54 protein-coding genes (2 of these 54 cut by a window edge) are annotated in these 54,857 nt (G+C 68.4%); 31 read left to right on the top strand and 23 right to left on the bottom strand.

The genetic code is table 11. The annotated features are described in order from the left end of the window. The 5 genes from HWX87_RS23260 to HWX87_RS23240 all read left to right on the top strand — a co-directional run. A protein-coding gene (locus HWX87_RS23260) for a GspH/FimT family pseudopilin (protein WP_176049473.1) crosses the window boundary here: on the top strand, nt 1-235 show its final stretch. The gene continues 329 nt to the left of window position 1, outside the view; the window shows 235 of its 564 coding nt (coding positions 330-564); its start codon lies off the left edge, out of view; the stop codon is at nt 233-235. A gap of 5 nt (nt 236-240) precedes the next feature. Beyond that, a complete protein-coding gene (locus HWX87_RS23255) occupies nt 241-642 on the top strand; it encodes a hypothetical protein (RefSeq protein WP_176049472.1) in 402 nt (133 codons plus the stop codon). Next, nucleotides 626-1,465, top strand: a complete 840-nt coding sequence (locus HWX87_RS23250) for a PilW family protein (RefSeq protein ID WP_176049471.1) — start codon at nt 626-628, stop codon at nt 1,463-1,465. Before HWX87_RS23255 ends, HWX87_RS23250 begins: the two co-directional genes overlap by 17 nt. Before the next feature lie 203 nt (nt 1,466-1,668). Beyond that, entirely contained in the window at nt 1,669-2,130 is a 462-nt protein-coding gene (locus HWX87_RS23245; protein ID WP_176049481.1) for a hypothetical protein, read from the top strand. Beyond that, nucleotides 2,127-2,573, top strand: coding sequence for a type IV pilin protein (locus HWX87_RS23240; RefSeq protein ID WP_176049470.1), 447 nt, complete (start codon nt 2,127-2,129; stop codon nt 2,571-2,573). Before HWX87_RS23245 ends, HWX87_RS23240 begins: the two co-directional genes overlap by 4 nt. Nucleotides 2,574-2,627: 54 nt before the next feature. On the opposite strand, the gene HWX87_RS23235 is transcribed toward HWX87_RS23240, so the two are convergent. The 3 genes from HWX87_RS23235 to HWX87_RS23225 all read right to left on the bottom strand — a co-directional run bounded on the left by HWX87_RS23235 (nt 2,628) and on the right by HWX87_RS23225 (nt 3,930). Then, nucleotides 2,628-3,071 (bottom strand): DUF3318 domain-containing protein, encoded by a 444-nt coding sequence (locus HWX87_RS23235; RefSeq protein WP_176049469.1) that lies wholly within the window; start codon nt 3,069-3,071, stop codon nt 2,628-2,630. Between the two features lie 43 nt (nt 3,072-3,114). Further along, a complete protein-coding gene (locus HWX87_RS23230) occupies nt 3,115-3,504 on the bottom strand; it encodes a phage holin family protein (RefSeq protein ID WP_176049468.1) in 390 nt (129 codons plus the stop codon). A gap of 123 nt (nt 3,505-3,627) precedes the next feature. Next, nucleotides 3,628-3,930 (bottom strand): YqjD family protein, encoded by a 303-nt coding sequence (locus HWX87_RS23225; RefSeq protein WP_006494044.1) that lies wholly within the window; start codon nt 3,928-3,930, stop codon nt 3,628-3,630. Between the two features lie 318 nt (nt 3,931-4,248). Here HWX87_RS23225 and HWX87_RS23220 point away from each other — a divergent pair, with 318 nt between their 5' ends. Continuing rightward, a complete protein-coding gene (locus HWX87_RS23220; protein ID WP_034187217.1) occupies nt 4,249-4,887 on the top strand; it encodes a peroxiredoxin in 639 nt (212 codons plus the stop codon). A 122-nt stretch (nt 4,888-5,009) separates the two neighbouring features. Here the strand turns inward: HWX87_RS23220 and HWX87_RS23215 are convergent, their stop codons facing one another. Beyond that, nucleotides 5,010-6,197, bottom strand: a complete 1,188-nt coding sequence (locus HWX87_RS23215) for an acyl-CoA dehydrogenase (RefSeq protein ID WP_176049467.1) — start codon at nt 6,195-6,197, stop codon at nt 5,010-5,012. Nucleotides 6,198-6,312: 115 nt separating this feature from the next. On the opposite strand from HWX87_RS23215, the gene HWX87_RS23210 reads away from it, so the two are divergent. Together HWX87_RS23210 and HWX87_RS23205 are read left to right on the top strand one after the other, a co-directional pair. Then, nucleotides 6,313-7,104, top strand: coding sequence for an IclR family transcriptional regulator (locus tag HWX87_RS23210; protein WP_176049466.1), 792 nt, complete (start codon nt 6,313-6,315; stop codon nt 7,102-7,104). Nucleotides 7,105-7,253: 149 nt separating this feature from the next. Beyond that, the gene (locus HWX87_RS23205) at nt 7,254-7,664 is read left to right on the top strand and encodes a GFA family protein (protein ID WP_176049465.1); all 411 of its coding nucleotides are present in this window, start codon (nt 7,254-7,256) and stop codon (nt 7,662-7,664) included. A gap of 286 nt (nt 7,665-7,950) precedes the next feature. Here the strand turns inward: HWX87_RS23205 and HWX87_RS23200 are convergent, their stop codons facing one another. Then, the gene (locus tag HWX87_RS23200; RefSeq protein ID WP_176049464.1) at nt 7,951-8,754 is read right to left on the bottom strand and encodes an EAL domain-containing protein; all 804 of its coding nucleotides are present in this window, start codon (nt 8,752-8,754) and stop codon (nt 7,951-7,953) included. A gap of 352 nt (nt 8,755-9,106) precedes the next feature. Between HWX87_RS23200 and HWX87_RS23195 the strand changes: the two genes are divergently transcribed. The 5 genes from HWX87_RS23195 to fahA are packed head-to-tail and all read left to right on the top strand — an operon-like array spanning nt 9,107 to nt 15,035. Beyond that, complete coding sequence (locus HWX87_RS23195; protein ID WP_176049463.1) at nt 9,107-10,768, top strand: FAD-dependent oxidoreductase; 1,662 nt, start codon at nt 9,107-9,109, stop codon at nt 10,766-10,768. Nucleotides 10,769-10,795: 27 nt separating this feature from the next. Next, entirely contained in the window at nt 10,796-11,026 is a 231-nt protein-coding gene (locus HWX87_RS23190; protein ID WP_175901838.1) for a DUF2783 domain-containing protein, read from the top strand. Continuing rightward, on the top strand, nt 11,023-12,384 hold the full coding sequence (locus tag HWX87_RS23185) for an aromatic acid/H+ symport family MFS transporter (RefSeq protein WP_176049462.1): 1,362 nt from the start codon (nt 11,023-11,025) through the stop codon (nt 12,382-12,384). The genes HWX87_RS23190 and HWX87_RS23185 overlap by 4 nt, the downstream gene beginning before the upstream one ends. Nucleotides 12,385-12,399: 15 nt before the next feature. Next, nucleotides 12,400-13,734 carry a homogentisate 1,2-dioxygenase gene (hmgA, locus tag HWX87_RS23180; protein WP_176049461.1) on the top strand — a complete coding sequence of 445 codons (1,335 nt, stop codon included), beginning with the start codon at nt 12,400-12,402 and terminating at the stop codon, nt 13,732-13,734. After that, entirely contained in the window at nt 13,731-15,035 is a 1,305-nt protein-coding gene (fahA, locus tag HWX87_RS23175; protein ID WP_176049460.1) for a fumarylacetoacetase, read from the top strand. Before hmgA ends, fahA begins: the two co-directional genes overlap by 4 nt. Nucleotides 15,036-15,194: 159 nt before the next feature. Here fahA and HWX87_RS23170 read toward each other — a convergent pair whose 3' ends face one another. The 5 genes from HWX87_RS23170 to HWX87_RS23150 all read right to left on the bottom strand — a co-directional run bounded on the left by HWX87_RS23170 (nt 15,195) and on the right by HWX87_RS23150 (nt 20,802). Next, the gene (locus tag HWX87_RS23170) at nt 15,195-16,355 is read right to left on the bottom strand and encodes an MFS transporter (RefSeq protein ID WP_176049459.1); all 1,161 of its coding nucleotides are present in this window, start codon (nt 16,353-16,355) and stop codon (nt 15,195-15,197) included. Nucleotides 16,356-16,448: 93 nt separating this feature from the next. Continuing rightward, nucleotides 16,449-17,618, bottom strand: coding sequence for an MFS transporter (locus HWX87_RS23165; protein ID WP_059235879.1), 1,170 nt, complete (start codon nt 17,616-17,618; stop codon nt 16,449-16,451). A 241-nt stretch (nt 17,619-17,859) separates the two neighbouring features. Next, the gene (gene bluB / locus HWX87_RS23160) at nt 17,860-18,618 is read right to left on the bottom strand and encodes a 5,6-dimethylbenzimidazole synthase (RefSeq protein WP_176049480.1); all 759 of its coding nucleotides are present in this window, start codon (nt 18,616-18,618) and stop codon (nt 17,860-17,862) included. A gap of 171 nt (nt 18,619-18,789) precedes the next feature. Then, the gene (locus HWX87_RS23155; protein ID WP_176049458.1) at nt 18,790-19,788 is read right to left on the bottom strand and encodes a 2-hydroxyacid dehydrogenase; all 999 of its coding nucleotides are present in this window, start codon (nt 19,786-19,788) and stop codon (nt 18,790-18,792) included. A 30-nt stretch (nt 19,789-19,818) separates the two neighbouring features. Beyond that, on the bottom strand, nt 19,819-20,802 hold the full coding sequence (locus tag HWX87_RS23150) for a LysR family transcriptional regulator (RefSeq protein WP_176049457.1): 984 nt from the start codon (nt 20,800-20,802) through the stop codon (nt 19,819-19,821). 753 nt (nt 20,803-21,555) lie between these two features. Between HWX87_RS23150 and HWX87_RS23145 the strand changes: the two genes are divergently transcribed. Further along, nucleotides 21,556-22,767: an alanine--glyoxylate aminotransferase family protein gene (locus HWX87_RS23145; protein ID WP_176049456.1), complete on the top strand. Its 1,212-nt coding sequence runs from the start codon at nt 21,556-21,558 to the stop codon at nt 22,765-22,767. Nucleotides 22,768-22,794: 27 nt separating this feature from the next. On the opposite strand, the gene HWX87_RS23140 is transcribed toward HWX87_RS23145, so the two are convergent. Then, the gene (locus tag HWX87_RS23140) at nt 22,795-23,730 is read right to left on the bottom strand and encodes an AraC family transcriptional regulator (protein WP_176049455.1); all 936 of its coding nucleotides are present in this window, start codon (nt 23,728-23,730) and stop codon (nt 22,795-22,797) included. 134 nt (nt 23,731-23,864) lie between these two features. Here HWX87_RS23140 and HWX87_RS23135 point away from each other — a divergent pair, with 134 nt between their 5' ends. Next, nucleotides 23,865-24,755 (top strand): EamA family transporter, encoded by an 891-nt coding sequence (locus HWX87_RS23135; protein WP_176049454.1) that lies wholly within the window; start codon nt 23,865-23,867, stop codon nt 24,753-24,755. Between the two features lie 120 nt (nt 24,756-24,875). Here HWX87_RS23135 and HWX87_RS23130 read toward each other — a convergent pair whose 3' ends face one another. Continuing rightward, nucleotides 24,876-26,090: an MFS transporter gene (locus tag HWX87_RS23130; protein WP_176049453.1), complete on the bottom strand. Its 1,215-nt coding sequence runs from the start codon at nt 26,088-26,090 to the stop codon at nt 24,876-24,878. Between the two features lie 337 nt (nt 26,091-26,427). Between HWX87_RS23130 and xdhA the strand changes: the two genes are divergently transcribed. The 4 genes from xdhA to HWX87_RS23110 all read left to right on the top strand — a co-directional run bounded on the left by xdhA (nt 26,428) and on the right by HWX87_RS23110 (nt 31,528). After that, nucleotides 26,428-27,972, top strand: coding sequence for a xanthine dehydrogenase small subunit (gene xdhA, locus HWX87_RS23125; RefSeq protein ID WP_176049452.1), 1,545 nt, complete (start codon nt 26,428-26,430; stop codon nt 27,970-27,972). A gap of 18 nt (nt 27,973-27,990) precedes the next feature. Continuing rightward, nucleotides 27,991-30,351 carry a xanthine dehydrogenase molybdopterin binding subunit gene (gene xdhB, locus HWX87_RS23120; protein WP_176049451.1) on the top strand — a complete coding sequence of 787 codons (2,361 nt, stop codon included), beginning with the start codon at nt 27,991-27,993 and terminating at the stop codon, nt 30,349-30,351. A gap of 69 nt (nt 30,352-30,420) precedes the next feature. After that, the gene (gene xdhC, locus HWX87_RS23115; protein ID WP_176049450.1) at nt 30,421-31,038 is read left to right on the top strand and encodes a xanthine dehydrogenase accessory protein XdhC; all 618 of its coding nucleotides are present in this window, start codon (nt 30,421-30,423) and stop codon (nt 31,036-31,038) included. A gap of 88 nt (nt 31,039-31,126) precedes the next feature. Continuing rightward, nucleotides 31,127-31,528: a nuclear transport factor 2 family protein gene (locus HWX87_RS23110; protein ID WP_176049449.1), complete on the top strand. Its 402-nt coding sequence runs from the start codon at nt 31,127-31,129 to the stop codon at nt 31,526-31,528. Between the two features lie 16 nt (nt 31,529-31,544). On the opposite strand, the gene HWX87_RS23105 is transcribed toward HWX87_RS23110, so the two are convergent. From HWX87_RS23105 to HWX87_RS23095, 3 genes are all read right to left on the bottom strand, one after another. Then, the gene (locus tag HWX87_RS23105; protein ID WP_176049448.1) at nt 31,545-32,492 is read right to left on the bottom strand and encodes a LysR family transcriptional regulator; all 948 of its coding nucleotides are present in this window, start codon (nt 32,490-32,492) and stop codon (nt 31,545-31,547) included. A gap of 69 nt (nt 32,493-32,561) precedes the next feature. Next, the gene (locus HWX87_RS23100; RefSeq protein ID WP_176049447.1) at nt 32,562-33,200 is read right to left on the bottom strand and encodes a DsbA family protein; all 639 of its coding nucleotides are present in this window, start codon (nt 33,198-33,200) and stop codon (nt 32,562-32,564) included. Between the two features lie 94 nt (nt 33,201-33,294). Continuing rightward, the gene (locus HWX87_RS23095) at nt 33,295-34,737 is read right to left on the bottom strand and encodes a TAXI family TRAP transporter solute-binding subunit (protein ID WP_176049446.1); all 1,443 of its coding nucleotides are present in this window, start codon (nt 34,735-34,737) and stop codon (nt 33,295-33,297) included. Nucleotides 34,738-35,177: 440 nt separating this feature from the next. Between HWX87_RS23095 and HWX87_RS23090 the strand changes: the two genes are divergently transcribed. Together HWX87_RS23090 and HWX87_RS23085 are read left to right on the top strand one after the other, a co-directional pair. Next, the gene (locus tag HWX87_RS23090) at nt 35,178-35,543 is read left to right on the top strand and encodes a BON domain-containing protein (RefSeq protein WP_011351113.1); all 366 of its coding nucleotides are present in this window, start codon (nt 35,178-35,180) and stop codon (nt 35,541-35,543) included. Nucleotides 35,544-35,682: 139 nt separating this feature from the next. Further along, a complete protein-coding gene (locus HWX87_RS23085) occupies nt 35,683-37,773 on the top strand; it encodes a D-(-)-3-hydroxybutyrate oligomer hydrolase (RefSeq protein ID WP_176049445.1) in 2,091 nt (696 codons plus the stop codon). Nucleotides 37,774-37,984: 211 nt separating this feature from the next. Here HWX87_RS23085 and HWX87_RS23080 read toward each other — a convergent pair whose 3' ends face one another. Then, entirely contained in the window at nt 37,985-38,398 is a 414-nt protein-coding gene (locus HWX87_RS23080; RefSeq protein WP_244137731.1) for a hypothetical protein, read from the bottom strand. On the opposite strand from HWX87_RS23080, the gene HWX87_RS23075 reads away from it, so the two are divergent. Further along, nucleotides 38,389-40,224 carry a peptidase S1 gene (locus HWX87_RS23075; RefSeq protein WP_176049444.1) on the top strand — a complete coding sequence of 612 codons (1,836 nt, stop codon included), beginning with the start codon at nt 38,389-38,391 and terminating at the stop codon, nt 40,222-40,224. The two genes, HWX87_RS23080 and HWX87_RS23075, sit on opposite strands and share 10 nt — an antisense overlap. A gap of 158 nt (nt 40,225-40,382) precedes the next feature. On the opposite strand, the gene HWX87_RS23070 is transcribed toward HWX87_RS23075, so the two are convergent. The 6 genes from HWX87_RS23070 to HWX87_RS37900 all read right to left on the bottom strand — a co-directional run bounded on the left by HWX87_RS23070 (nt 40,383) and on the right by HWX87_RS37900 (nt 46,073). After that, nucleotides 40,383-41,171, bottom strand: coding sequence for a sulfite exporter TauE/SafE family protein (locus HWX87_RS23070; RefSeq protein WP_176049443.1), 789 nt, complete (start codon nt 41,169-41,171; stop codon nt 40,383-40,385). Nucleotides 41,172-41,463: 292 nt separating this feature from the next. Then, nucleotides 41,464-42,903, bottom strand: coding sequence for a DHA2 family efflux MFS transporter permease subunit (locus HWX87_RS23065; protein WP_176049442.1), 1,440 nt, complete (start codon nt 42,901-42,903; stop codon nt 41,464-41,466). Between the two features lie 138 nt (nt 42,904-43,041). Beyond that, nucleotides 43,042-43,773, bottom strand: a complete 732-nt coding sequence (locus HWX87_RS23060; protein WP_176049441.1) for a DsbA family oxidoreductase — start codon at nt 43,771-43,773, stop codon at nt 43,042-43,044. A gap of 175 nt (nt 43,774-43,948) precedes the next feature. After that, on the bottom strand, nt 43,949-44,743 hold the full coding sequence (locus HWX87_RS23055; RefSeq protein WP_176049440.1) for a PAS domain-containing protein: 795 nt from the start codon (nt 44,741-44,743) through the stop codon (nt 43,949-43,951). Further along, the gene (locus HWX87_RS23050) at nt 44,740-45,702 is read right to left on the bottom strand and encodes an ornithine cyclodeaminase family protein (RefSeq protein WP_176049439.1); all 963 of its coding nucleotides are present in this window, start codon (nt 45,700-45,702) and stop codon (nt 44,740-44,742) included. The genes HWX87_RS23055 and HWX87_RS23050 overlap by 4 nt, the downstream gene beginning before the upstream one ends. 77 nt (nt 45,703-45,779) lie before the next feature. Further along, on the bottom strand, nt 45,780-46,073 hold the full coding sequence (locus tag HWX87_RS37900) for a hypothetical protein (RefSeq protein WP_208456546.1): 294 nt from the start codon (nt 46,071-46,073) through the stop codon (nt 45,780-45,782). Between HWX87_RS37900 and HWX87_RS23045 the strand changes: the two genes are divergently transcribed. The 9 genes from HWX87_RS23045 to HWX87_RS23005 all read left to right on the top strand — a co-directional run bounded on the left by HWX87_RS23045 (nt 46,072) and on the right by HWX87_RS23005 (nt 54,484). Beyond that, the gene (locus HWX87_RS23045) at nt 46,072-46,851 is read left to right on the top strand and encodes an ABC transporter substrate-binding protein (RefSeq protein WP_176049438.1); all 780 of its coding nucleotides are present in this window, start codon (nt 46,072-46,074) and stop codon (nt 46,849-46,851) included. The two genes, HWX87_RS37900 and HWX87_RS23045, sit on opposite strands and share 2 nt — an antisense overlap. Before the next feature lie 67 nt (nt 46,852-46,918). After that, a complete protein-coding gene (locus HWX87_RS23040; RefSeq protein WP_176049437.1) occupies nt 46,919-48,163 on the top strand; it encodes an FAD-binding oxidoreductase in 1,245 nt (414 codons plus the stop codon). Between the two features lie 529 nt (nt 48,164-48,692). Further along, nucleotides 48,693-50,858 (top strand): hypothetical protein, encoded by a 2,166-nt coding sequence (locus HWX87_RS23035; protein ID WP_176049436.1) that lies wholly within the window; start codon nt 48,693-48,695, stop codon nt 50,856-50,858. 300 nt (nt 50,859-51,158) lie between these two features. After that, nucleotides 51,159-51,518 (top strand): hypothetical protein, encoded by a 360-nt coding sequence (locus HWX87_RS23030; RefSeq protein ID WP_176049435.1) that lies wholly within the window; start codon nt 51,159-51,161, stop codon nt 51,516-51,518. A gap of 39 nt (nt 51,519-51,557) precedes the next feature. Beyond that, on the top strand, nt 51,558-52,073 hold the full coding sequence (locus HWX87_RS23025) for a sigma-70 family RNA polymerase sigma factor (RefSeq protein ID WP_176049434.1): 516 nt from the start codon (nt 51,558-51,560) through the stop codon (nt 52,071-52,073). After that, on the top strand, nt 52,070-52,852 hold the full coding sequence (locus tag HWX87_RS23020; RefSeq protein ID WP_176049433.1) for an RseA family anti-sigma factor: 783 nt from the start codon (nt 52,070-52,072) through the stop codon (nt 52,850-52,852). Before HWX87_RS23025 ends, HWX87_RS23020 begins: the two co-directional genes overlap by 4 nt. A 26-nt stretch (nt 52,853-52,878) precedes the next feature. Continuing rightward, a complete protein-coding gene (locus HWX87_RS23015; RefSeq protein ID WP_176049432.1) occupies nt 52,879-53,295 on the top strand; it encodes a quinol oxidase in 417 nt (138 codons plus the stop codon). Then, complete coding sequence (locus HWX87_RS23010) at nt 53,292-53,924, top strand: DUF1571 domain-containing protein (protein WP_176049431.1); 633 nt, start codon at nt 53,292-53,294, stop codon at nt 53,922-53,924. Before HWX87_RS23015 ends, HWX87_RS23010 begins: the two co-directional genes overlap by 4 nt. Nucleotides 53,925-53,968: 44 nt before the next feature. After that, nucleotides 53,969-54,484, top strand: a complete 516-nt coding sequence (locus tag HWX87_RS23005) for an SRPBCC family protein (protein WP_176049430.1) — start codon at nt 53,969-53,971, stop codon at nt 54,482-54,484. Nucleotides 54,485-54,515: 31 nt separating this feature from the next. Here HWX87_RS23005 and HWX87_RS23000 read toward each other — a convergent pair whose 3' ends face one another. Beyond that, nucleotides 54,516-54,857 carry the 3' end of an ABC transporter ATP-binding protein gene (locus HWX87_RS23000; RefSeq protein WP_176049429.1) on the bottom strand. It continues 708 nt past the right edge of the window, so only the last 342 of its 1,050 coding nucleotides appear in the window; the start codon falls outside the window, past its right edge — the gene reads right to left on this strand; it ends in the stop codon at nt 54,516-54,518.

Genomic DNA, 54,857 nt, shown 5'->3' with positions numbered 1-54,857 from the left:
GCAGTCACGCGTACTGCGACGCTATCCGCGCGATGCCGAAGTGATCGTCGCGGGCGCCGCGCACGATCTGGCTTTTGCACCGCCGGCCGGTCAGGCCATCGGCGGAATCCGGCGTTTCGAATTGCGCTCGCGGCGCGGCATATCCGAGGTGGACGACGCACGCGTATCGCGTTGCGTGCGGATTGCGGCAGGCGGCCGGGCGCGGGTCGTCGCCGGCCGCTGCGGCTCGGCGTGATCGCGATGCGCAACGCGATGCGCGGCACGTCGCTGATCGAGGTGACGCTGGCTATTGCGCTGCTCGCGACCGTGATGCTGGCAGTGGCCGGCAGCCAGCTCTCGATGGCGCGTGCTCAGCGGGCGACGATCTGGCGCGAACGTGCGCTGTGGCTGGCCGATGCACGTATCGAGCGCTTGTACGCAGGTGCCGGGGCAGACGATGGCCTCGCGGCGCTGGCGGCCGTGTCGTTGCCCGGCGGCACGATGACGCTCGACGCCGGGCCGGGAGGCGTCCGCTACGCGGTCGTCGGCTGGCGCAGCGGCAAGGCGCCTGCGTCGCTGCGATGCGAAGCCACGGGCGTGACCGCGCAGCCGCCCTCGTGCGTCCGGATTCCGTTTCGGGAGGCGGATGCCGATGCAAGCTGATCGCCGTATGCGCGCGCACACGCTGCTCGAAGTGCTGATTGCGATGACCGTCGGTCTCCTCGTGCTCGTGGCAGCAGGTGCGCTCTATCACGCGCAGCGCATTGCGCAACGGCGTGCGGAAGACGGGTTCAGGATGCGCGATGCGGCAGGCACCGCGCTGATGCTGATCGGCCAGCAGATCCAGATGGCGGGGTTCCGGCCGCTCGATACGGACGGCGCGTCATCGTTGCCGCCGGTATTCGGCTGTTCGATGGCGCGTGTGCGGGGCGATGGCGCACAAGTGCGGTGCGAATCCGTGCGCGCTGCGTCGGACGCGCTGCTGGTCCGGTATGTGGGCGATGCCGTGTCGACATGGTCGACGGTGAGCGGCCAGGTGTCGGATTGCCTCGGGCAAGGTGTCGGCGCGCCCGGCGAACGGCCGCAAGTGGAGAACCGCTTCGACGCACATGTCAGTCCGTCGACGGGCGAGCCCGAGCTGTATTGCGAAGGGAGCGGCCATCCGGGTACGCCGCAGCCCGTCGTGTCGGGCGTCGACCAGTTGCGCGTACGCTATTTGCGTCGCGGCGGCGCGCAGTTTGTCGACGCCGATGCGATGCGTGTCGACGACTGGCGCGATGTCGTGGCCGTGCATGTTTGCGTGCGTGCGCGCGGCGAACCGATGCGCGAGCCGGCCAGCCATGTCGACTGCAACGGTCGTGCTGCCGTTGCCCAAGACGGCCGCGCGCGTTTGACGCTCGATCGCATCATCGCGGTGAGGAATGCCGCGCCCGGCTTCGACGCTACGTCGCCTGATGCAGCGCGCATGCGTGAGGTGCCGCGATGAGCGGAGCAGGCCGGTACGCGTGGGCAATATCGCGATGCGTTGCAGCAGGCAACACGCATGGGCCCGTTGCCGCAAGCGACGACGAACCGCAGCAGGCTGCGTGCACGAGCGCCGTGGCGACGAACCCACATGAATCGCGCATGCGCGTGCGGTCGGCTCGCCGCGCCTGGCGGCGTGACGCGGGTCTTGCATTGCCGGCAGTCATTGCGGTCGGTGCGGCCATTGCAGCGCTGACGGGCACGTGGTTCGAAGCCGCGCTGACGGAATCGCGTCGCACGCGCGCGCTGTCGGATCGGCTGATCGCATTCCACGCAGCCGATGCCGCGCTGGCGGCGTGCACCGCGCGATTGCTCCGTGGTTCGGCGCCCTATGTGAGTGAGCGCGAATCGCACGCGGAGCCCGACACCTGGCGGCGCATGCCGCCGCTGGCGGCTGCCGAGGCATTCACGCCGTTCGCCGGATGGCCGATGGCCACGCATCCACCACGATGCCTGATCGAGGCGTGGCGCGGGGCGGGGCCGCCCGGTAGCCGCGCTTACCTCGTCACCGCGCGTGGCGTCGGTGCGCATGCATCGAGTGCGGTCTGGCTGCAGCATCAGGTCTCGATACGCGACGAGCGGATCATCGCGCTGCGCTGGCGTCGCGTCGCGGCACTGCTTCAATGAACGGCCGTATCTCCGTATTCCGATCGGCCGGGTTCACGCTGATCGAGCTGATGATCGTGCTCGCGATCGTTGCGGTGCTGGCCGGATGGGGCATCCCGTCGTATCGCGAGCATGTCGCGCGCGTTCATCGCGCGTCGGCGGTTTCCGCGCTGTACCGCGCGGCCCAGTATCTCGAAACGCTGGATGGTTCACCGCCTTCGGCATTGCCGGACGCGCTCGCTCAGGCGCCGCCGGACGGGCGTGCCGTCTATCGATTGACGTTGCGGCGGCCGGGTGGCGACGATTCGCCGGTGAGCTACGAACTGGATGCCAGCCCGCTCGACACGGGCCCGATGCACGACGATGCATGCGGTACCTTCACGCTGGATTCGGTCGGGACGAAAGGCAACGTGTGGCGCGATGGCGCCGACGAACCGGGCACGGCGTGCTGGGGTGTGCGTTGAATACGCAGAAGAGGCGCGCAACGGCGCGTGGCCGTGCGCGCGGGATGTCGACGGTCAGTCGTCGTGCGAGTCGAGCCCGCGCTCGTTGCGGGACTGTTTCCAGATCCGGTAGACCTCCCATGCGGCGAAGCCGAGCGTGCCCCACTTGAGCGCGGGGCCCGCGCTCGCGCGCAACAGCGAGCGAACGGGTTTCGCCAGCACGAGCGACGCGAGCGAACTCAGCATCGGGTACTGGTTGACGAGATTGCCGAGGCTCGCGTTCAGGTTCCTGGCGGACTGGCCGAACTTGTTGGTGGAAAGGCCGGGGATGAAAACCTTGAGCCAGCTGAAGCGCGTGACGGCCTGGCGCATCTCGCCGGCGGCTTCCGCGAGTTCGAGCCGCTCGACTTCGGATCGCAGGATCAGCAATTCCTTGCGGAGCGCGCGATGCTGCGATGCGCTCCAGTTCGATCGCGACGAATGGGAGCGGGGTGAATTGCCCGTAACGTTCTGGCTCATGGCGCGTCGGCGAAGTAGGTGGGAGGGGTGAGCGCGATTGCGCTCACGGCTTGCCGCGGAACAGTTCGCGGTCTTTCTCGAGTTCGGCGAGCGTCGCCTCGAACACGGTCGGCGCATCGCGCAGGCCCGAACGTGCCTTCAACGCGCACACGATGCCGCCCGCGGCATACAGTGCGGTGATGGCCGCGAGCGACTGCCAGCGATAGGTATCCCAGAACGCGATCGCGACGAGCACGGTCAGGCTGATGAGCGCCATCGTCGCGAGCATCATCGCGGCGAGCCCGAGGAACAGCACGCCCATCAGGCGCTCCTTCTCCTCGGCAAGCTCGATGCCCACCAGTTCGAGGCGCGTCTGCAGAAGTCCGATCACGGAGCCGACGAGGCGGCGCAGCGGTCCTTGGCCGGACGGCTGCGAGGTGGTGTCTGTCGTCATGGATGAGGTGCGTGCGCGTGCAGTGAGCAGCTAGGACAAAGCCGGCCGGCGGAAACCGCCGGCTGGCTTCGACGCCCGCGGGCCGCGCGATGCGGCCCGCGGGACGAAACGGCGCAGAGCGCGTTACTTGCGGTTGATCAGCAGGCCGATCAGCACGCCGACGCCGGCGGCCACGCCGATCGACGTCCACGGGTGCTCGTGCACATAATCGTCGGTCGCACGTGCGGCCTTCTTGCCTTTCTCGACCACCACGACCTGGACGTCGGCCGCCTTTTCCTTGGCCTGCTTCAGGCGCGACATTGCCTTTTCGCGCAGCTCGGCCGCACGGTCGCCCGTGCTGCTCGCTGCTTGCTTGAGCAGGTCTTCGGCGTCCGAGAGAACGGTTTTGATATCCGACATCAGTTTCTCCTTGTTGATTTCCGACATTGCAACTCCCTTCGTGCTGTCATGCTGCAGGTTCACATCCTAGCGAAACCCCTGCCTGCTGGCGAGCCGGGAACACACACGGCGGCAGTGCAAGACCGCATGGTAAACGACTTGTAATCATGAACAGAGCGGCAAACGAGGTGAAAAGTTTCCCGCGTGGCCGACCGTCCCGCCCCGACGCCGGGTAAAAATGACAAAAAAGTATGAATATCAAACGGAATATTCGTTCGCACGGCCCATTGCTTCCCGTAAGCTAATGGACTTTCCCGCGCTGTCCAGCGCGCGGTTTCAACCAGCATCGTTCGAGGAGGGAACACCATGAGTCTGCGTCTTGGCGACATCGCACCGGATTTCGAGCAGGAATCGAGCCTGGGCACCATCAAGTTTCACGACTGGCTCGGCAACAGCTGGGGCGTCCTGTTCTCCCATCCGGCCGACTACACGCCGGTGTGCACGACGGAACTGGGGCTCACCTCGAAGCTGAAGGGCGAATTCGAGAAACGCAATGTGAAGGTGATCGCGCTGTCGGTCGACGGTGTCGAATCGCACAAGGGCTGGATCAACGACATCAACGAAACGCAGTCGACGGTCGTTGGCTTCCCGATCATCGCCGATGCGGACCGCAAGGTTTCGCAGCTGTACGACATGATCCACCCGAACGCGAACGAAACGCTGACGGTGCGCTCGCTGTTCGTGATCGACCCGAACAAGAAAGTGCGGCTCACGATCACCTATCCGGCCAGCACGGGACGCAACTTCGACGAAGTGCTGCGCGTGATCGACTCGCTGCAGCTGACCGACAACTACAAGGTCGCGACGCCCGGCAACTGGAAGGATGGCGACGACGTCGTGATCGTGCCGTCGCTGCAGGATCCGGAAGAGCTGAAGAAGCGTTTCCCGAAGGGCTTCAACGCGGTGCGTCCGTATCTGCGCCTGACGCCGCAGCCGAACAAGTAAGCATCGGCGGCCCGGAACCGCGGTTCCGATGAACAACGGCCCGCCCGGCAGTGATGCCGGGCGGGCCGTTTGCTTGGTGGCGCACACGCGGCGTCGCCACCGCGTGCGTCACGTCCGGATGATCAGAAGAATGCCTGGATGCCCGTCTGCGCGCGGCCGAGGATCAGTGCATGGATGTCGTGCGTGCCTTCGTACGTGTTGACCACTTCGAGGTTCACGAGGTGGCGTGCGACGCCGAATTCATCGGAGATGCCGTTGCCGCCGAGCATGTCGCGCGCGAGGCGGGCGATGTCGAGCGACTTGCCGCACGAATTGCGCTTCATGATCGACGTGATCTCGACGGCCGCCGTGCCTTCGTCCTTCATCCGGCCGAGGCGCAGCACGCCTTGGAGGCCGAGCGTGATTTCGGTCTGCATGTCGGCGAGCTTCTTCTGGATCAGCTGGTTCGCGGCGAGCGGCCGGCCGAACTGCTGGCGGTCGAGCACGTACTGGCGCGCGGTGTGCCAGCAGGATTCGGCGGCGCCGAGCGCGCCCCACGCGATCCCGTAGCGTGCCGAGTTCAGGCACGTGAACGGGCCGCGCAGGCCGCTCACGTTCGGCATCAGGTTCTCTTCCGGCACGAACACCTCGTCGAGGACGATCTCGCCGGTGATCGACGCGCGCAACCCGACCTTGCCGTGGATGGTGGGCGCCGACAGGCCCTTCCAGCCCTTCTCGAGGATGAAGCCGCGGATCGCGTCCTTGCCGTTCTCTTCGAGCTTTGCCCACACGACGAACACGTCGGCGATCGGCGAGTTCGTGATCCACATCTTCGCGCCGGACAGCGAATAGCCGCCGGGCACCTTCTTCGCGCGCGTGACCATGCTGCCCGGGTCGGAGCCGTGGTTCGGCTCGGTCAGCCCGAAGCAGCCGATCCATTCGCCGGTCGCGAGCTTCGGCAGGTATTTTTGCTTTTGCGCGTCCGAGCCGAATTCGTAGATCGGCACCATCACGAGCGACGACTGCACGGACATCATCGACCGGTAGCCCGAATCGACGCGCTCGACTTCGCGCGCGATCAGTCCGTAGCTGACGTAATTGAGGCCGGGGCCGCCGTATTCCTCGGGAATCGTCGGGCCGAGCAGGCCGATTTCGCCCATCTCGCGAAAGATGGCCGCGTCGGTGCGCTCGTGGCGGAACGCCTCGGTGACGCGCGGCGCGAGCTTGTCCTGTGCGTACGCCTGCGCCGCATCGCGGATCATCCGCTCTTCTTCGGTCAGTTGCTGGTCGAGCAGCAGCGGATCGTCCCAATGAAAAGTTGCAGCGGTCATCGTTTCATCTCCTGTTGGTCCGGTCTTCCAGCCGGGCCCCATGCCAAAAGTTCGCTTGACTGTAGTTCCGCTGTGCGGAACAATGTTTTGCAAATCGAACCCAGTGTAGCACCAGATGACTCTTTCAACCAACGACGAAACCACGATCGACGAGCGCAAGTTCGTCGTCGCGCTCGCGCGCGGGCTCGACCTGCTGCGCGCATTCCGGCCCGGCGAGACGATGCTCGGCAACCGCGACTTCGCGGAGCGCACGGGGTTGCCGAAGGCGACCGTGAACCGGCTCGCCTATACGCTGACCGTGCTCGGTTATCTGCGCTACGACGAGACGCTCGGAAAGTATGCGCTCGACGCCGGCGTGCTGTCGCTCGGCTACGCGCTGCTGTCGGGTTCGGGGACGATCGACCTTGCGCGGCCGCACATGCAGGCGCTCGCGCGCGAGATCGGCGCGGCCGTGTCGCTCGGCTGCCGCGACGGGCTCGACATGATCTATCTGGAGACGATCCGCAGCGAGACGGCGCTGACGCTCGGGCTCGCGCCCGGTTCGCGGCTGTCGATGCTGACGAGCTCGATGGGGCGTGCGTACCTGGCCGTGCAGCCTGAGGACGTGCGCCGCGCGCTCTACGCGGAGCTGCACCGCGCGGCCGGCGGCGCGGCCGACGCCGATACGCTCGTCACCGCCGCGCAGCACGCGGTGGCCGAGTTCTCGGCGGGCGGGTGCTGTTATTCGTTCCGCGCGTGGCACATGGACGTGAACGCGGCGGCCGTGCCGTTTCGCGAGCCGCGCGAGGGACGCTGGCTGATCCTGAGCTGCAGCGGTCCCGCGTCGTCGATGGACGAGGCGGTGTTTCGCACGCAGATCGGGCCGAAGCTGAAGGCGCTCGCGCAACGGCTCGGGCAGACGGCCTGAGTGCGGCGCGTGCGGCAATGGCCGCCGCCGCGCGCCGCGTGACGCAGGTACCTGCGGAGGCAGGCGAGAGCAGCGCCGTTGCCATCCATTGCAACCGGAACGAACCGCGCTCATCATCGTTCACCCGCTTCCTGACGACGAGGTTCGCGATGTCCCACCCGGAAACGATGGAAGGCGGTTGCGCATGCGGCGCGATTCGCTACCGGATTGCCGGCGTTCCGACCGACGCCGGTTTCTGCCATTGCCGGCTCTGCCAGCGCACGACCGGCGCGGCGGTCGTCGCATCGGCATCGGTGCCGATCGATGCATTCGAATACCTGCAGGGCGAGCCGACCGTCTACGCGTCGAGCGCGTGGGGCGAACGGCGTTTCTGCGGACGCTGCGGCGCGCAACTCGAATTCCGGCTGACCGATGCCCCGGAAACGGTCGAGATCAATTCGGCGACGCTCGACGAGCCGTCGCGGCTGCGTCCGGCCTGGCACGTCTGGTATGGCGATCGCTTCCCGGGCGTCGAGGTCGATGACGATCTGCCCAAATACGACGACGGTGGAAGACCTTAGGCGTTCGTCAGCAAGGAAGGCGTGGAAGTGCGTGCATGGCGATCGTCTTCCGGGCGTCGCGGGCGGTGACGAACTGCCCGGTACGACGATGGTGGAAGAGCATCGAGCGTCGGCACTCGATAGCGACGAAAGCGCGTGACGAGGGTTGCCGCACGTTCGGCGGGGAACCCCGTAGAGGTCGGGCTGCGCATCACGACGCCTGACCTGCCCCCAATTTCATCAGCGGCTGACCAGCCGATCCCGCCATCCGGCGTGCCGCTTCGTGCACGCCGCCGATTCGATTCCCTCAGGCCGTCACGACCTTCGCAAACACGGGCCCTTGCATGAACCGCACGTCGTACTGGCGCAGCAATTCGCACTGCGTCTCGTCGACGACGCCGTCGAAGATCAGCGGAATCCGCACGCGCTGCGCATAGGCGACGAGCGCCTTGACCATCCCGTCGCGCAACGCGATGCCCGCATCCATCTTGATGAAGTCGGGGCGCGCCATGTCCGATTCGACCGCGAGGATGCGGCCCGGATCGGGCAGCTTGTCCGCGACCTTGAAGCCGTGATGCTGGTAGCTGCGCGTCAGGTAGCCGAGGAAAGTCTTGTGCGCGACCGCGACCGCCGGCAGCTCGATCACGATCCGCTCGGGCGGCAGCCCGAAGCGTTGCAGCACCGACGAGAAATGCTTGCCGTGGTCGTACTTCACGCTCTTCAGCAGCCGTTCGTGCACGCGCAGGAACAGCAGCCCGTGGCGCTGCGCCCCGAAGAAGTTGATCGCATGCAGCGCGCGTGACAGGCGGTCGATCGCGACCAGCGTCTGGTCGTCGATGGCCGAATCGACCGGATCGTGCGGCGCTCCCGTGACGACGGTGACGGCCTGGAAGCCGAGCTCGTCGCCGTAGCGCTCGATCGCGTCGGCGAACGACGTCGACTGCGGCGCGCCGGGCATCGTCACGTCGTAGATCGGTTCGTAGGCGCTGCCGAGCGTGCGCTCGGGCAGACTCGCGCTCGCGGTGCCGCCTTCGGCAAGCGCGAGGTGATCCCGCAGATACGGCAGTTGCCCGGCACGGGCGACCAGCTCGGGAATGGTGGGCGGAATCATCGGCGTAAGAAGGAAAAACGGCGGCCGAACGGGCCGCCTCGTATCTCGATATTAGCAGCGCGCGCCAAGCTCGGCTTGGCGTTTCACTCATATGGTTATCCCGTTCGGGCGCGCTCGCCTAGGGTTTACGTTGATTTCACTATTCGTAATTGGTTTTACTATTCGTAAATCCAAGATTTGTCGCCGATCAAGAAATGCGGCATGCGGGCGCCGCGAGACGGCGCCGTTCACGAATCAACAGGAAGCAAGGAGCGAGACGTGGCGGGTGACAGGACAGGCGGGCAGGCGCGCCGGCAGGAGACGAATGGAACGACGGGCGTGCCGGTGCACGTACGGCAGGGTTGAGGAGCGGATGGCGACCATGAGCATCGATTACCAGACGCTGAAGTTCGAGTACCGCGCTCGCGCGCATGACGCGGCCGTCCACCCGGTGATCGTCGTCGGCGCGGGCCCGGTGGGCCTCGCGGCCGCGATCGACCTCGCGCAACAGGGCGTGCCCGTCGTGCTGCTCGACGACGACGACACGCTGTCGACCGGTTCGCGCGCGATCTGCTTCGCGAAACGCACGCTCGAGATCTTCGACCGGCTCGGCTGCGGCGAGCGCTTCGTCGACAAGGGCGTGAGCTGGCACGTCGGCAAGGTGTTCCTGCAGGACGAGCAGCTGTACGCGTTCGACCTGCTGCCCGAGGAAGGGCATGCGCGCCCCGCGTTCATCAACCTGCAGCAGTACTACGTCGAAGGCTACCTGGCCGACCGCGCATTCGAACTGCCGAACATCGACATCCGCTGGAAGCACAAGGTGACGGGCATCGCGCAGTCGGCCGAACACGCGGTGCTGACGATCGAGACCCCGGACGGCGTCGCGACGCTGCACGCGCGGTACGTGATCGCGGCCGACGGTTCGCGCAGCCCGATGCGCACGATGATGGGCCTCGAAAGCCACGGCCGCACGTTCAAGGACCGCTTCCTGATCGCCGACGTGAAGATGAAGGCGGAGTTTCCGACCGAGCGCTGGTTCTGGTTCGATCCGCCGTTCCACCGCAACCAGTCGGTGCTGCTGCATCGCCAGCCCGATAACGTGTGGCGCATCGACTTCCAGCTCGGCTGGGACGCCGACCCCGTCGCCGAGAAGCAGCCGGAGCGCGTGATCCCGCGCGTGCGCGCGCTGCTCGGTCCGGATGTCGAGTTCGAACTCGAATGGGTGAGCGTCTATACGTTCCGCTGCCAGCGGATGGACACGTTCCGCCACGGCCGCGTGCTGTTCGCGGGCGACTCCGCGCACGGCGTGTCGCCGTTCGGCGCGCGCGGCGCGAACAGCGGCGTGCAGGATGCGGACAACCTCGCATGGAAGCTGAAGCTCGTGCTCGACGGCCGCTCGGCCGACAGCCTGCTCGACACGTATGCGAGCGAGCGCGAATTCGCGGCCGACGAGAACATCCGCAACTCGACGCGCTCGACCGACTTCATCACGCCGAAGAGCGCGGTGTCGCGCGTGTTCCGCGACGCGACGTTGAAGCTCGCGCGCGACTGCGAGTTCGCGCGCAAGCTCGTGAACAGCGGTCGCCTGTCGGTGCCGGCGGTGCTGGCCGATTCGCCGTTGAACACGCCCGATCGCAGCGGCGACGCATTTGCTTGCGCGATGCGGCCGGGCGCGGCGGCGGCCGACGCGCCGGTGCGCGTGCAGGGTGCGTCGGGCTGGTTGCTGCAGCGTCTGTGCGGCGGCTTCACGGGCGTGCTGTTCGGGTTGCCGGGCGATGCGGCCGCGCTGGCCAAGGCCGTCGACGGCCTCGCGCTGCCGGTGCGGCCCGTGCTCGTCGTGCCGGCCGGGCATGCGCAGCCGGTGGCAGGCGTCGACGTCGTGGAGGACGTCGACGGGTTCGCCGCGCAACGCTACGACGCGCAGCCGGGCACGTTCTACCTGCTGCGTCCCGATCAGCACGTCTGCGCACGCACGCGCACGCTCGACCGTCAGGCGATCGTCGACGCACTGGCGCGCGCAACCTGCGCGCGCTGAATACGATAAAGATACCGGAGACCCGTCATGCCCTCACTCGACACCCGCCCGCGCCTGGCTGACCCCGACGCGTTCTACGAAGCGCTGATCGACATGCATCGCGACCTGTCCGACAGCGACAGCCAGCTCGTCAACGCGAAGCTGATCCTGCTGCTCGCGAACCAGATCGGCGACGCCGACGTGCTGCGCGAAGCGATGGCGCTCGCGCGCCAGGGCGTGACGCCGCCCGTGCATCCGGCCGCCGAGGTGGCGCAATGAGCGCGGCGCCGGCCGACGCGCGCGTGCTCGAAGTCGAGCGCGTGATCGACGAGACCCACCGCCCGGGTTTTCACTGGATGCTGCTCGTGTTGTGCGGGCTGTGCCTCGTGATCGACGGGTTCGATGCGCAGGCGATGGGCTACGTGGCGCCCAGCGTGATCGCCGAATGGGGCGTGCCGAAGCAGGCGCTCGGCCCGGTGTTCAGCGCGAGCCTGTTCGGGATGCTGCTCGGCGCGCTCGGGCTGTCGGTGCTGGCCGACCGGATCGGGCGGCGCCCGGTGCTGATCGGCTCGACGCTGTTCTTCGCGGTGACGATGCTCGCGACGCCGTTCGCGGGTTCGATTCCCGTGCTGATGGCGCTGCGCTTCGTCACGGGCCTCGGCCTCGGCTGCATCATGCCGAATGCGATGGCGCTGGTCGGCGAGTTCAGCCCGGCCGCGCATCGCGTGAAGCGGATGATGATGGTGTCGTGCGGCTTCACGCTCGGCGCGGCGATCGGCGGCTTCATCAGCGCCGCGCTGATTCCGGCATTCGGCTGGCGCTCGGTGTTCTTCGTCGGCGGCGCGGTGCCGCTCGTGCTGACGATCGCGATGGTCGCGCGGCTGCCCGAGTCGCTGCAGTTCCTGGTGCTGAAAGGGCGCGTCGCGCAGGCACGCGACTGGCTCGCGCAATTCGCGCCGCACGCCGGTATCGACGCGAACACGCGCATCGTCGTGCGCGAGCGCGCGGCGAGCGGTGCGCCGGTCGCCGAACTGTTCAGCCATGGCCGCCTGCCGGTCACGCTGCTGCTGTGGGCGATCAGCTTCATGAACCTGATCGATCTGTATTTCCTGTCGAACTGGCTGCCGACCGTGATGCGCGACGCCGGCTATTCGCCGGGCACCGCGGTGATCGTCGGCACGGTGCTGCAGACGGGCGGCGTGGTCGGCACGCTGTCGCTCGGCTGGTTCATCGAGCGTTACGGCTTCGTGCGCGTGCTGTTCGTGTGCTTCGCGTGCGCAGCCGTGTCGGTGGGGCTGATCGGCTCGGTCGCGCATGCGCTGCCGTGGCTGCTGGTCGTCGTGTTCGCGGGCGGATTCTGCGTGGTCGGCGGGCAGCCGGCCGTGAACGCGCTCGCGGGCCAGTACTACCCGACGTCGCTGCGCTCGACGGGCATCGGCTGGAGCCTCGGCATCGGCCGGATCGGCTCGGTGCTCGGGCCGCTCGTCGGCGGACAACTGATTGCGCTCAACTGGTCGAACGGCGCGCTGTTCCACGCGGCCGCGGTGCCCGTGCTGTGCTCGGCGCTGTTCGTTCTCGGGCTGGCCGGTGTGACGCGGCGCAACGGCGTGCAGGCGCCTGACGCCGCCCTGAATTGATGGAGAAAGGAAACGATGACGCTTGACCTGTCGAAACCGGCGACCGCCGGCTACCTGAGCGGTTTCGCGAACGAATTCGCGACCGAGGCATTGCCCGGCGCGCTGCCGCACGGCCGCAACTCGCCGCAGCGCGCGCCGTACGGACTGTATGCGGAGCAACTGTCGGGCACCGCGTTTACCGCGCCGCGTGGCCACAACCGCCGCTCGTGGCTGTATCGCATCCGCCCGGCCGCCGTGCACCGGCCGTTCGAACCGTACGCGGGCCCGCAGCGGCTCGTGTCGGAATTCGGCGATTCGACCGATGTGCCGCCGACGCCGCCGAACCAGCTGCGTTGGGATCCGCTGCCGATGCCGGTCGAGCCGACCGATTTCGTCGACGGGCTCGTGACGATGTCCGGCAACGGCTCGGCCGCCGCGATGAACGGTTGCGCGATCCATCTGTACGCGGCGAACCGCTCGATGCAGGACCGCTTCTTCTACAGCGCGGACGGCGAACTGCTGATCGTGCCGCAGCAGGGGCGGCTTTTCATCGCGACCGAATTCGGCCGCGTCGACGTCGAGCCGTTCGAGATCGCGGTGATCCCGCGCGGCGTGCGTTTTTCCGTCACGCTGCCGGACGGCGACGCACGCGGCTACATCTGCGAAAACTTCGGCGCGCAACTGCGTTTGCCGGACCTCGGCCCGATCGGCTCGAACGGCCTCGCGAACCCGCGCGACTTCCTGACGCCGCAGGCCGCCTACGAAGACCGCGAAGGCGCGTTCGAACTGATCGCGAAGCTGAACGGCCGCCTGTGGCGCGCGGACATCGGCCATTCGCCGCTCGACGTCGTGGCGTGGCACGGCAACTATGCGCCGTACAAATACGACCTGCGCCTGTTCAACACGATCGGCTCGATCAGCTTCGACCATCCCGATCCGTCGATCTTCCTCGTGCTGCAGTCGCAGAGCGACACGCCGGGCGTCGACACGATCGATTTCGTGATCTTCCCGCCGCGCTGGCTCGCGGCCGAGGATACGTTCCGCCCGCCGTGGTTCCACCGCAACGTCGCGAGCGAATTCATGGGGCTCGTGCACGGCGCGTACGACGCGAAGGCCGAAGGCTTCGTGCCGGGCGGCGCGAGCCTGCACAACTGCATGTCGGGCCACGGGCCTGACGCGGACACGTTCGAGAAGGCGTCCGCGAGCGACACGACGAAGCCGCACAAGGTCGACGCGACGATGGCGTTCATGTTCGAGACCCGCACGCTGATCCGGCCGACGCGTTATGCGCTCGACACCGCGCAGCTGCAGGCCGACTACTTCGAATGCTGGCAAGGCATCAAGAAACACTTCAATCCGGAGCAACGATGAGCGATACCCAAGACTGGCGCGCGACGCTCGACCCGGCTCGCAAGAGCTGGATCGACACCGCGAACGATCCCGCCTGCGATTTCCCGATCCAGAACCTGCCGTTCGGGATCTTCAGCGATGCGAAGCAGGCGGCTTGCCGTGCGGGCGTGGCGCTGGGCGACCAGATCGTCGATCTCGCGGCGCTCGCGCGCGCGGGCCTCGTGACGCTGCCGGCCGGCGCCGATCCGTTCGCCACGCCGACGCTCAACGCGTTCATCGCGCTTGGCCGCGACGCATGGCGCAGCGTACGCGTGCAGCTGTCGAACCTGTTCTCGCAGGACAACGCACGGTTGCGTGACGACGCGGCGCTACGCGCGCAAGTGCTGGTCCCGCAGCGCGACGCGACGCTGCACCTGCCGGTCGAGATTCCCGGCTACACCGATTTCTACTCGTCGAAGGAACATGCGACCAACGTCGGTTCGATGTTCCGTGATCCGAAGAATGCGCTGTTGCCGAACTGGTCGGAGATGCCGATCGGCTACAACGGCCGTGCGTCGTCGGTGGTCGTGAGCGGTACGCCGGTGCGGCGCCCGAACGGGCAACTGAAGCTGCCCGACCAGGAGCGCCCGGTGTTCGGTGCCTGCCGCAAGCTCGACATCGAACTGGAGACGGGCTTCATCGTCGGGCAGGGCAATGCGCTCGGCGAGCCGATCGCGTGCGAGGACGCCGAAGCGCATATCTTCGGGATGGTGCTGCTGAACGACTGGAGCGCGCGCGACATCCAGCAGTGGGAATACGTGCCGCTCGGCCCGTTCAACGCGAAGACCTTCGCGACGACGATCTCGCCCTGGATCGTCACGCTCGACGCACTCGAACCGTTCCGCGTCGCGCAGCCGGAGCAGTCGCCGCAGCCGCTCGCGTATCTGCAGCACGCCGGCAAGCACGCGTTCGACATCGCGCTCGAAGTGACGCTGCGTGCCGAAGGCGCGGCGGAGGCGACGTCGATCTGCCGTACGAACTACAAGCACATGTACTGGACGATGGCGCAGCAGCTCGCGCATCACACGGTCGCGGGCTGCAACACGCGCGTGGGTGACCTGATGGGATCGGGCACGATCAGCGGGCCGACGAAGGATTCGTTCGGCAGCCTGCTCGAGCTGACGTGGAACGGCAAGGAGCCGGTCGCGCTGGAAGGCGGCGGCAGCCGTGCGTTCATCGAGGACGGCGACGAGCTGACGCTCGCCGGGTGGTGCCAGGGCGACGGCTATCGCGTCGGCTTCGGCACGTGTGCGGGGACGATCCTGCCGGCGCGGAATGCGTGACGGATCGTAGCGCGACACGTAGCAGGTAGTCCGGAAGGACTGGGCGGCCCGCATCGCGCGGGCCGTTTGCGTTTTTGCTGGCGGGGGCGGCGGCGCATGTGCGTCGATGTGTGATGCTGCGTGCGAGCGTCAAGGTTTGCGTCCGCGACAGCGCCGGTATCAGACTGCGCGTTGCAACGCGGTGCGGCGTTCCCACAGCGCGGCCGCAACGAACGCGGCGACGCAGACGACCAGCACGCCGACCAGCGCATTGCTGCCCAGTTGCTCCATCAACGCACCGGCCACCAGCGGGCCGCCGAAGCTCGCGGCGCTCCACGATGCCGACACGAGCGAGCTCGCGGTGACGAGCGCCGCGCCGCGGAAGCGTTCGCCGCATGCGACGAGCGACAGCGTGTAGATGCTGCCGGCCGCCGCGCCGAGCACGAACAGCAGCGGCCAGCACAGCCACGGATTCGTGATGACGAACGGCAGCAGCGGCAGGCCGGCCAGCACGATCCAGCCGGCGCCGAGGTGCACGCGTTCGCGGCCGAGCTTGTCCGCGAGCCAGCCGATCGGGAACTGCATCGCGGTATCGCCGAACAGCATGATCGATGCGAGCAGCACGGCGGTCGCGCTCGCGACGCCGTGATCCATCGCGTAGAGCGGCAGCAGCGACAGCGCGAGCGTATCGAACAGCGCGAAGAAGCCGGTGCCGATGATCAGCGCGGGCATCCGCGGCAGGATATCGAGCCAGCGGCCGTGCGCTTCGTGATGCGCGTCGTCGCCGGCGAGCGGCGCGCGGCGGATCGTCGCGAGCGTCGGCAGCGCGAGCAGGAACAGCGCGCCGCACAGCGCGAAGCGGATGCTCGTCGCGCCGGCGATCTGGCTCACGAGGACGGGGCCCGCCATCTGGAACAGCGTGAAATTGGTTGCATAGATCGCAACGACGCGGCCGCGCGTCGAATCGTCGGCGAGCTGGTTGACCCACGCTTCGCCGATCGTGAACAGCAGCATCAGCGCGGCGCCGCACAGCACGCGCAGCACGCCCCACAGGATCAGGCTCGACGTGAACTGCATCAGCGCGGTGGCGGCGGCGAGCAGCACGACCGACACGACGATCGCGCGGCGTGAGCCGAGGTGGCGCGCGAGCGCGGTGACGAACGGGACGATTGCGAGGCCGCCGAGGGCCTGCGCGGCCGTCAGCATGCCGACGACGTTGGTGCCGTGACCGGCTTCAGTCAGCGCGAGTGCGGTGAGCGGCAGCGTGGCGCCGGTCCCGAGGCCGACGACCGCGACGCTCAGGATCAGCGCGAGAAAATCGCGATTCAGAATGGCTTTCATCGGCCGGGATGCTACACCGCGGACCTTGAAAGGTCCATGAAGGCCATCAGGATCGAATGGGGTTGTGTACGCAACGAATGCAGCAGGGTCGCGTCAGACGTACTCGGTCGGCACGGCCACCGGGCGGCGTTCGAGCGACGCCGACCACAGCGTGAGCGCGAGCGCCGCGACGGCCATCGCGACGCCGACCCACGGCAGGTTCACGAGCGATACGCCGGAGCCGATCGCCATCCCGCCGAGCCACGCGCCGGTCGCGTTGCCGAGGTTGAACGCACCCTGGTTCAGCGTCGACGCGAGGTTCGGCGCGTCGCTCGCGCGATCGACGATCATGATCTGCAGCGGCGGCACGATCGCGAACGCGAGGATGCCCCACACGAAGATCGTCGCGAGCGCGGCGAACGGCACGTGCATCGTGCCCGCGAACAGCGCGAGGACGATGCCGATCAGCGCGAGCGTCGCGATCAGCGACGGCATCCGGCGCCAGTCGGCGAGCTTGCCGCCGAGCGTGCCGCCGACCGTCAGCCCGAGGCCGAACAGCAGCAGCACGTAGGTGACCTGGCGCGGCGAGAAGCCCGTCACGTCCTCGAGGATCGGCGTGATGTACGTGAACACGCTGAACAGGCTCGCGGATGCGAGCACGCTGATGCCGAGCACCATCAGCACCTGCGGGTGCTTCAGCACGCTGAATTCGCGCGTGATGCTGGTGTCGGGCATCGCGAGGTTCTTCGGCAGGCACACCGCGAGTGCAGCGGCGGCGGCGATGCCGATGCCGGTGACGGCCCAGAACGTCGCGCGCCAGCCGAACGCCTGGCCGAGCGCGGTGCCGAGCGGCACGCCGAGCACGTTCGCGAGCGTGAGGCCGGTGAACATCAGCGCGATGGCCTGCGCGCGGCGGTTCGGCGCGACGAGGTTGCTCGCGACGACCGAGCCGATCCCGAAGAACGCGCCATGACAGAACGCGGTGACGACGCGCGCGGCCATCAGCACCGCATAGCCCGGTGCGATCGCGCAGAACAGGTTGCCGGCGATGAACAGCCCGATCAGGCCCATCAGCGCGCGCTTGCGCGGCATCTTCGCGGTGACGATCGCGAGGATCGGCGCGCCGATCGTCACGCCGAGCGCGTAGCCCGACACGAGCATCCCGGCGGCCGGAATCGACACACCGAGATCGCGCGCGACATTGGGCAGCAGCCCCATGATCACGAATTCGGTGGTACCGATTCCAAAGGCGGCGACGGCAAGGGCGAAAAGAGGTAAGGGCATCGCGGTAGGCTCGGGAAAGATGCCGCTCGAGCCGGGCGCAGGATGCGCGGGACGGGCGGTGGGTCAGTCGAATGACAGCCGCGATTCTACTTCAGTGAAAACCCCTACGCTTGGGGCCAAAACGGTTGTTGCCGGCGTGCGACGGGCCAGCAGGCGGGAAGCTCACAGTGTGGGATTCGGTGGCGGTTTTCCGCGTCGGGCCGTATCGGGGCCGGAGCGATGGCGGCTGCCGGGTCGACCGTCACGCGACGCGTTCGGGCGCTTCGCCGGGGAGGGCGTTCGACGCGCTCGACGCGTTCGTCACGTCGGCATCCGATTCCGTATTCGCGGGTAACGGGGCTGCGCCGGCGCCTTCGATTGCAGCCGGATCGTCCCAGCCGTTCTCGAACAGGCACGCTTCGACCGGCATCCGCGCGGCCCAGCGCTCCTGTTCGAGCATCGGCTTCGCATAGAACGCGTCGACGTGCCCGACGCACAGCACGGCGATCGGTTTCGCGCCGTCGGGCATCCGCAGCAGCGAGCGCAGCGCCTCGACGTCGAACAGTGACACCCAGCCCATCCCGAGCCCTTCCGCGCGCGCCGCGAGCCACATGTTCTGGATCGCGCACGCGGCGGATGCCAGATCCATCTCCGGCAGCGTGCGGCGGCCGAACACGTGGCGTTCGCGGCCGTCGGCGAGCGCGACGACCAGCAGCTCGCCGCATTCGCGCACGCCTTCGACCTTCAGCCGCATGAATTCGTCCTGGCGCTCGCCGAGCGCATCGGCGGTCGCGCGGCGCTCGGCCTCGACCAGCGCGTGGATCGCAGTGCGCAGCGCGGGATCGGTGACGCGAATGAAGCGCCACGGCTGCATGAAGCCGACGCTCGGCGCATGGTGCGCCGCGCGCAGCAAGCGCGCGAGCACCGCCGGATCGACGGGCGCCGGTGTGAAGTGGCGCATGTCGCGCCGTTCGAAAATGGCGCGGTAGACCGCGGCGATGTCGGAGTCGTCGAAACGCATGAGCGGCGGAAGCTGGGGTGACATCGGCGCAACGATAGCAGACGGCACGCACGAAACGTTACTTCATCTGAAACAAAGCGCGGAATTGTTGATGAAGACGAGTGCGGTGCGCAGCAACGGGAGCAAGCAAACGATTGCGGATGCGCTGCAGGCCGTCAAACGCGCCGTTTTTCAGCGGTTTGCCGTCACGGCGTTCTGCGGCGTACCCGCATGCCATGCCTCGATGTTCAGCAGCGTCGTATGCGCGATCTCGGCCAGCGCCTCGCGCGTGAAGAACGCCTGGTGCGACGTGACGATCACGTTCGGGAACGTCAGCAGGCGTGCGAGTACGTCGTCCTGCAGCGGCAGATCGGAGTGATCCTCGAAGAACAGCCCGCCTTCTTCTTCGTACACGTCGAGCCCGAGGTGTCCGAGCTGGCCGCTCTTGAGCGCGTCGACCAGCGCCTGCGCATCGACGAGGCCGCCGCGGCCGGTGTTGATCAGCATCGCGCCGTGCTTCATCCGCGCGAGCGTCCGTTCGTTGATCAGATGGTGCGTGGACGGCAGCAGCGGGCAGTGCAGGCTGACGATGTCGGCATGGTGCAGCAGCTCGTCGAGCTCGACGTAGCGCGCACCGAACGCGATCAGCTCGTCGTTGTACGGCGGCACGGAGTGCGCGAGCACGTGCATCCCGAAGCCCATCATGATCTTCGCGAACACGCTCCCGATGATGCCGGTGCCGATCACGCCGACGGTCTTGCCATGCAGGTCGAAGCCGAGCAGCCCGTTCAGCGAGAAATCGCCTTCGCGGGTGCGCGCGACCGCGCGCGGCAGCCGGCGGTTGAGCGCAAGGATCAGCGCGACCGCGTGCTCGGCAACCGCATGCGGCGAATACGCGGGCACGCGCACGACCGTGATGCCGAGCCGCTCGGCGGCCGCGAGGTCGACATGGTTGAAGCCGGCCGAGCGCAGCGCGATCAGCCGCGTGCCGCCGTCGGCGAGCCGTTCGAGCACGGCCGCATCGACGATGTCGTTGACGAACGGGCACACGACTTCATAGCCGTGCGCGAGGATCGCGGTTTCCGCGTCGAGGTGCGACGGCTGGAAGTGCAGCCGATAGCCGAACTGCCGGTTGGCGGCGGCAAACGAATCGTCGTCGTACTGCCGGCTGCTGAACAGGATCACGCGCACGCTGCACCTCCGATGGCTGACGCGCGCAGTTTACTGCAGCCCCGTGACGATGTCGGACCGATCGGACCCGCGCGGCGGCCGCAGGAAGCCGTAGTCCGTTTGGTCGCGAGGCGTTCGTGCGCTGAAGTGGTCCAGCGCATGTTCGACGAAGCTGCGTGTGCGGGCCGGCACGTACTGGCGGTTCGGGTAGACGAGCGACAGCTGCGTGTCGGGATCGTCGATCCGGTAGCCGGCCAGCAGCCGCACGAGCGTGCCGTTGTTGAGCGCGTCGGCGACGCACGGCTCGGGCAGCACCGCGATGCCGGCACCGGCCACGGCGGCTGCGTGGACCAGCGCGAGCTGGTTGACCGTGCACGCCGGGCGCACCGTGACCGAATGCGCGACGCCGTCGTGGCCGACGAGTTGCCACGACGGCGCATGCTGGTGCGGCGCGAGCGTGACCCAGTCGTGGCCCGGCAGGTCGTCGGGGGCGCGCGGCTCGCCGCGCCGGTCGAGATAGGCCGGCGCCGCGCAGGCGACGAACGGATTCGGCGCGAGCGCATGGCCGATCAGCGACGGGTTGCCGTCGAGCCGGTTGCCCGTGACGATGCCGACGTCGTAACCCGAATCGAGCACGTCGAGCGGCCCTTCGGCGACGGTCAGCTGCACGCGCAGCTCGGGGTAGCGGTGCCGGAAGCTGCTGACGAGCGGCGTCAGCGCCAGCGGCGACAGCAGCCCCGAAGCGACGACGCGCAGCGTGCCGGCCGGTTCGCGCACGGCATGCGCGACGGACGATTCGAGGTGGTCGAATTCCTCGAGCAGCGCACGGCAGCCGTCGAGGTAGCGCACGCCGGCCTCGGTGAGCGACAGGTTGCGCGTGGTGCGGTGGATCAGCCGGGTGTTCAGGTGGCCCTCGAGCATCGCGATCGAACGCGTGACGAGTGCATTGGACACGCCGAGATGGTGTGCCGCGCGCCGGAAGCTCTGCTGCTCGGCGACGCAGACGAATACACGCATGGTCTGAATCTGGTTCATGGCTTGCGTATTTCTGGCCCGGTTGATTGATTATGTTGTGATTTTTCGCCGCGCAACCCCGAAAGCGCATCGCGCGGCACCCAGTTCTCCCTCGTATCGAAAAATCGTTTTTTTCGATTCCGCAGACGATTGTTCAATACAGAACCGATATCCGTCAACCTGAGAAAAGGGGCGGGTTGCGGAAAATCGAAATCGCGGGTAACGGTTAAACGCTGCGATGCAACACGTGCGTGGCATGCAAAACTGACGCGGTATTGGAATATACGCTCATGAGATAAATATTTTGTATGTTAATCAATGGCTTGTTGGTGGCGTGGATGACTCGGTTTCGTTAATTTCGGGAGTCGTGCCCCAATACATGCAACGATAATGGATGTTTTTCCGGGGTGCGCCAGTATTGCGTATCGCATTCCATGCGTCGGTTTTTATCGGGCAGCCGGTCTATTGCGTTCCGCTCGAAAGTCGACGTCAACCGTCGGCATCGGCGAATCGCTGCGTTATTGGCGAAGAAAATCATGCGTGCGGAAGCCGAATGGAACCGTTTCGCAACGCGTCCGCAATCCTTTTTCAATCAGGATGGCCATCGCGCAATACGCGCGCGGCCGGCTGGCCCGGTCCGGCGACCGGGCCACCGTCGCGCTGTCCGGCCGCGCGTGCCTCTTGCGCGAGGCCGCGGAACGCGGAATGATCGATCAGTTCGCCATGCAGTGCGGCGAGCGTTCGTGCATTTCCTTTCCTCACCTCTTGCCAGCCATGTCCATCGATTACTCGCCGATTCCCTGTCCCGTCGTCGTGCCGCTCGACGCGATCCTGCCCGAAGAACCGCTGCTGATGATGGGGGCCGGCCCGGTTCCGATCCCGGCCGCCGTCGCGAAGGCGAACACGGTCGTGATCAACCACCTCGGCGCGACGATGGCGAAGATCATCGAGCAGGTGAAGGAGATGGCGCGCTACGTGTTCCAGACCCGCACGAAGTGGGTGCTCGGCGTCGCGGGCCCCGGCTCGGCCGCGATGGAGATGGCGATCTCGAACCTCGCCTGGCGCGGTACGCGCGTGCTGTCGATCCGCAACGGCTTCTTCAGCGCGCGGATGGCCGAGATGGCCACGCGCGTCGGCGCCGACGTCGCGACGCTCGAAGTGGCCGACCGCGCGGTCGCGAGCCTCGACGAGATCGCGGATGCGATCGCGCGCGAGCGGCCCGAGATCGTCACGATCGTGCAGGGCGAGACGTCGAACACGGTGTGGAACCGCGACCTGCGCGACATCGCGGCGCTCGCGAAGGCGGCCGGCGCACTGGTCGTCGTCGACGCGGTGTGCACGCTGTCGACGATGCCGCTCGAGATGGACGCGTGGGGCATCGATGCGGTGATCACCGGCGGCCAGAAGGGGCTGTCGTCGATCCCGGGCGTGTCGCTGATCGCCTTCTCCGATGCCGCGTGGGAGCGCATGAAGCATCGCACCGAGCCGAACGCGCACTGGTGCCTCGACATGGCGCTCGCGGAGAACTTCTGGCACAACGCGGGCTATCACTACACGGCACCCGTGTCCGGTGTGCTCGCGCTGCACGAGGCGCTGCGGCTCGTCTGCGCGGAGACGCTCGAAAGCCGCTTCGCACGCCATCTGCGCTGCTCGCTCGCGCTGCAGGCGGGTGTCGAGTCGATGGGGCTCAAGCTCTATGCGCCGAAGGACTGCCGGCTCAATTCGGTGGTCGGGATCGAGACGCCGGAAGGGCTGACGCCCGGAATGGTCTGCGGCCACATCTCGAAGCAGTATCAGGTCGAGATCTCGGGCTCGTTCGGCTTGCCGATCGTGCGGATCGGGCAGATGGGCGAACAGTGCCGCGAACACAACCTGTTCCGCACGCTGCATGCGTTCGGTCGCACGATGGTCGACCTGAAGGTGCCGGTCGACCTGCCGGCCGGCGTTGCGGCGCTCGAACAGGAACTGTCGCAGCGCGGCGCGTAAGCGGGAAAGCGAGGAAAGGGGCCGCGCTCAGCGGCCCTGCATCGCGCGCCGGTACGTATTCGGCGTCGTGCCGTGCGCATCGCGAAAGCGGTGGCTGAAGTGGCCGGCGTTCGCGTAGCCGCAGTCGGCCGCGACCTGCGCGAGCGGCAGCGCCGTCGTGCGCAGCAATTCACGCGCCCGGGCGAGGCGCTGCTCGGCCACCCACGCGTGCGGCGCCCGGCCGAACGACAGCCGGAACATCCGCGAGAAGTGGTATTCGGACAGCGCGGCGACCTCGGCCAGTTCGCCGAGCGTCAGCGGCTGCGTGAGATACGTGTCGATATAGTCGCGCACGCGGCGGCGCACGGCCGGCGCGAGCCCGCCGCGGAACGTCGTGTCGGTGCGCGTCGTGCTCTGCCCGCGCAGCAGCAGGCTCAGCACCTCGTGCGCGGTCTCGTTCACGCGCAGCTGCTCGTCGGCATCGTCCCAGCCGTCGAGCGCGAGCGAGCGCAGCAGCGTCGCGACGCGCGCATCCTCGAAATAGGTGCGATCGGCGAGCTTCAGCTCGCGCGGCTCGCGGTCGAGTTCGCGGATCGCGCGCTGCGTGAAGTGCTCGGGCAGGAAATACAGGTGGATGAAGTGCATCTCGCCGCGCACCCACCAGCGCGATTCGTGGTCGCCCGGCAGCGCGCACAGCAGGCTCGGCGCGCCGTAGCGCGGCACGCGTTGGCGCTCGGTCCGATAGCCGCCGTCGAGGTAGCACGACAGCGTGTGGTGGCCGGGCTGCTCGTAGACCGTCTCGCTTTCGTCGGTGATCCGCGTCCATTCGGCGATCGCCAGGTGGTCGCCGAGCCACGCAAAGCGCTCGAGCGTCGCGTTCGCGTCGGCGAGCGTGCGGCAGACCGATTGCAGGCCGAACGGCAGATCGCCGCCGGCCAGGGCGGCGGCATGGTCGACGGGCGGGGCGGAGAGGGAGAGGCTCATGATGGGCCGAGTATAAGCGGGCGCGCGGGAGCGCGTGCGGCGTGCCGAAAAAGACCGCAATTCCGGACAATCGGCCCACGCCGCGCGGCGGCATAGTCGGGATCCCGATTCACCTGATTGTCCGGATTGCCGCCATGAACCTGTCGCTTTATTTCGTCACCGTGCTGATCTGGGGCACCACCTGGATCGCGATCAAGTGGCAGCTCGGCTCGGTGCCGCCGCCCGTGTCGATCGCATGGCGCTTCTGGCTCGCGGCCGTCGTGCTGTTCGCGCTGCTGCGCGTGATGCGCCGGCCGGTGCGCCCGCCGCGCGAAGCGTGGCGCTTTCTCGTCGCGCAGGGCTTCGCGCTGTTCTGCCTGAACTTCCTGTGCTTCTACTATGCGGAGCAGGTCGTGCCGAGCGGCCTCGTCGCGGTGATCTTCTCGACCGCGCCGCTCCTGAACTCGATCAACGGCCGGCTGTTCATGGGCCGTCCGCTGCGGCCGTCGGCGATCGCCGGCGCATTGCTCGGGCTGACCGGCATCGCGTGCCTGTTCTGGCAGCAGATGGCCGGCCATCTCGACGATCACGCGACCTGGACGGGGCTCGCGATCGCGTTTGCGGGCACGATGTGCTTCTCGATCGGCAACCTGCTGTCGAGCCGGATGCAGTCGATGGGGCTGCACCCGCTCGTGACCAACGGCTGGGCGATGCTGATCGGCGCGGCGATCCTGACCGTCGGCAGCGTGGTGGCCGGGATGCCGTTCACGCTCGACACGAGCCCGCGCTATCTCGGCGCGCTCGTGTACCTGGCCGTGCCGGGCTCGGTGATCGGCTTCACCGCCTACCTGACGCTCGTCGGGCGGATCGGGCCGGAGCGCGCCGCGTACTGCACGGTGCTGTTCCCGATCGTCGCGCTGGCCGTGTCGACGGTGTTCGAGGGCTACCAGTGGTCGCCGCTCGCGGTGGTCGGGCTGCTGCTCGTGGTGGCCGGCAATCTCGTCGCGTTCGACCTGACGCGCCGGCTGTTTCTGCGGACGGCCTGATTGACGCTCGCGGCCACCGTCCCGGCCAACGGATAAAAAACGCCCGCGATGCGGGCGTTTTCTTTTGGGCCTCCGGCGGCGCGATGGGTGCGATCGGCTGCCGTGCGATGCGCAGCGCGCTCAGGCCGCGGCGCCGCTCCCCGCCACGCGCGCCTGCCGCTGGTACAGCACCATCGACAGTGCGACGCCCGCGGCGGCCGCCACCGCCGCGAACAGGAACACCTGCGGATAGCCGAACGCGCCCGCGACATAGCCGGCGAGCGGGCCCGTGATGCCGAGCGACAGGTCGAGGAATACCGAATACGCGGACAGCGCCGCGCCGCGGCTCGCGGGCGGCACGAGCGCGACGGCCTCGACGCCGAGCGCCGGGAAGATCAGCGCGAAGCCGAAACCCGTCAGCGCGGCGCCGACGAGCGCGATGTGCGGCACCGGCGCGAGCCACAGCAGCAACAGGCCCGAACATTCGAATGCGAACGACACGATCGCGACGCGGAAGCCGCCGTAGGTCTTGATCGTGTTCGCGAACAGCAGGCGCGCGCCGATGAACAGCGTGCCGAACACGGTCAGCGACAGTGCGGCGTTCGGCCAGTGGCGCGCCGCGTAGTACAGCGTGACGAAGGTCGCGATCGAGCCGAAGCCGGCCGAGCCGAGCGCCAGGCCGAGGCCGTGCGGCAGCACGCGCGTGAACACGCTTGCATACGACATCCGTTCGCCGTGCACGAGCGGCACCGAAGCGATCAGGCGCGCGAGGTAGAAGCCGATCGCGGCCAGCGCGATCACGATCACGCCGATCAGCGCCGGATTCAGCGTATTCGCGATCGCGACGCCGACCGGTGCGCCGAGCGCGAGCGCGCCGTAGGTCGCGATGCCGTTCCACGAGATCACCTTCGCGTTGTGCGTGACGCCGACGCGGCCGATGCCCCACAGGATCGCGCCGGTGCCGCACAGGCTTTCGCCGACGCCGAGCACGAGCCGGCTCGCGACCAGCAGCACGAGGCTCGCGACCGGCCAGTGCGCGAGCAGCAGCGCGACGAGCAGCAGCACGCCCGACGCGCCGCAGCCGATCAGCCCGCGCAGCACCGTCTGCTTCGGGCCGAGCGTGTCGGCAAGGCGCCCGGCGAGCGGCCGCGATGCGAGCGTCGCGAAGTACTGGACGCTGATCGCGCCGCCCGCGACGATCGCGGAAAAGCCGAGGTCGTCATGGACGAAGCCCGGCAGCACCGCGAGCGGCAGGCCGATGGTCAGGTAGCAGATGAACGTGAAGCAGACGACGGACACGATTTGCAGCGTGACCGCGAACCCGCTGCGCGGCGGTGTGGCGGAATCGGTTGACATGGGGTCGGAACGAATGAACGAAACGGACGGAAGACGGCGAAAAAGGGAATCGGGATTTTCCCATGGAACCGGTTTTCACGCAGGTACCATTTAGTTAATCGCGACCTTTTTTCGACGTCGGAGGACGGTGGCGGGGGCGTCGGGAACGGGCGCAGAGCACCGTGCGCAAAGGGCCGCGGGCGGCCCGCGCGCTCATATCGCGGCAGTTATATGGGCCCCATGCGTGATGGGCTATGGGTTGCGGAATTTGATGGTGATAGCGTGCAAACTGTCAGAAAAACGTCGGTCAGGCGCTCCGCGCAGGCCGCCTTGCCCCCATTTGAAGAATCATAGAGACATGAGTGAGCCGATTCGCTTCTACCATCGTCACGCGATCCGCGAAGTCAGCGGCGCGGACGTTACCCGCACCGTGCTGCAATACCTGCGCGAGGACGCGCATTGCACCGGCACCAAGGAAGGCTGCGCGGAAGGCGACTGCGGCGCGTGCACGGTCGTCGTCGGCGAGCTGACCGACGCCGGCGCGGTCGAGTTCAAGGCCGTCAACGCGTGCATCCAGTTCCTGCCGACGCTCGACGGCAAGGCGCTGCTGACGGTCGAGGACCTGCGCCAGCCGGACGGTGCGCTGCACCCGGTGCAGCAGGCGATGGTCGATTGCCACGGTTCGCAATGCGGGTTCTGCACGCCCGGCTTCGTGATGTCGATGTGGGCGCTCTACGAGAAGCACGGCCACGAAGGCTGCGCCGCCACGTGCACGAAGGCGAAGGACGTGCCGACGCGCACCGAGATCGCCGATGCGCTGACCGGCAATCTGTGCCGCTGCACCGGCTATCGCCCGATCGTCGATGCGGCCGTGCAGATGTTCGATGCACCGGCGCCGTCGGCGCCGGTCGACACGGCCGCGCTGGCCCGCACGCTCGCGTCGCTCAAGCGCGACGACACGTTCGACTACACGACGATCAACGGCGCGCGCTTCGCGGCGCCGCGCACGCTCGACGCGCTGGCCGCGCTGAAGGTCGAGCGTCCCGACGCGCGCCTTCTCGCGGGCAGCACCGACATCGGCTTGTGGGTCACGAAGCAGATGCGCCGGCTCGACGACCTGATCTACGTCGGCCAGATCGCCGAACTGCAGCGTCTCGTGGAACGCGGCGACTGGATCGAGATCGGCGCGGGCGTGACGGTCGAGAAGGCCTATGCGGCGCTGGCCGGCACGTACCCGGAACTGACCGAGATGTGGAAGCGCTTCGCATCGCTGCCGATCCGCAACGCAGGCACGATCGGCGGCAACGTCGCGAACGGCTCGCCGATCGGCGATTCGATGCCGGGCCTGATCGCGCTCGGTGCGCGCGTGGTGCTGCGCGGCGGCGACACGGTGCGCGAGCTGCCGCTCGAGGCGCTGTACACGGGCTACCAGCAGAAGGACATGGCGCCGCACGAATTCGTCGTCGGCCTGAAGGTGCCGACCCGCACCGGCGTGCGCGAGAAGCTGCAGTTCCGCACCTACAAGCTGTCGAAGCGGTTCGACTCGGACATCTCGGCCGTGTGCGCGGCGTTCGCGTTCATCGCGGATGGCGACACGATCCGCGAGCCGCGCATCGCGTTCGGCGGGATGGCCGCGACGCCGAAGCGTGCAGCCAGCACGGAAGCCGTGCTCGACGGCGCGTTGTGGCACGAAGCCACCGCGCAGGCCGCGATGCAGGCGCTCGAGCGCGACTACCAGCCGCTGTCCGACATGCGCGCGACGAGCACGTACCGCCTCGATACCGCGAAGAACCTGATGTACCGATTCTGGCTGGAGACGCGCCCGCATGACCCGCTGCCGCCGCAAGCCCTGAATGTGCGTGAAGTGGCCGCCGAAGCCGGCGCCGGCGCGGCGCGCGTCTGAAGACGGAGAACACCGAAAATGAACCAGCAAGCAGAACCGTTCCTGAGCACCCTCGACCCGCAAGCCGACGCCGCGCAGGTCCACGTATCGCGCGCGCACGAATCCGCGCACCTGCACGTCAGCGGGCGTGCCACCTACACCGACGACATTCCGGTCGTCGCGGGCACGCTGCACGCCGCGCTCGGCCTGTCGGCGAAGCCGCACGCGAAGATCGTGTCGATGAACTTCGACGCGGTGCGCGCGACGCCGGGCGTGGTCGCCGTGTTCACGGCCGACGACATCCCGGGCGTCAACGACTGCGGCCCGATCATCCACGACGACCCGGTGCTCGCGAAGGGCATCGTGCAGTTCGTCGGCCAGCCGATGTTCATCGTCGTCGCGACGTCGCACGAAACCGCGCGGCTCGCCGCGCGCCGCGCGCAGGTCGACTACGAGGAACTGCCGGCGATCCTGACCGCGCAGGAAGCGCGCGCGGCCGAAACCTACGTGATCCCGCCGCTGAAGCTCGCGCGCGGCGACGCGGCCGCGCGGCTCGCCGTCGCGCCGCACCGCGAGTCGGGCGAGATGCTGCTCGGCGGCCAGGAGCAGTTCTACCTGGAAGGCCAGATCGCCTACGCGGTGCCGAAGGACGACGACGGGATGCACGTGTACTGCTCGACGCAGCACCCGAGCGAAATGCAGCACCTCGTCGCGCACGTGCTCGGCGTCGCGTCGCACAACGTGCTCGTCGAATGCCGCCGGATGGGCGGCGGCTTCGGCGGCAAGGAATCGCAGTCGGGCCTGTTCGCGTGCTGCGCGGCGCTCGCCGCGTGGAAGCTGCTGTGCCCGGTGAAGCTGCGTCCGGACCGCGACGACGACATGATGATCACGGGCAAGCGGCACGACTTCCATTACCGCTTCGACGTCGGCTACGACGACGACGGCCGCATCGACGGCGTGGCGCTCGACATGACGTCGCGCTGCGGTTTCTCGGCCGACCTGTCGGGCCCGGTGATGACGCGCGCGGTGTGCCACTTCGACAACGCGTACTGGCTCGGCGACGTCGACATCGCCGGCTACTGCGGCAAGACCAACACGCAGTCGAACACCGCGTTCCGCGGCTTCGGCGGCCCGCAGGGCGCGTTCGCGATCGAGTACATCCTCGACGACGTCGCGCGTTCGCTCGACCGCGATCCGCTCGACGTCCGCTACGCGAACCTGTACGGCAAGACCGAACGCAACGTGACGCCGTACGGGCAGACCGTCGAGGACAACGTGCTGCAGGAACTGCTCGGCGAACTCGAGGCGACGAGCGACTACCGCGCCCGGCGCGCGGGCGTGCGCGAATTCAACGCGCGCAACACGGTGCTGAAGAAGGGCATCGCGATCACGCCGGTGAAGTTCGGCATTGCATTCAACGTCACGCACTTCAACCAGGCCGGTGCGCTGGTGCACATCTACACCGACGGCTCGGTGCTCGTGAACCACGGCGGCACGGAGATGGGGCAGGGGCTCAACACGAAGGTCGCGCAGGTCGTCGCGCACGAGCTCGGCATCCGCTTCGGCCGGATCCGCGTGACGGCGACCGACACGAGCAAGGTCGCGAACACGTCCGCGACGGCGGCGTCGACGGGCTCGGACCTGAACGGCAAGGCCGCGCAGGATGCGGCGCGCCAGCTGCGCGAGCGGCTCGCGGTGTTCGCGGCGAAGCAGTTCGGCGACGGCAAGGTCGATGCGGCCGACGTGAAGTTCGGCAACGACTTCGTGTCGGTCGGCGGCCACAACGTGCCGTTCGGCGAAGTGATCGCGAAGGCGTACCTCGCGCGCGTGCAGCTGTGGTCCGACGGTTTCTACGCGACGCCGAAGCTGTACTGGGATCAGTCGAAGCTGCAGGGCCGGCCGTTCTACTACTACTCGTACGGCGCGGCCGTGTCGGAAGTCGTGATCGACACGCTGACGGGCGAGATGCGCACGCTGCGCGTCGATGCGCTGCACGACGTGGGCGCATCGCTGAACCCGGCGCTCGACGTCGGCCAGGTCGAAGGCGCGTTCATCCAGGGGATGGGCTGGCTGACGACCGAGGAGCTGTGGTGGAACAAGGGCGGCAAGCTGATGACGCACGCGCCGTCGACGTACAAGATCCCGACGGTGAACGACACGCCGCCCGAGTTCAACGTGCTGCTGTTCAAGAACCGCAACGTAGAGGACAGCATCCACCGTTCGAAGGCCGTCGGGGAGCCGCCGCTGCTGCTGCCGTTCTCGGTGTTCTTTGCGGTGCGCGACGCGGTGGCCGCGGTCGGCGACTACCAGGTGAACCCGCCGCTCGACGCGCCGGCGACCGGCGAGTCGATCCTGCGCGCGATCAGTGCGGTGCGTGCCGCGCGCGCAACGGCAGGCTGAGATGAAACGACCCTCCCGTCTCCCGATGGCGTATTCCGGTGCGTGTGGGGCGGCCCGGCGGAGACTGACATGAACGGCCCCGCACGCTCGCTTCGCACCGTGCCGGTCCCCGCGCTCGCGCAGGGCACCGGCCAGCGCAACCGCGCGACCGGTACGCCCGCGCCGATGCACATCGTGCTGTTCGGCGCAGGGCACGTCGGTCACGCGCTCGTCACGCTGCTCGGCGCATTGCCGTGTGTCGTGCAATGGGTCGACACGCGCGACGAGCTGTTCCCGGACGAATGTCCGCCGAACGTGCAGCCGGAGCCGACCGACACGCCGGAGGCCGTCGTCGACGCGGCGCCGCCCGGTGCGTACTTCCTCGTGATGACGCACAACCACGCGCTCGACTTCTCGCTCGCCGCGCAGATCATGCGGCGGCGCGACTATGCGTACTTCGGGATGATCGGCTCGCGCACCAAGCGCGTGAAGTTCGAGCGCCGGCTCGCGGCGCGCGGCGTCGATCCGGCGCGGCTCGTGGAGATGGTGTGCCCGATCGGTGTCGCGGGCATCGTCGACAAGGCGCCGGGCGCGATCGCGGTGGCCGTGTGCGCGGAGCTGCTGCAGGCGCGCTCGGGCATGCCGGTGGCCGATGCGAAGGCGGTAGCGGCCGGGCGTGCGCGCGACGAGGTGTCCTGCTCGCGGTAACACCGCGCGGCCGGCGCACGGCCGCGCGTTTTTGCATACACTGCACGGCAACGCGCGGCATCGGGCTGCGCCTTTCCGTGCACGCACCATGTCCGATCACCCGATCTATCTCGACACGCTCGATGCGAGCCTCGTCGCCATCGAGCGCTGGCTGTCCGGCGTCGATACCGCGCCCGCGGCACTCGACGCGCTGCTCACCGCGTTTTCCCCCGACTTCACGATGATCCTGACCGATGGCCGCGTCGTCGACCATGACGGCACGCGCGCGCTGTTCGCGAAGCTCGCCGGCGCGAAGCCGGGGCTGCGCATCACGCTGTCGGAGACCCGCGTGCTCGCGGCCGACGCGTCGCATGCGGTGATCACCTATCTCGAAGCGCAGCACGCGGCATCGGGCGAGCTGCCCGCGCGCCGCGCGACGGCCGTGTTCGAGCGCGACGCCGCGGGCGTCGTGCGCTGGACCCATCTGCAGGAAACCTTCTGCACGGCCTGAGCGGCCGCGTTGCGTGTCAGCGCTTGCGGCTGCGGGCGACCGTCAGCTCGTCGGACACGCTCTGCATCAGCGAGCACAGCCACGCGATGTCGGTCGGGCGGTCGGGCTGCGGATGCGTGAGCAGGTAGCTCTTGATGCGCGGGAACGGCACGGGCGGCGTGACGACGACGAGCGGCAACAACTGCGCATAGTGCGTCGCGAAGCGGCGCGTCGTCGTGAAGATCAGGTCCGACTGCAGCAGCACCTGCGGCACGATCCCGAAGTACGGCAGCGTCGTCACGATGCGCCGCGTGAGGCGCGCGCGCGCGAGGCCGATCTCGATCGCGTTGCGCTTGTCGCCGGTGTAGGGCGTCGGTGCGACGTGCGCGGCCGACGCATACGCTTCGCGCGTGAGCGGCACGCGCGCGAGCGGATGCGCGTCGCGCATCAGGCACACGATCGTGTCGGAGAACAGGTCCTGGCGCGCGAACTGCGGGTCGGGCTTCGGCCAGTTGCCGATCACGAGATCGAGCGCGCCCGATTCGAGCGCGCCCGCGTGGTCGAGCGCGGGATTCAGCGAATCGATTTCCAGGTGTGCATGCGGCGCCGCGTCGCGAAAGCGCTCGATCAGCGTCGGCATGAAGAAATCGTTCAGGTAGTCGGGCGCCGCGACACGGAACGTGCGCCGCGCGGACGACGGATCGAAGTCGCCGTGCGGCGTCGCGATGAAATCGACCTCGCGCAGCGCGCGCTGCGCGGCCTCGAGCAGCGACGCGCCGTATTCGGTCGGCACCATGCCGGATTTGCCGCGCACGAGGATCGGGTCGTTCAGCGTCTCGCGCAGCTTGCGCAGCGCGGTGCTGATCGCGGGCTGGGTCTGGTTCAGCCGCAGCGCGGCCTGCGTGACGCTGCGCTCGAGCAGCAGCGTGCGCAACACGCGCACGAGCCAGATATCGAGCGAGGCGGTACGGTCGTCGTCTTCCATCGGTTGGGGGGTGTTCGGGTGACGCGTAACCTTACCGCAGCCGCGCGTTGCCGTGCGTGATACCGGCCATCACGCACGCCCCTTCGGCAGCGCGCTGATCCGCTTGACCTCGCGCGATTCGAGCCAGTTCGGCGTGCGCGCGCAGTACAGCACCATCGGCAGCGCGTCCTCGCCCCAGAACAGTTGCTGGTTCATCCAGAACGTCGGGACGCCGAACACGCCCAGCGCGATCGCGTCGGCGTTGTTGCGGGCCAGTTGCGCGGCGGTTTCCTCGAATTCGATCAGCTCGTCGCCGTGGCCGACGCCGACGCGCTCGCACAGCGCGGCGAAGCCTTCCGGCGTCGACGGATCGTTGCCGTCGCGCCAGATGAAGCGAAACATCTCCAGCACCGTCGCGATATCGGCGCGCAGCGCGATCGCAAGGCGCAGCAGCTTGTCGGATTCGAACGGGTGCGCGGGCGGCATCTTGAAGCGGATGCCGAGCTGTTCCGCGCGAAACAGCGCATGACGGTACGTGAACACGCGCTTGGCCGGCACGTCGGCGCTCGGGCGCTGCCCCCAGTGGCGCTGCAGGTCGAGCAGCGAGACGGCGACGGGTTCGAACGGCACGTCCGGCCATTTGTCGTGCTGTTCGAGCAGCAGATACGAGAACGGCGACACGAAGTCGAAGAACCAGGCAGGCTGGGCGGTATCGAGGCCGGTTGTCATGTCGTTCTCCAGAGGGTGGGGCGTGCGGCGCCTGGCGGCGGCCTCCATGTTACGCGGCGGCACGCGTGTGCAGCAATGATCGCGGATCGTCCGCTTACGCGGAACCGGGAGTCGCCCGAGGGGGCGTGCCGGCCGGCGGCGCGGCCTCGGCGTGCGCCTTCGGCGGGCCGCCGGCGCCGGGCGAGCCCGCCGGCGTGTCCTGGTCGTGCGCGGTGAGCCGTTCCCGCACGAAGCCGATGTGCTCGCGCAGCACGTAGAACTGCCCGGCATAGGCGAGCGGCATCTTCATCCGGTTCACGGCTTCCTCGATGTCGTCCAGCTCGTCGAGCAACTGCACGCGCTCCTCGGCCGTGTGCTCGCCGAGCGCGCTTCGCTCGAGCGCGATCAGCGCGCCGTACCAGCGGTAGATGCGCGAGCGCACGCGCCAGCCGTACAGCGACGGCACGAGCCGCAGCCCGGGGATCAGCACGACGATCAGCGGCACGATCACGACCAGCAGGCGGTCGACCAGGCTCGCGACCCAGAACGGCAGCCGCCGGTACAGGAAGGTCTTGCCCGACTTGTAGTAGCGCGCGGCGTCGTCGGACAGCTGGAACCCGCGCGTGACGGGCGACGGGAATTCGCCCGCGTGCTGGAGGATCGTCGCGTGGCCGTGCACCTCGCGTGCGGCCTCGATCAGCAGGTCGGACAGCGCGGGGTGCAGCGAGTCGCGCGCGACGAGTTCGATGGTCGGCGCGACGGTGTGGATGTCGGCGGGCGGCAGGTTGTGGCCGAGATCGTAGACGCCCATCGGCAGCGTGATCGCGGTCAGGTACGGAAAGCGCCGCGCGTAGGCCTCGGCCTGCGTGAACGAGTACACGTGCACGCCCGGCGCGCGGAACAGTTTCGCCATCACCGGGATCTGCGTCGAATCGCCGGACAGGAATGCCGCGTCGATCTTGCCGTCGAGCAGCGCGGTGGCCGCGTCCTCGCCGGCGGTCGGCAGCAGCTCGGTCGAGCCGCCCGGCACGATGCCGTTCATCTTCAGCAGCGCCAGGCTCAGCTCGCGCGCGCCGCTGCCTTCCGCGCCGAGCGCGAGCCGCTTGCCGTTGAAGTCGGACAGGCGCGCGACGACCGGGCCGCGGTACATGATCGCAAGCGGCACGTAACCGATGCTGCCGAGCGACACGAGGTGCTCGTCGCGCTCCTTCGGGCCGATGCCGCTCTGCACGAAACCGACGTCGACCGGCGCGTTCGGGTTCGACAGCCGCGCGAGGTTCTGCGCGGACCCTTCAGACGATTGGACGTCGAGCGTGACGCCGTTCTTCGCGAGGATCGTCTTGTACTTCTGCGCGGCATTCCAGTACGTGCTGCCGGGCGGGCCGGACGAGATCACGAGCGTGGACGGCGGCGCCGGCTGGATCAGCTTGACCGCGAGCCAGATGGCCGCGGCGGCGAGCAGCACGGTCGGGCCGATCGACAGCGCGAGGTCGCGCCACGACACCGCGACGAAGCGGGCGAGGATGCGGCGAGGCGGGCGAGGGCGGGCAGGCTTCATGGGGTCGGCGGATGACGCTGGCGTGACGCATCGATGACGGTCGGACGGTTGTCACGAGCGATGCGGATGCTCGCGGCGATGGTACCCGGTTTCACCGTGCGTGCGCGAGTCGGGCGGCCCGGCGCGGCGCGGCGGCGACAGCGGCGGGCGGCCCCGCGTCAAAAGCTTTGCGCTTCGGCGGGCGCTGGATTACATTGTGCGACGCAGCCGCGCCCGATTCGCGCGCGACCCGGCACGCAATGAGACCGGGCGCGTCCGGCCGGCGGCTGTCCGGCCCGGCCGGCCCGCTTGTCAGCGTGCGCCGGCCGCCGGCCCGTGTCGCCTCTCTCGTATCGCCGTGGAAAACACCGGCTGTCCCGCCCGTTCGCGCGTGGGCCGGCTGTTTTTGGGGGTATCCGGCCGTACTGTGCACGGCCGTTCCGGAGTGATAAGGAGATAGCATGAAGTCGATCGTGTTGAGAGCGTTGGGCGTCGCCGCCGTGGCGGCCTGTCTGTCGGGCAGCGTGTATGCGCAGTCGAGCGACGCAGCGGCAACGGAAGCGCCCGCGGCCGCGACCAGCGCGCCGAAGGCCGCCGCGAAAACCGCGAAGAAGGCGAACCGCAAGCTCGGCTACGCGGTGCGCAAGGCGATTTCGAAGGAATCGGGCGAGAACGTGTCGAACCTCGTCGTGCGCTCGAAGGGCGGCGCGATCACGCTGGAAGGCACGATGCCGGCCCAGGACCAGATCGACAAGGCTGAAGCCGCGGCGAAGGGCGTGAAGGGCGTGACGTCGGTCACGAACAAGCTGACGGTTCAGCAGCAGTGATGCCGGGCGGCGGCGCGCGAGCGCCGCGTGCGCCCGTTTTCCAGGCGGGCCCCGGCATGCCGGGGCCCGTTTGCGCTTCAGAGGCCGCAAGCCGTGCGCGACGCGGCGGCGGACCGATAACGAAATCGAGAGGGCGGCGATGACGAGGCTCGGATGGGGCAGGCGGATGGTTTTCGGCGCGGCGCTGGCCGCGGTCGCGATGCTCGGCGCCTGCAACGGCGACGATTCGGCCGAGCGCAACCGGTTGCCCGGCTTCGTGTCCGGCAGCGTGCGCACGACGGCCTATGACGGCGCGAGCGACGACCTGTTGACGGCCGGCCTCGGCAAGACGGGTCTCGGCACGGCAACCGCCCCCGGTTTCGCGAACGCCGCCCGGCCGACGAGCGCCGAGCTGCGCCGCCTCGCGATCTGGTCGAATTACCGCGCGCTCGTCGACATGAGCGCGAACGGCGGTTACGGCCGCTTCTGGGGGCCGAACGTCGACCTCGACGGCAACGATACGCTCGGCGAAGGCAAGATCCCCGGCACCGAATATCTCGCGTACTCCGACGATGGCAGCGGCACCAAGAACGTGACGCTGCTCGTGCAGGTGCCCGCCAGCTTCAATCCCGCGCAGCCGTGCATCGTCACCGCGACGTCGTCGGGCTCGCGCGGCGTGTACGGCGCGATTTCCGCGGCCGGCGAATGGGCGCTCAAGCGCGGCTGCGCGGTGGCCTACAACGACAAGGGCGGCGGCAACGGCGCGCACGAACTCATGTCGGATACCGTCACGCTGATCGACGGCACGCTCGCCAATGCGGTGCTGGCCGGCACCGCGAGCCTGTTCACCGCGAACGTGACGAGCGGCGATCTCGCCGCGTTCAACAACCGTTTTCCGAATCGCTACGCATTCAAGCATGCGCACTCGCAGCAGAATCCCGAGCAGGACTGGGGGCGAGTGACGCTGCAGTCGGTCGAGTTCGCGTACTGGGCGCTCAACGAGCAGTTCGGACCGCTGGTCGACGGCTCGCATCACGGCGTGCGCTATCGTCCCGGCGACATCACGACGATTGCCGCGTCGGTCAGCAACGGCGGCGGCGCGTCGCTCGCGGCGGCCGAGCAGGACAGCCGCGGCTGGATCACCGCGGTCGTGGTCGGCGAGCCGCAGATCAACGTGCGGATGTCGCCGAACGCGGTCGTGCGCACGGGCGGGCAGCCGGTGCCGTCGTTCGGCCGGCCGCTGGCCGACTACGCGACGCTCGCGAACCTGCTGCAGCCGTGCGCGGCCGCGTCGGCGTCGCTCGCCGCCGCGCCGTACCTGAGCGCGCTGCCGGCCGCGACCACGCAGTCGATCCGCACGCAGCGCTGCGCGACGCTCGCGGCGGCCGGGCTCGTGGCGGGCGCCGACACGCAAAGCCAGGCCGCCGACGCGCTCGCGCAGCTCCATGCGGCCGGCTATCTGGCCGATTCCGACCTGCTGCAGGCGCCGATGTGGGATTCGCAGGCGATTCCGGCGATCGCGGTCACCTATGCGAACGCGTACACGCGCTCGCGCGTCACCGACAACCTGTGCAACTTCAGCTTTGCGACGACCAATCCGGCGACGGGCGCGGTCGCGGCGCCGGCCACGTCGCCGATGCCGGCCGTATTCGGCGTCGGCAACGGCGTGCCGCCGACGGCCGGCATCGACCTCGTGTTCAACAACGGTGCAGGCGTCGACCACCGGCTCGCGACGCCCGATGCGAGCTTCGCGGGCGCGCTGTGCCTGCGCCAGCTGTGGACGAACGGGATGCTCGGGATGCCCGCGAACGTCGACGCGGTACGCGTGAACGCGAACCTGCAGGGCAAGCCGGCGATCATCGTGCAGGGCCGCAGCGACGCGCTGGTGCCGGTGAACCACGCGTCGCGCGCGTACGTCGCGCAGAACGGCATCAGCGAAGCCGGGCGCAGCCAGCTCGTGTTCTACGAGGTGACGAACGGCCAGCACTTCGACGCGTTCCTGCCGGTCGCGGGCTTCGACACGCGCTTCGTGCCGGTCCACTACTACAACCTGCAGGCGCTGAACCTGATGTGGAAGCACCTGAAGAACGGCGCGCCGCTGCCGCCGTCGCAGGTGATCCGCACGGTGCCGCGCGGCGGCACGCCGGGCGCCGCGCCGGCGCTGACGAGCGCGAACCTGCCGCCGATCTCGGCCACCCCGGGCGCGAACGCGATCACGACGGGCGCCGGCGCGATCGACGTGCCGCTCTGACGGCGCCCGCTGCGCCGCTCAAACAAAGCCGGACAGTCGTCCGGCTTTTTTCTTTTTTGCGCCATGGAATCGGTCCCGTACGGCTTTTTATCCGAATGGCGAGCGCCGTAACAAATTATTACTTTACGGCGGTAAATCCGGAACCTAATATGCGCCGGTATTTTCACTTAATTTAATAAATTCCAGATACGAGATATTCCTTTCCGTTTAGTTAATCGATCCTTTCGATTTTATTAAATCGGCTCGAGCTGCGATTGGTCGCCGTTTCGCGATTAATCGGCATCTCGCCGAGGGGGATTGTTCGTCTGTTCGAAGCGGAGCTGCCTTGCTGGGCGGGCTTTGCGGGGCGGGTTTTTGCCGTCGATTTTGTGCGCATGAAAATGCGCGAAATGAATTCGTATTGCTGCGAATTGTTGAATTGTCGTTTGCAATGGAATTGATTCCATTGTGCGGTTGCAAAAAAATACGGGTGGGGTAAATCATGCCGGTCGGTATTCATCGGCCCGGTAAAAAACTCGGAGTGCGTCGCATAACGAATGCATTCCCGGTGCGGAGCGTCGGCGCAAATGATCCTTTGCGGCCGGCGGTATTTATCGTTCTGTTCGAGAGGCAATAATGACGACACGGAAGTCCTTGAAAGACGGTTTCGCGCTATTCGGAACGACTTTGAGCATGCCGCTCGCCGCCGCAGCGGCCGCGGCGCTGCTCGTCACGGGGTGCGGCGGCGACGACGGGTCGAGCCCGGCTGCTTCGGCCGCCGCCGCGGCCGCGACATCCAGCGGCAGCACGCAGGCCAACACCAACGCAACGGCCGCCGCCGCGGCCGACCAGCCGTACGTCGACACCGACGTGTACGGCACCGGGCCGAACGACGCGGTCACGGATTCGACCGAAGGCGCCGCGGTCGTACACCGCCAGGTCACGATCGGCGGCAAGACGATCAAGTACACGGCCACCACGGGCCACCTGACGACGATCGATCCGGTCACGTCGGCGCCGAACGCGAAGATGTTCTACGTCGCGTACACGCAGGACAATCCGGACCCGTCGAAGCCGCGCCCGGTCACGTTCTTCTACAACGGCGGCCCCGGCTCGTCGTCGGTCTACCTGCTGCTCGGCTCGTACGGGCCGAAGCGCCTGCAGTCGTCGTTCCCGAACTTCACGCCGCCCGCGCCGTACAAGCTGCTCGACAACCCGGACAGCCTGCTCGACCGCACCGATATCGTGTTCATCAACCCGGTCGGCACCGGTTACTCGACGGCGATCGCCCCGGCGAAAAACAAGGACTTCTGGGGCACCGACCAGGACGCGCACTCGATCGACCGCTTCATCCAGCGCTACCTGACCAAGTACTCGCGCTGGAATTCGCCGAAGTTCCTGTACGGCGAGTCGTACGGCACCGCGCGCAGCGCGGTCGTGTCGTGGGTGCTGCATGAGGACGGCATCGACCTGAACGGCATCACGCTGCAGTCGTCGATCCTCGACTACGCGAACGCGCTGTCCGCGCCGGGCACGTTCCCGACGCTCGCGGCCGATGCGTTCTACTGGAAGAAGACGACGCTCAACCCGACGCCGACCGATCTCGACGCGTACATGGTCCAGGCCCGCAACTATGCGGACAACACGCTCGCACCGCTTGCTCAGAAGCCGAACCCGCAGGACGGCGGCTTCGTGAACGTGCGGCTGAACCTGAACCTGCAGACCGCGCAGCAGATGGGTTCGTACATCGGCACGGATCCGACGTCGCTGATCCAGACGTTCGGCAATCCGGCCGCGCTCGGCAACGTGCCGTCGTCGGACGACAACCCGCCGTACACGTTCTTCCTGACGCTCGTGCCGGGCACGCAGATCGGCCAGTACGACGGTCGCGCGAACTTCACGGGCAAGGGCATCGCGCCGTACATCCTGCCGAATTCGGGCAGCAACGATCCGTCGATCACGAACGTCGGCGGCGCGTACACGGTGCTGTGGAACAACTACATCAACACCGACCTCAAGTACACGTCGACGTCGTCGTTCGTGGACCTGAACGACCAGGTCTTCAACAACTGGGACTTCAGCCACACGGACCCGACCGGCGCGAACAAGGGCGGCGGCAATACGCTGTACACGGCCGGCGACCTGGCATCGACGATGAGCGTGAACCCGGACCTGAAGGTGCTGTCGGCGAACGGCTATTTCGACGCCGTCACGCCGTTCCACCAGACGGAGCTGACGCTCGCGCAGATGCCGCTCGATCCGACGATCAAGGCGCAGAACCTGACGATCAAGAATTACCCGTCGGGCCACATGATCTACCTGAACGACGCGTCGCGGACCGCGCTGAAGGGCGATCTCGCCAACTTCTACGACGGCATCCTCGCCAACCGTACCGCACTGCAGCGCGTGTTGAAGCTGCAGGCGCGCACGCAGCAGCTCAAGCAGCAGAAGCTGCAGCAGCAGGGGCAGTAAGCGGCGCGGGCGGCTCGCGCCGCTCCGGATGGACAACAGCCCGATCGGCGCAGGCCGGTCGGGCTGTTTTTCGTTGGCCGCGGATGATGGTGCGGCGCGTCGGAGGCGCTGGCCGGGAAAAGGCTTAACTGCGGGAGAAGGGCGGGACCGGCGCCCGCTTACGCGAGCACGAGCCTTACGCCGACCGCGACGAGCGTCGCGGCGAGCAGGTTGCGCAACAGCCGCTCGGGCGCGCGCGCCGACAGCAGGCTGCCGAGCACGATGCCCGGCAGCGAGCCGAGCAGCAGCGACAGCAGCATCGACCAGTCGACCGAGCCGAGCAGCCAGTGGCCCATGCCGGCGACCAGCGTGAGCGGTACCGCGTGCGCGATGTCGGAACCGACGATGCGGGTCGTCGCGAGCATCGGATAGAGCAGCAGGAGCACAGTGACGCCGATCGCGCCGGCGCCGACCGACGTCATCGACACGAGCACGCCGAGCACGGCACCGGTCAGCACGGTCGACCACAGCGTGCGCGAGGGGCTTGGCGCGAGCGGGTTGCGCGCGGCGAATGCGGTGAGCTGCGGCCGGAAGATCAGCGCGAGCGACGTGAGCAGCAGCGCGACGCCGAGCACGAGCTGGATCATCCGCGCGGTGCCCGGCGTATTCATCCCGTGCGTGTGCAGCCACCACAGCGTGATGGCCGCGGCCGGGACGCTGCCTACCGCGAGCCGGCCCGTGATGCGCCAGTCGATCGACCCCTTCAGGCCGTGGACGAGCGTGCCGGTGGCCTTGGTCGCGGCCGCGTACAACAGGTCGGTGCCGACCGCCGTCGCAGGGTGGACGCCGAACAGCAGCACGAGGATCGGCGTCATCAACGAACCGCCGCCAACGCCCGTCAGGCCGACGAGAATGCCGACGAACAGGCCGGACAGGGAGTACAGCAGATCGATATGGGGAAGCGACATCGGAAGCAGGCGGTTATGCGGCGTTCGGCGGCGGCGCGTGGCTGCGGCGCGCGCATCAAAGTCCGCCATTGTCGCAAAAGTGGCCGGTCAATGTACGACTGCGTTAAAAATAGGCCGGGAAGGCCCGTGCGGCGGGCGGCAGGGCGAGGGTGAAACGGGCGTTTGAGCGGAGGGTGCGGCCGATGGATGGTCATCGGGCCAAGGCGCGCGACGAATCCGCAGCGTGCCACGCCCGGCATGCGGAAAAAAGGGCGCGACAGCGCGCGCCCGGTTCGATGGTGGGTGCCGCCGCTCAGTGCATCGCGGGGCCGACGCCTTCGACGGTTTCCTGCCGCCGGATGCGCAGCGCGAGGCCCATCAGCGCGGCCACGGCGGCGAACACCGCGCCGAACGCGAAAGCCGCGTGGTAGCCGCCGTTCAGCGCGACGAGCGGCGCGGCCTGCGCGGCCGCGAGCGCATCGGTGCGGGCGGCCGCGAGGCTCGCGAGCACCGCGAGGCCGAGCGCGCCGCCCATCATGAACGCGGTGTTGACGATCCCCGACGCCAGCCCTGATTCGGCCGGGTCGACGTCGTTCATCGCGGCGAGCAGCAGCGGGTTGAACGCGACGCCCGCACCGATGCCGAGCAGCGTCATGCCGGGCAGCACGTGCCACACGAAGCCGCCGTCGACCGGCGCGCGCGAGAACAGCGCGAGGCCGCAGGCCGCGGTCAGCAGGCCGGCGGCGATCGGGCCGCGGATCCCGAAGCGCATCACGATCCGCGCCGACAGCCCGAGCGAGAACGCGGCCATGATCAGGTTCGCCGGCAGGAACGCGAGCCCGACCTGCAGCGGCCCGTATTGCAGCACGCGCTGCATGTACAGCGCCGACAGGAAGAACCACGCGAACATCGCAGCCGCCCACAGCACGGCGATGACGTTCGCGAGCGCGACGTTGCGCGCGGCGAACAGCGAGAGCGGCATCAGCGGATGTGCGGTGCGCGCCTCGATCGCGATGAACAGCGCGAGCAGCACGGCAGCCGTGCCGATCAGCGCGACGGTCCGCGTCGAGAGCCACCCGGCCTCGTTGCCGCCGACGATCCCGTAGACGGCCAGCATCAGCGCAGCGGTCACGGTGATCGCGCCCGCGACGTCGAGCCGCGCGGTGCCGGCCGGCGCGCGCATGCGCGGCAGCAGCGCGGCGCTCATCGCATAGACCGCGATCCCGATCGGCAGGTTGACGAGGAAGATCCAGTGCCACGACAGCGAACTCGTCAGCAGCCCGCCGAGCAGCACGCCGATGCTGCCGCCGCCCGCGCACACGAAGCCGTACACGCCCATCGCGCGTGCGCGCTCGCCGGGTTCGGTGAAGAGATTCATGATCAGCGACAGCGACACGGCCGACACCACCGCGCCGCCGAGCCCCTGCACCGCGCGCGCGGCGATCAGCATCGTCTGCGATTGCGCGAGGCCGCATGCAAGCGACGCGAGCGTGAACACGACGAGGCCGGCGAGAAACATGCGTCGCTGGCCGTACAGGTCGCCGAGCCGGCCGCCGAGCAGCAGGCAGCCGCCGAACGTCAGCAGGTACGCGTTGACGACCCACACGAGGGCCGTTTCGGTGAAATGGAGGTCGGTGCTGATGGACGGCAGCGCAACGTTCACGATCGTGCTGTCGAGCACGATCATCAGCACGCCGAGACAGAGAACGATCAGCGCGTACCAGCGCTTCTCGCCGTGGATCCCGTGAGTCATGGGCTTGCAGCCTTCTGATAGTTATTTGAAAGGATGCATTGTAGACCTCGCCGGCACGGGCTTCCTGCCGGTTTGTGGCAGGAGCGTCGCGTAGTCGCGCGCGCCCGCGGACGGGCGCGCCGCAAGCATGGAAGGGCGTTACGAGCGCGCCGGCAGCTCGCAGCCGTCGGGGCCGCAGGCGGCCGCGTCGGCGCCGTCGAGCTCGACGATGCCGTCGCGCCATGCCTGGTCGAGCGCCTGCGCGAATGCGTCGGCCGGCTGCGCGCCCGACACCGCGTAGCGGCCGCCGAACACGAACAGCGGCACGCCGCGCCCGCCGATCTGCGCGGCGCGCGCGATGTCGGCTTCGACTTCGTCGCGGTACAGGTCGCTGCGCAGCACGTCTTCGACGGCCGAGCGCTCGAGCCCCGCTTCAACCGCGAATTCGGCCAGTTCGGCGTGATCGAACAGCGAGCCGTGTTCGCAGAAATACGCGCGGTACAGCCGCTCGGTCAGCGCGTGCGCGCGGCCCGTCGATTCCGCGAGCTTCACGAGCCGGTGGCCGTCGAGCGTGTCGCCGACGAGCGTGCCGGGCAGGTCGTAGCGCAGCCCGACGGTCGCGGCCGCATCGGTCACCTGGTGCAGCATCTGGTCGACCTGCGCGGGCGACATCCGGTATTTGCCGGCGAGCATCACCTCGACCGGCTCGACCGGCTGGCCGGGCATCAGCCGGTACGCGCGCAGCGCGACGTCGACGCGGTCGGCGTGCGCGAACGCGGCCAGCGCCTCGTCGAAGCGGCGCTTGCCGATCCAGCACCACGGGCAGATCAGGTCGGACCAGATTTCGACGGTCAGGGTCGGGCGGGCAATCGGGGCGGGAGCGGTCGTCATGGGCGGTCCAGGATGGCAAAAAAAGTGTAACCGGGACTATATCATTTCATGCGTCGACGCTTCGTCGCGGCCGCGCCCGTGCGGCGGAGCCCGGCCCGACGCATCACGAAGCATAGACACGGAAACCGCATCGCGGTAGCGATGACCGGCGCCGTGCGTTGCCGCGGCCGGCCGCCTACGCGTCGCCCTGCGTTTCCTTCAGGTGCTTGAGGTGCTTGTAGACCGTCGCGCGCCCCATGCCGAGCACGTTCGCGACGTAGTTCGCCGCGCTCTTGCCGCGGAACGCGCCTTCCGCGTACAGCGCCTCGACAAGCTCGCGCCGGTGTTCGCGCGTGAGCCCGTTCAGCCCGACCTGCCGCTCGCGCAGCCAGCCGTGCAGGAACGTGTTGATGCGCTCCTGCCAGTCGTCGCGGAACAGCTCGTCGGGCTGGGCGACGACCCCCGCGCCCTTGATGAACAGGTCGAGCGTCGTACGCACCTCGTCGAACACCGCGATGTTGAAGTTGATGCACATCATCCCGGCCGGGTGGCCTTCGTCGTCGAACAGCACGTTGCTGACGCAGCGCATCCGCCGGCCATCCCAGTTCAGCTTCTCGTACGGGCCGATCACGCGCTCGCGCGCGGAATGATCGATTTCCTCGAGCGCGGAATCGTCGCCGACCTCGCGCTTCGACAGGTTGTTCGCGAGATACAGCACGGTCTGGTCGTGCAGGTCGTGGATCACGACTTCCGCGTACGGGAAGAACAGCGCGGCGATACCGTCGGCGATCGGCGCATAGCGGGTGAGCAGCAGGTCTTTGACGGGGGATTTCTTCTTGCGCATCGGTGTCGCCATCTCGGGTGGGCGGGGGCCGGGCAGCGTGTCGGGCCGGCGCGCCGGCGCACCGGTGGCCGGCATGCCCGTGCGCCCGCGCGCGGCCGCCGCGGCGGTTGCGCCATTGTATCGGCCCCGCGTGCGCGTGCCGCTCATGCGCGCGTCAGGTGCGTGTACAGCGCGTGCGCAATCGCGATGTCCTCCAGCCCGAGGCCGATCGAGCGGAAAAATGCATGACGCGTGCGCGACGGCGCCGCACAGGTGCCGGCGACGAGCGCGGGCAGGTCGCCGACGATCCGCCCGGCATCCCAGCCGTGCTCGGCCGCCGCGATCTGCATTTCGCCGGCGCTTGCGGGGGTCGTCTGCCGGTAGTCGCAATACACGTCCATGTCGGGCAGCCAGGCGGGCGGGATTTCGTGCGCGCGTGCGACGTTCGTGCTGATCGACGTGACGAGCGCCGGGCGCGTGAGCATCCCGTCGCCGAGCACGGGCGTGCCCGACGACGTGCACAGCATCACGACGTCCGCGTCGCGCACGCAGGCTTCGACGCTCGTTGCCGCACGGGCGCGCGGGTCGAGTCCGGCGAGCTTCGCCTGCTGTGCCGCATCGTCGGCGAGTGCGGGCGAGTACACGCGAATCGTCTCCCAGTCGCGCAGCGCCGCCGTGTGCCGCAGGTGCGCGAGACCGGCCGCGCCCGCGCCGACGATCGCCAGATGGCGTGCATCGCGCGGCGCGAGGCAGTCGACCGCGAGCGCCGTCGTGCCGGCCGTGCGCTCGACCGTCAGCAGCCCCGCGTCGCACCACATCAGCGGCTGGCCGGTCTGCATCGACATCAGCGCGGTCCAGGCGGTGACGATCGGCTTGCCGCCCGTCACGACGTACGGCGACAGCTTCGCGCCGAACACCTGCGCATCGGCGAGCGCGCCGAGATACGTGATGAAGTCGCCGGCCTGGTCGGGAAACAGCGTGAGCGTCTGCGGCGGCTGCACCGCGCGCGCCGCGGCGAGCGACGCGAACATGCGGCGCAGCGTGCCGAGCACGTCGAGCGACGGCAGGGCCGCGCGCACCGCGGCTTCGTCGACGGTCAGCGGCAGGGTCGGGGCGGTTTGCGTCATGGAGACATCTCCGGTCGGGGCCGGACAGAACGGTCTCGAAAGACGGCGTCCGGCGATGTTCGTGATGGACGAAAAGTCTAATATAGACAATCGAAATCTGGGAAATTTTTCTTTTCGAGACTGGCTGTCGCCGTGTTGCCAAGAAAAAATCCCGGTAAATCAAGGGTGTTTATCGCGATCGGCAAAATCGAGATGCCGTTCGACGAGGCACGACGCTCGTATCCCCTATAGTCTATAGTAGACTTTGAGTCTATATTTTGCCTGCGGGACACGGCACGTCGCCCGGCGGCGGCCGCCTGCATCGAGCGCCGGTCCAACGGCGTCGTGCGAACGATCTTCCTCGCCTCAATCCGGAACAGAAGGACCGTCATGAACTGGAAGCTTTCCCTTTGCGCCGCTGCGGCGCTCGCGTGCGCGGCCGTTACGGCCCATGCGGAACAGACCACGCTGCGCTTCGGCATCGAAGCCGCCTATCCGCCGTTCGAGAGCAAGACGCCGGCCGGCCAGCTGCAGGGTTTCGACGTCGACATCGGCAACGCGGTGTGCGCGAAGCTGAACATGAAATGCGTGTGGGTCGAGAATGCGTTTGACGGGCTGATTCCGGCGCTGCAGGCGCGCAAGTTCGACGCGATCAATTCGGCGATGAACATCACCGCGAAGCGCAAGCAGAGCATCGATTTCACGCCGGCGATCTACGTGGTGCCGATCGTGATGGTCGCGAAGCGCGGCTCGCCGCTGCGGCCCGACGTCGCGAGCCTGCGCGGCAAGCACGTCGGCGTGCTGCAGGGTTCGTCGCAGGAGGATTTCCTGAAGGCGCACTGGGCCAATGCGGGTGTGGCCGTCGTGTCGTACCAGGATCAGGACCAGATCTACGCCGATCTCGTCGCGGGTCGGCTCGACGCGGCCGTGCAGGAAGCGCAGACCGCGCAGGACGGGTTCCTCGACAAGCCGGCCGGCCGCGACTACCAGATCGTCGGCGATGCGCTGAAGGATCCGGCGACGCTCGGCGAAGGCACGGGCTTCGGGATGCGCAAGAACGACAAGGCGCTGCAGGCGAAGATCGTCGGCGCGCTCGACGCGCTGAAGAAGGACGGCACGCTGAGCGCGCTGTCGCAGAAGTACTTCAAGCGCGACATCATCGCGAAGTAAGCACCGCCGCGCGCGGGCCATGGTGCCGGCGCGCGGTGCATCGAATCTCGACGCAAGGCGGGGAACCATGGATTTCGACGTCATCGTTCTGGGGGCCGGCATCGTCGGCGTGTCGTCGGCGCTGCACCTGCAGGATCGCGGGCTGCGCGTCGCGCTCGTCGACCGGCGTGCCCCCGGCGAGGAAACGAGCCACGGCAATGCCGGGCTGATCGAACGCTCGTCGGTCGTGCCGTACGCGTTTCCGCGCCGGCTTGGCACGCTGCTGCGCTATGCGCGCAACCGCTCGGTCGATCTGTACTGGGACTACCGCGCGCTGCCCGCGTATGCGGGCTGGCTCGCACGGTTCTGGCGCGAATCGTCGCCGCAGCGGCTCGCGGCCGCCGCACGCGACCTGCTGCCGCTCGTCGCGGCGAGCGTCGTCGAGCACGATGCGCTGCTCGCGCGTACCGACGCACAGCCGCTGGTGCACGACGGCGGGTGGATCGAGGCGTTCCGTTCGCCCGCGCTGTTCGACGCGGAAGCGCGCGCGCAGCAGCGCGTGGCGGACGCGCACGGGCTGCGGATGGCCGTGCTCGACGCACGCGCGCTGCGCGATCGCGAGCCCGGCATCGGCGACGCATTCTGCGGCGCCTTCCACTGGCAGGACCCGAAGACCGTGTCGAGCCCCGGTGGGCTGACCAAGGCCTACGCGCGGCTGTTCGAGCGCGACGGCGGCACGTTCGCGCTCGGCGATGCAAAGACGCTCGTGCAGGTGGACGGCGGCTGGCAGGTCGGGTCCGAACACGGGCCGATTTCGGCACGTTCGGCCGTGGTCGCGCTCGGGCCGTGGTCCGATCACGTGTTCGCGCCGCTCGGCTACCGCATTCCGCTGCGCGCGAAGCGTGGTTACCACATGCATTACCGGCCGACGCGCACGCCGTTGAACGTGCCCGTGTGCGATACCGAGGAGGGTTTCGTCGTCGCGCCGATGGAAGGGGGCCGCCTGCGGCTCACGACGGGCGTCGAGATCGCGCTGCGCGGTGCGCCGCCGACCGGCGTGCAGCTTGCGCGCGCCGAACCGCTGGCGCGCGACGCGTTCGGCATCGGCGAGCGGCTCGATCCCGAGCCGTGGCTCGGGATGCGGCCGTGCACGCCCGACATGCGTCCGGTGATCGGGCCCGCGCCGCGCCATCGCCATCTGTGGTTCGCGTTCGGTCATTGCCACCACGGGCTCACGCTCGGCCCCGCGACCGGGCGCCTGCTCGCCGAAATGATGACGGGCGCGCCGACCTATATCGATCCTCATCCGTATCGGCCCGCGCGCTTCGGCTGACCGGCGGCGCGACGGCGACTGCCGCCGTCGCGCGTCGCGTCATCCGCGCCGATCGCGAGGCGGCATTCACAGTATTTCATTCTGCTATCCGGATAATCGAAAACCACGCGACGCGGAAATGATCTGCGTAATCGGCAAGAAAGATAATCGCGAAATAAATAAAATCAGTAAATCCGCGATTTATCAATGCATTTTCATATTGCTGAAATGCGGAATGGGAAGCCAGCCATGACGGCATAGGGCACCATCGCGACCGGGTGTTCCGGCGTTACGCGGCATGTACCCGGAACACGTTACTACGGGGCTCGCAAACGTTACGTTACATCCGCGCTTCGTCGGCCTTGTTCGTCAGACAATTGACGCCTGGCGACCCCATGCAGTGCATGAATTTCGTCTGAAATCGATTAAAAAAGCGTTATTGCCCGTCAATGCGCAGACGAATCAATCCGTTTTCTTGAATTGGCACGCTTCGTGCAAACCGTCCCCATGCTTTGTCAACGTAGTGCCAACCGAGATGGGGAAAATAACGATGGGACACAATCTTAAATTGACGGGTGTGGCGCTGTCTGTCGCGACGGTGTTCGGGGTACTGGCGTCGGGTTCCGCGGTCGCGGGCGTCCTCGATTCGCTGCCGATCCCGCAAGTGATCGTCAACCCGCCGACGAACAGTGTGTCGGTCGGGCTGGTCGCCACGGGCACGTCGCCGCTGGGTTCGGTCACGGTGGCGGCGGGCGGATCGGGTGCGATCCAGACCTCGCTCGGCGATCCGGGACAAGTGCTGTCGGGTGCCGTGGGGGCGGTGACGGGCGCACTTGGTGGTGGCGGCACGGTGCAGCCGCTCGCGCCGGTCCAGGGTGTGTTGAATCAGGTGACGGGGGCGCTGGGTGGCGGCAATCCGGCCGGTGCACTGACCGGCGCGCTCGGCACGGTGACGGGTGCATTGGGCGGTATCGGCGGCGGTTCGAATCCGCTGGCGCCGGTGCAGGGTGTGGTGAATCAAGTGACGGGCGCACTGGGTGGCGGCAATCCGGCAGGCGCACTGACCGGCGCGCTCGGCACGGTGACGGGTGCATTGGGCGGTATCGGCGGCGGTTCGAATCCGCTGGCGCCGGTGCAGGGTGTGGTGAATCAGGTGACGGGCGCACTGGGTGGCGGCAATCCGGCCGGTGCATTGACCGGCGCGCTCGGCACGGTGACGGGTGCACTCGGCGGCATCGGTGGCGGCTCGAATCCGCTGGCTCCGGTGCAAGGTGTCGTGAACGGGCTCACGGGCTCGATCGGCGGCGGCGATCCGGCGGGCGCACTGACGGGTGTCGTCAACACGGTGACGGGCGCGCTGGGCAATCTCGGCAGCGGCACGAACCCGTTGGCGCCGGTACAAGGTGTCGTGAACGGTGTCGCAGGCGCGCTCGGTAGCGGCAATCCGGCAGGTGCACTGACCGGCGCGCTCGGCACGGTCACGGGCGCATTGGGCGGCATCGGCGGGGGCTCAAACCCGCTGGCGCCGGTGCAAGGCGTCGTGAATCAAGTAACGGGAGCGCTAGGCGGCGGCAATCCGGCAGGCGCACTGACCGGCGCACTCGGTACGGTCACGGGCGCACTGGGCGGCATCGGTGGCGGTTCGAACCCGATCACCCCGATCCAGAACATCGTCAACCAGGTGACGGGTACGGTCGGCAGCGGTAACCCGGCCGGTGCGCTGAGCAACGCGGTCAACACGATCACGGGCTCGCTCGGCAACATCGGCGGCGCAGGAAGCCCGCTGGCGCCGGTGCAAGGCGTCGTTACGCAACTCGCGGGCACGCTCGGCAACGACAATCCGGCCGGCGCGCTGACGAACGCGCTGAACTCGGTGACGGGCGCGCTCAGCGGCGCAAATCCGCTGGCGCCGGTGCAAGGCGTCGTGAACCAGGTCGTCGGCACGCTGTCGGGTGCAGGCGGCGGCAGCCCGATCGCGCCGATCACGAACCTCGTCAACGGCCTGCAGAACGCGCTGCCGGGCGGCAATCCGGCCGGTGCGCTGACCGGCGCACTCGGTTCGGTAACGGGCGCCCTCGGCAACCTCGGCGGCTCGAACCCGCTGGCGCCGGTGCAGGGTGTCGTCAACCAGGTCGTCGGTACGCTCGGCAGCGGCAATCCGGCCGGTGCACTGACGGGCGCGCTGAACTCGGTGACGGGTGCCCTCGGCAACCTCGGTGGCTCGAACCCGCTGGCGCCGGTGCAAGGCGTCGTGAACCAGGTCGTCGGCGCGCTGTCGGGCGCGGCGGGCAGCAGCCCGATCGCGCCGATCACGAACCTCGTGAACGGCCTGACGGGCGGCGGCAACCCGGCCGGCGCACTGACCGGTGCACTCGGTTCGGTGACGGGCGCACTCGCGAACGGTCCGGCAGCCCTCGGCCAGGCGGCCGGCGCGCTGTCGGGCGCGGCCGGTTCGACGGCAGCGGCAGGCGGCAGCCTGCTCGGCTCGGGCGCGAACGCGGCCGGCGGCACGGCAGGTGCAGTCGGCTCGCTGCTGACGACGGGGGCCAACTCGACGACGACGGTCGTCAATGCGGTCGGCACGTCGGTGGGTACGGCGCTCGGCTCCGCGCCGGGCCTGTCGGTGACGCCGCATTCCGGCAACAGCTCGCCGAACAACCCGCTCGCACCGGTGACGTCGCTGCTCCAGTCGCTGACCGGCGCACTGCCGAAGTAACGGGCCGGACCCGCACGGCGGCGCCGCTCCGGCCGCCGTGCACGACGGTCGCGCAATACGGGTCGCACCACGCGGCATGACAGCGATGTCATGCCGCGTTGTCTTTTCGGGTCTCCCGTTGCCTTTCGTCGCATGAACGACCATCGCCGGCCGTTGCGGCGCAGCATGGAATAACCGGTTCCAGCCGTCCGTTTACATACCGAGTTCCGGCACGGCCGGCCGGCGGGATAATGGTCGCAACGAAACCGATCGTCCCGTCCGGCGGCGCCGTGCCGCAAGGCCCTGCCAAGGAGAACGGGAATGAAACGGATGCTCTTTGCCGCCGCGCTGACCGCGGCGATCGTGCGGCCGGCGGCCGCGGAACCGCCTCAGGTCGGCGACGGGAAACTGGTCGACGAGGCGCACATGACGCTGTACGTGTTCGATCGCGATGCGCCCGGCAAGAGCGCGTGCGACAGCGCGTGCGCGGCCAACTGGCCGCCCGCGATCGCGGATGCGTACGACAAGGCATCGGGCGCGCTGAGCCTCGTCGCGCGCGACGACGGCAAGAAGCAATGGGCGTACCGCGGCCGCCCGCTGTATCGCTGGAAGATGGACCGCAAGGCCGGCGACGCGGGCGGCGACGGGATCGGCGGCATGTGGCACGTCGCGCGCCCGTGACCGTACGGCGACGGCGACGGTGATGCGCAAGGCTTCCTGATGAGCTACGAATCGGATCTGCTGGTGTGGCTGCCGCATCTCACGCGCTATGCGCGTGCGCTGACGGGCGACCGCGCGTGGGCCGACGATCTCGTACAGGACACGCTCGAGCGTGCGCTGAACCGGCCGCCGCGCGATGGCGGCAACCTGCGCGCGTGGCTGCTGACGCTGTTGCGGCACCGTTTCATCGACCAGTTGCGCGCGCGGCACGAAATCGCGGTCGACGACGCGACCGCACCGTGGCAGACGATGGCCGCGCCGGCCGGCGAGATCGGCGGGCTGGTGCTGCGCGACGTGCAGCGCGCGCTGTACCGGCTGCCGGTCGAACAGCGCGAGGTGCTGCTGCTGGTCGCGCTTGAAGAGTTGAGCTATCGCGATGCCGCGCAGGTGCTCGGCGTACCGGTGGGCACCGTGATGTCGCGGCTCGCGCGGGCGCGCGCGCAGATGCGCGCACTGCTGTCGGACGAGCCGTCGGTGCACGGCACGGCCGCGTTACGGGTGATCGGGAAAACATGATGGACGATCCGCACAAGCCTTCGAACGAGCGGGACGACGACGCGTCGGCGCAACTGCTGTCCGCGTTGCTGGACGGCGAGCTGTCCGGGCACGAGCAGCGCGAGATGCTCGAGCGTCTGCAGTCCGATCCGGAGGAGGCCGAACGATTCACGCATTACCGCGCGCAGCGCGACGCGCTGAAAGCGTTGTTCCCGCTGCCGGGCGCCGCGCCCGCGCTGTTCGTGCAGCGTCGCGCGCCGCGCCGTCGTGCCTTCGCGTACGCGTGCGCGGGGCTGGCGGCCGGGCTCTTGATCGGCGTGGCGCTGCATGCGGGCTGGATGGCATTCGGCCGCGGCCCGGCGTTCGCCGCGCGAGCCGATGTCGCGTATGCCGTGTACGCAGCCGATCGCGACCATCCGGTCGAAATCGGCGCGGGCGATCCCGTGCATCTGGCCGCGTGGTTGTCGGCGCGCGTCGGGCGGCCCGTGCGCGCACCGTCGCTCGACGAATACGGCTACGTGCTGCTGGGTGGCCGGTTGCTCCCCGGCGGCGACGAGCCGGCCGCGCAGTTCATGTACCAGCGCGCGGACGGCGCCCGCGTGACGCTGTACATGACCGCCTACGATGCGCGGCATCTCGCACCGCAGTCGATGTCGGCCGACGGCCGCTACACGTATTTCTGGTCGGATCGCGGCATGGGCTATGCGTTGTCCGGCCGCGGCGACGAACGGCGCCTGCGCGAGCTCGCGATCGAGGCGTGCGGCGCGCTCGGCGGCTCGACCGACGCGTGGAAGGGCTGACGCGCGACGCCCGCAGGGAGCTGGCGATGAAGACGACGAAGGTGCTCGTGCTGGCGGTGCTCGCGGCGGGTGCGACCCTCGCGCGGGCGGACGGCGAGGCGCCGGTGCGCGTGCCGGTCGACGCCGACGGCGTGCAGCGGGTCGCCATCGTCGGCGGCAGCTATTTCTTCCGGCCGAACCATGTGATCGTGCGTGCGCACGTGCCGGTCGAACTGACCGTGTCGGCCGAGCCCGGCGTCGTGCCGCACAGCTTCGAGATCGATGCGCCGCCGCAGGCCGGCATCGCGGTGCATACCGAACTTGGCACGACGCCGAAGACGTTCCGTTTCACGCCGGCGCAGCCGGGCCGGTTCGCCTACTATTGCACGCATCGGCTGCTGTTTTTCAGGAGCCATCGCGAGCGCGGGATGGAAGGCGTGCTCGATGTCGAGGCGGCGCCGTGATCGCCGCGTTGCTGGCCGCGAGCCTGATAGGAGCGAGCATGACAGCCGACCCCGTGACCGTCGCCCAGGCGCACTTCGACCACGTCCACTCGTACCGCGCGACGATCCGCTCGTCGGCGCGCGGCGGCGAACATACCGAAATCCGCTACGCCTACCTGAAACCGGGCTTCGTCCGGATGGATTTCGTGTCGCCGCATCACGGCGCGGTGCTCGCGTACGACCCCGGCGACGGCAAGGTGCGGCTGCGTCCGTTCGGCGCGCATGCGCCGCCCGCGCTGACGCTGTCGCCGACCAATCCGCTCGTGCGCGACCGCAGCGGCCACCGGGTCGACCGGTCGGACGTCGGCGAACTGCTGCGCAACGTGCATGCGCTGCAGCAGGGCGGCGCGACGGTGACCGAAGGCGAGGAGGCCGTCGGCGGCCGGACCGCGCTGCGCGTATCGGTCACCGGCGCGCCCGCGCACGTGGTCGACGGCGTGCATCGTTACCGGCTGTGGCTGGACGCCGAGGACGGCTTTCCGCTGAAGGTCGTCAGCTTCGCCGACGATGACGACGTGCCGCTCGAAACCGTGACGCTCGACGACGTGGAAATCGACGTCGCGTTTCCCGAGCGTTTCTTCACACCCTGACCGATGCACGGATCCGTTTTCCTGACGGACATGCCGGAGGCTGCATGGCGGAATACCGGTTCTCGACGACCTGGCGCGTGGATGCCCCGCTCGCGGCGGTCTGGGACGCGATCTACCAGGTCGACCGCTGGCCCGACTGGTGGAAGGGCTCGGAGCGCACCGTCGAGATCGAGCACGGCGACGCGCGCGGCGTCGGTGCGCTGCACCGGTATACGTGGAAGGGCGCGTTGCCGTACCGGCTGACCTTCGACATGCGCGTGCTGCGTGTCGAGTGGCCGCATGCGCTCGAAGGCCGCGCGAGCGGCGCGATCGAAGGTGACGGACGCTGGTCGTTCGCCGGCGACGGCGCGCGTACCGTCGTGCGCTACGACTGGCACATCCGCACGCAGGTGCGCTGGATGAACTGGCTCGAGCCGCTCGCGCGCCCGCTGTTCCGCTGGAATCACGACGTCGTGATGCGCGAAGGCGCGAAGGGGCTCGCGCGATTGCTGGATGCGGCCGTCGAGATGGATGGCCGGACCTTCCGGCCGCTGTCGGGCGCGGGCTGCGCCGACGCGTAGCGACGTGTAGCGACGCGTGGAGACGCGCCGCTCAGCGCGCGTACGCCATCACCGCACCGTCCACCACCAGCGCGACGCGTTCGCCGACCGCCGGGCACCGGTGACCCGGCACGCGGATACGCACCCGCACGTCGCGATCGGCATCGAGGCGCGCGAGCACGTCGGCATCCTGGCCCGCGAATTGCGCGGCTTCGACGCGCGCCGTATGGCCGCGTGCCGCGTCGACCTGCGTGACCGGCACGATGCCGATCTGCTCGGGGCGCAGCATCGCATCGGCCGGCCCGTCAGGCAGCGGCGCGACGAGCGGCAGCTCGCCGAGCGCACAGGCGATGCGCGCATCGCGCACGTGACCCGCAAGCAGTACGGCCTGCCC

The sequence above is a fragment of the Burkholderia sp. BCC1644 genome (assembly GCF_902833225.1).
In the GTDB taxonomy this organism is placed as follows: Bacteria; Pseudomonadota; Gammaproteobacteria; order Burkholderiales; family Burkholderiaceae; genus Burkholderia.
This window is presented reverse-complemented; position numbering and strand designations above follow the sequence as displayed.

What these genes read in the sequence shown, in the direction of transcription:
- HWX87_RS23255 (WP_176049472.1), top strand. Translation starts at nt 241, where the DNA reads ATGCGCAACGCGATGCGCGGCACGTCGCTGATCGAGGTGACGCTGGCT.
- HWX87_RS23250 (WP_176049471.1), top strand. Translation starts at nt 626, where the DNA reads ATGCCGATGCAAGCTGATCGCCGTATGCGCGCGCACACGCTGCTCGAA.
- HWX87_RS23240 (WP_176049470.1), top strand. Translation starts at nt 2,127, where the DNA reads ATGAACGGCCGTATCTCCGTATTCCGATCGGCCGGGTTCACGCTGATC.
- HWX87_RS23235 (WP_176049469.1), bottom strand. Translation starts at nt 3,071, where the DNA reads ATGAGCCAGAACGTTACGGGCAATTCACCCCGCTCCCATTCGTCGCGA.
- HWX87_RS23230 (WP_176049468.1), bottom strand. Translation starts at nt 3,504, where the DNA reads ATGACGACAGACACCACCTCGCAGCCGTCCGGCCAAGGACCGCTGCGC.
- HWX87_RS23225 (WP_006494044.1), bottom strand. Translation starts at nt 3,930, where the DNA reads ATGTCGGAAATCAACAAGGAGAAACTGATGTCGGATATCAAAACCGTT.
- HWX87_RS23220 (WP_034187217.1), top strand. Translation starts at nt 4,249, where the DNA reads ATGAGTCTGCGTCTTGGCGACATCGCACCGGATTTCGAGCAGGAATCG.
- HWX87_RS23215 (WP_176049467.1), bottom strand. Translation starts at nt 6,197, where the DNA reads ATGACCGCTGCAACTTTTCATTGGGACGATCCGCTGCTGCTCGACCAG.
- HWX87_RS23210 (WP_176049466.1), top strand. Translation starts at nt 6,313, where the DNA reads ATGACTCTTTCAACCAACGACGAAACCACGATCGACGAGCGCAAGTTC.
- HWX87_RS23205 (WP_176049465.1), top strand. Translation starts at nt 7,254, where the DNA reads ATGTCCCACCCGGAAACGATGGAAGGCGGTTGCGCATGCGGCGCGATT.
- HWX87_RS23200 (WP_176049464.1), bottom strand. Translation starts at nt 8,754, where the DNA reads ATGATTCCGCCCACCATTCCCGAGCTGGTCGCCCGTGCCGGGCAACTG.
- HWX87_RS23195 (WP_176049463.1), top strand. Translation starts at nt 9,107, where the DNA reads ATGGCGACCATGAGCATCGATTACCAGACGCTGAAGTTCGAGTACCGC.
- HWX87_RS23190 (WP_175901838.1), top strand. Translation starts at nt 10,796, where the DNA reads ATGCCCTCACTCGACACCCGCCCGCGCCTGGCTGACCCCGACGCGTTC.
- HWX87_RS23185 (WP_176049462.1), top strand. Translation starts at nt 11,023, where the DNA reads ATGAGCGCGGCGCCGGCCGACGCGCGCGTGCTCGAAGTCGAGCGCGTG.
- hmgA (WP_176049461.1), top strand. Translation starts at nt 12,400, where the DNA reads ATGACGCTTGACCTGTCGAAACCGGCGACCGCCGGCTACCTGAGCGGT.
- fahA (WP_176049460.1), top strand. Translation starts at nt 13,731, where the DNA reads ATGAGCGATACCCAAGACTGGCGCGCGACGCTCGACCCGGCTCGCAAG.
- HWX87_RS23170 (WP_176049459.1), bottom strand. Translation starts at nt 16,355, where the DNA reads ATGAAAGCCATTCTGAATCGCGATTTTCTCGCGCTGATCCTGAGCGTC.
- HWX87_RS23165 (WP_059235879.1), bottom strand. Translation starts at nt 17,618, where the DNA reads ATGCCCTTACCTCTTTTCGCCCTTGCCGTCGCCGCCTTTGGAATCGGT.
- bluB (WP_176049480.1), bottom strand. Translation starts at nt 18,618, where the DNA reads ATGCGTTTCGACGACTCCGACATCGCCGCGGTCTACCGCGCCATTTTC.
- HWX87_RS23150 (WP_176049457.1), bottom strand. Translation starts at nt 20,802, where the DNA reads ATGAACCAGATTCAGACCATGCGTGTATTCGTCTGCGTCGCCGAGCAG.
- HWX87_RS23145 (WP_176049456.1), top strand. Translation starts at nt 21,556, where the DNA reads ATGTCCATCGATTACTCGCCGATTCCCTGTCCCGTCGTCGTGCCGCTC.
- HWX87_RS23140 (WP_176049455.1), bottom strand. Translation starts at nt 23,730, where the DNA reads ATGAGCCTCTCCCTCTCCGCCCCGCCCGTCGACCATGCCGCCGCCCTG.
- HWX87_RS23135 (WP_176049454.1), top strand. Translation starts at nt 23,865, where the DNA reads ATGAACCTGTCGCTTTATTTCGTCACCGTGCTGATCTGGGGCACCACC.
- HWX87_RS23130 (WP_176049453.1), bottom strand. Translation starts at nt 26,090, where the DNA reads ATGTCAACCGATTCCGCCACACCGCCGCGCAGCGGGTTCGCGGTCACG.
- xdhA (WP_176049452.1), top strand. Translation starts at nt 26,428, where the DNA reads ATGAGTGAGCCGATTCGCTTCTACCATCGTCACGCGATCCGCGAAGTC.
- xdhB (WP_176049451.1), top strand. Translation starts at nt 27,991, where the DNA reads ATGAACCAGCAAGCAGAACCGTTCCTGAGCACCCTCGACCCGCAAGCC.
- xdhC (WP_176049450.1), top strand. Translation starts at nt 30,421, where the DNA reads ATGAACGGCCCCGCACGCTCGCTTCGCACCGTGCCGGTCCCCGCGCTC.
- HWX87_RS23110 (WP_176049449.1), top strand. Translation starts at nt 31,127, where the DNA reads ATGTCCGATCACCCGATCTATCTCGACACGCTCGATGCGAGCCTCGTC.
- HWX87_RS23105 (WP_176049448.1), bottom strand. Translation starts at nt 32,492, where the DNA reads ATGGAAGACGACGACCGTACCGCCTCGCTCGATATCTGGCTCGTGCGC.
- HWX87_RS23100 (WP_176049447.1), bottom strand. Translation starts at nt 33,200, where the DNA reads ATGACAACCGGCCTCGATACCGCCCAGCCTGCCTGGTTCTTCGACTTC.
- HWX87_RS23095 (WP_176049446.1), bottom strand. Translation starts at nt 34,737, where the DNA reads ATGAAGCCTGCCCGCCCTCGCCCGCCTCGCCGCATCCTCGCCCGCTTC.
- HWX87_RS23090 (WP_011351113.1), top strand. Translation starts at nt 35,178, where the DNA reads ATGAAGTCGATCGTGTTGAGAGCGTTGGGCGTCGCCGCCGTGGCGGCC.
- HWX87_RS23085 (WP_176049445.1), top strand. Translation starts at nt 35,683, where the DNA reads ATGACGAGGCTCGGATGGGGCAGGCGGATGGTTTTCGGCGCGGCGCTG.
- HWX87_RS23075 (WP_176049444.1), top strand. Translation starts at nt 38,389, where the DNA reads ATGACGACACGGAAGTCCTTGAAAGACGGTTTCGCGCTATTCGGAACG.
- HWX87_RS23070 (WP_176049443.1), bottom strand. Translation starts at nt 41,171, where the DNA reads ATGTCGCTTCCCCATATCGATCTGCTGTACTCCCTGTCCGGCCTGTTC.
- HWX87_RS23065 (WP_176049442.1), bottom strand. Translation starts at nt 42,903, where the DNA reads ATGACTCACGGGATCCACGGCGAGAAGCGCTGGTACGCGCTGATCGTT.
- HWX87_RS23060 (WP_176049441.1), bottom strand. Translation starts at nt 43,773, where the DNA reads ATGACGACCGCTCCCGCCCCGATTGCCCGCCCGACCCTGACCGTCGAA.
- HWX87_RS23055 (WP_176049440.1), bottom strand. Translation starts at nt 44,743, where the DNA reads ATGAGCGGCACGCGCACGCGGGGCCGATACAATGGCGCAACCGCCGCG.
- HWX87_RS23050 (WP_176049439.1), bottom strand. Translation starts at nt 45,702, where the DNA reads ATGACGCAAACCGCCCCGACCCTGCCGCTGACCGTCGACGAAGCCGCG.
- HWX87_RS23045 (WP_176049438.1), top strand. Translation starts at nt 46,072, where the DNA reads ATGAACTGGAAGCTTTCCCTTTGCGCCGCTGCGGCGCTCGCGTGCGCG.
- HWX87_RS37900 (WP_208456546.1), bottom strand. Translation starts at nt 46,073, where the DNA reads ATGACGGTCCTTCTGTTCCGGATTGAGGCGAGGAAGATCGTTCGCACG.
- HWX87_RS23040 (WP_176049437.1), top strand. Translation starts at nt 46,919, where the DNA reads ATGGATTTCGACGTCATCGTTCTGGGGGCCGGCATCGTCGGCGTGTCG.
- HWX87_RS23035 (WP_176049436.1), top strand. Translation starts at nt 48,693, where the DNA reads ATGGGACACAATCTTAAATTGACGGGTGTGGCGCTGTCTGTCGCGACG.
- HWX87_RS23030 (WP_176049435.1), top strand. Translation starts at nt 51,159, where the DNA reads ATGAAACGGATGCTCTTTGCCGCCGCGCTGACCGCGGCGATCGTGCGG.
- HWX87_RS23025 (WP_176049434.1), top strand. Translation starts at nt 51,558, where the DNA reads ATGAGCTACGAATCGGATCTGCTGGTGTGGCTGCCGCATCTCACGCGC.
- HWX87_RS23020 (WP_176049433.1), top strand. Translation starts at nt 52,070, where the DNA reads ATGATGGACGATCCGCACAAGCCTTCGAACGAGCGGGACGACGACGCG.
- HWX87_RS23015 (WP_176049432.1), top strand. Translation starts at nt 52,879, where the DNA reads ATGAAGACGACGAAGGTGCTCGTGCTGGCGGTGCTCGCGGCGGGTGCG.
- HWX87_RS23005 (WP_176049430.1), top strand. Translation starts at nt 53,969, where the DNA reads ATGGCGGAATACCGGTTCTCGACGACCTGGCGCGTGGATGCCCCGCTC.